The organism is Halotalea alkalilenta DSM 17697 (assembly GCF_000621205.1).
Taxonomy (GTDB): domain Bacteria; phylum Pseudomonadota; class Gammaproteobacteria; order Pseudomonadales; family Halomonadaceae; genus Halotalea; species Halotalea alkalilenta.
The window spans coordinates 1-56,812 of the sequence record NZ_KK211227.1 but is presented as its reverse complement, the minus strand read 5'-3'; the positions used below and the strand labels follow the sequence as shown (position 1 = coordinate 56,812).

General features: G+C 64.5%; 52 protein-coding genes (1 of these 52 cut by a window edge). 35 read left to right on the top strand and 17 right to left on the bottom strand.

Annotated features, from left to right (window positions below):
* Together Q376_RS0111320 and Q376_RS22370 are read right to left on the bottom strand one after the other, a co-directional pair.
* A protein-coding gene (locus Q376_RS0111320; RefSeq protein ID WP_027350413.1) for an ATP-binding protein crosses the window boundary here: on the bottom strand, positions 1-360 show its start. Its footprint begins 909 nt before the window's first position; only the first 360 of its 1,269 coding nucleotides appear in the window; it begins with the start codon at positions 358-360; its stop codon lies off the left edge, out of view.
* 412 nt (positions 361-772) lie between these two features.
* Positions 773-1,243, bottom strand: a complete 471-nt coding sequence (locus Q376_RS22370; RefSeq protein ID WP_155834316.1) for a hypothetical protein — start codon at positions 1,241-1,243, stop codon at positions 773-775.
* Between the two features lie 629 nt (positions 1,244-1,872).
* On the opposite strand from Q376_RS22370, the gene Q376_RS0111305 reads away from it, so the two are divergent.
* The 6 genes from Q376_RS0111305 to Q376_RS0111280 all read left to right on the top strand — a co-directional run bounded on the left by Q376_RS0111305 (position 1,873) and on the right by Q376_RS0111280 (position 8,860).
* Positions 1,873-3,336: a benzaldehyde dehydrogenase gene (locus Q376_RS0111305; protein ID WP_027350411.1), complete on the top strand. Its 1,464-nt coding sequence runs from the start codon at positions 1,873-1,875 to the stop codon at positions 3,334-3,336.
* A gap of 10 nt (positions 3,337-3,346) precedes the next feature.
* Positions 3,347-4,471, top strand: a complete 1,125-nt coding sequence (locus tag Q376_RS0111300; protein ID WP_027350410.1) for an NAD(P)-dependent alcohol dehydrogenase — start codon at positions 3,347-3,349, stop codon at positions 4,469-4,471.
* Positions 4,472-4,517: 46 nt separating this feature from the next.
* Entirely contained in the window at positions 4,518-5,621 is a 1,104-nt protein-coding gene (locus tag Q376_RS0111295) for a helix-turn-helix domain-containing protein (RefSeq protein ID WP_027350409.1), read from the top strand.
* Between the two features lie 188 nt (positions 5,622-5,809).
* The gene (locus Q376_RS0111290; protein ID WP_027350408.1) at positions 5,810-7,396 is read left to right on the top strand and encodes a peptide chain release factor 3; all 1,587 of its coding nucleotides are present in this window, start codon (positions 5,810-5,812) and stop codon (positions 7,394-7,396) included.
* 191 nt (positions 7,397-7,587) lie between these two features.
* Entirely contained in the window at positions 7,588-8,070 is a 483-nt protein-coding gene (gene mscL, locus Q376_RS0111285) for a large conductance mechanosensitive channel protein MscL (protein WP_027350407.1), read from the top strand.
* A 13-nt stretch (positions 8,071-8,083) separates the two neighbouring features.
* On the top strand, positions 8,084-8,860 hold the full coding sequence (locus Q376_RS0111280) for a TatD family hydrolase (RefSeq protein WP_027350406.1): 777 nt from the start codon (positions 8,084-8,086) through the stop codon (positions 8,858-8,860).
* 41 nt (positions 8,861-8,901) lie between these two features.
* Here Q376_RS0111280 and Q376_RS0111275 read toward each other — a convergent pair whose 3' ends face one another.
* Both Q376_RS0111275 and ygfZ read right to left on the bottom strand, forming a co-directional pair.
* Entirely contained in the window at positions 8,902-9,318 is a 417-nt protein-coding gene (locus tag Q376_RS0111275) for a hypothetical protein (RefSeq protein ID WP_027350405.1), read from the bottom strand.
* Between the two features lie 406 nt (positions 9,319-9,724).
* Positions 9,725-10,675: a CAF17-like 4Fe-4S cluster assembly/insertion protein YgfZ gene (gene ygfZ / locus Q376_RS0111270; protein WP_043447586.1), complete on the bottom strand. Its 951-nt coding sequence runs from the start codon at positions 10,673-10,675 to the stop codon at positions 9,725-9,727.
* A 204-nt stretch (positions 10,676-10,879) separates the two neighbouring features.
* Here ygfZ and Q376_RS0111265 point away from each other — a divergent pair, with 204 nt between their 5' ends.
* From Q376_RS0111265 to Q376_RS0111245, 5 genes are all read left to right on the top strand, one after another.
* Entirely contained in the window at positions 10,880-11,071 is a 192-nt protein-coding gene (locus Q376_RS0111265; RefSeq protein WP_027350403.1) for a heavy-metal-associated domain-containing protein, read from the top strand.
* Between the two features lie 102 nt (positions 11,072-11,173).
* Positions 11,174-13,204 (top strand): excinuclease ABC subunit UvrB, encoded by a 2,031-nt coding sequence (gene uvrB / locus Q376_RS0111260; RefSeq protein ID WP_027350402.1) that lies wholly within the window; start codon positions 11,174-11,176, stop codon positions 13,202-13,204.
* Between the two features lie 8 nt (positions 13,205-13,212).
* The gene (gene nei, locus Q376_RS0111255; protein ID WP_027350401.1) at positions 13,213-14,031 is read left to right on the top strand and encodes an endonuclease VIII; all 819 of its coding nucleotides are present in this window, start codon (positions 13,213-13,215) and stop codon (positions 14,029-14,031) included.
* Between the two features lie 255 nt (positions 14,032-14,286).
* Positions 14,287-15,711: a cardiolipin synthase gene (cls, locus tag Q376_RS0111250; RefSeq protein ID WP_027350400.1), complete on the top strand. Its 1,425-nt coding sequence runs from the start codon at positions 14,287-14,289 to the stop codon at positions 15,709-15,711.
* A gap of 45 nt (positions 15,712-15,756) precedes the next feature.
* The gene (locus Q376_RS0111245; protein WP_027350399.1) at positions 15,757-16,677 is read left to right on the top strand and encodes a LysR family transcriptional regulator; all 921 of its coding nucleotides are present in this window, start codon (positions 15,757-15,759) and stop codon (positions 16,675-16,677) included.
* 42 nt (positions 16,678-16,719) lie between these two features.
* Here Q376_RS0111245 and Q376_RS0111240 read toward each other — a convergent pair whose 3' ends face one another.
* The 4 genes from Q376_RS0111240 to Q376_RS0111225 form a co-directional block, all read right to left on the bottom strand.
* Complete coding sequence (locus Q376_RS0111240; RefSeq protein WP_027350398.1) at positions 16,720-18,117, bottom strand: alpha,alpha-trehalose-phosphate synthase (UDP-forming); 1,398 nt, start codon at positions 18,115-18,117, stop codon at positions 16,720-16,722.
* A 43-nt stretch (positions 18,118-18,160) separates the two neighbouring features.
* Positions 18,161-18,946: a trehalose-phosphatase gene (gene otsB / locus Q376_RS22365; RefSeq protein WP_043447579.1), complete on the bottom strand. Its 786-nt coding sequence runs from the start codon at positions 18,944-18,946 to the stop codon at positions 18,161-18,163.
* Between the two features lie 96 nt (positions 18,947-19,042).
* The gene (locus Q376_RS0111230) at positions 19,043-19,987 is read right to left on the bottom strand and encodes a nucleoside hydrolase (RefSeq protein ID WP_027350397.1); all 945 of its coding nucleotides are present in this window, start codon (positions 19,985-19,987) and stop codon (positions 19,043-19,045) included.
* A gap of 115 nt (positions 19,988-20,102) precedes the next feature.
* Entirely contained in the window at positions 20,103-21,014 is a 912-nt protein-coding gene (locus Q376_RS0111225) for a ribokinase (RefSeq protein ID WP_027350396.1), read from the bottom strand.
* Between the two features lie 414 nt (positions 21,015-21,428).
* Between Q376_RS0111225 and Q376_RS0111220 the strand changes: the two genes are divergently transcribed.
* Positions 21,429-22,358 (top strand): DUF808 domain-containing protein, encoded by a 930-nt coding sequence (locus Q376_RS0111220; RefSeq protein ID WP_027350395.1) that lies wholly within the window; start codon positions 21,429-21,431, stop codon positions 22,356-22,358.
* A 164-nt stretch (positions 22,359-22,522) separates the two neighbouring features.
* Here Q376_RS0111220 and Q376_RS22360 read toward each other — a convergent pair whose 3' ends face one another.
* Positions 22,523-23,782, bottom strand: a complete 1,260-nt coding sequence (locus Q376_RS22360) for an amidase (protein WP_211266657.1) — start codon at positions 23,780-23,782, stop codon at positions 22,523-22,525.
* 117 nt (positions 23,783-23,899) lie between these two features.
* Between Q376_RS22360 and Q376_RS0111210 the strand changes: the two genes are divergently transcribed.
* The gene (locus Q376_RS0111210) at positions 23,900-24,310 is read left to right on the top strand and encodes a tRNA-binding protein (protein ID WP_342665971.1); all 411 of its coding nucleotides are present in this window, start codon (positions 23,900-23,902) and stop codon (positions 24,308-24,310) included.
* A gap of 253 nt (positions 24,311-24,563) precedes the next feature.
* On the opposite strand, the gene Q376_RS0111205 is transcribed toward Q376_RS0111210, so the two are convergent.
* Together Q376_RS0111205 and mgtE are read right to left on the bottom strand one after the other, a co-directional pair.
* Positions 24,564-25,160: a phosphatase PAP2 family protein gene (locus tag Q376_RS0111205; protein ID WP_027350393.1), complete on the bottom strand. Its 597-nt coding sequence runs from the start codon at positions 25,158-25,160 to the stop codon at positions 24,564-24,566.
* 160 nt (positions 25,161-25,320) lie between these two features.
* The gene (mgtE, locus tag Q376_RS0111200; protein ID WP_027350392.1) at positions 25,321-26,670 is read right to left on the bottom strand and encodes a magnesium transporter; all 1,350 of its coding nucleotides are present in this window, start codon (positions 26,668-26,670) and stop codon (positions 25,321-25,323) included.
* Between the two features lie 312 nt (positions 26,671-26,982).
* On the opposite strand from mgtE, the gene Q376_RS0111195 reads away from it, so the two are divergent.
* Positions 26,983-27,933, top strand: a complete 951-nt coding sequence (locus Q376_RS0111195; RefSeq protein WP_027350391.1) for a magnesium and cobalt transport protein CorA — start codon at positions 26,983-26,985, stop codon at positions 27,931-27,933.
* A gap of 9 nt (positions 27,934-27,942) precedes the next feature.
* Here the strand turns inward: Q376_RS0111195 and Q376_RS0111190 are convergent, their stop codons facing one another.
* Positions 27,943-28,875, bottom strand: a complete 933-nt coding sequence (locus tag Q376_RS0111190) for a D-2-hydroxyacid dehydrogenase (protein WP_027350390.1) — start codon at positions 28,873-28,875, stop codon at positions 27,943-27,945.
* Positions 28,876-29,016: 141 nt separating this feature from the next.
* Between Q376_RS0111190 and Q376_RS0111185 the strand changes: the two genes are divergently transcribed.
* The 12 genes from Q376_RS0111185 (at position 29,017) to ybgF (ending at position 39,315) form a co-directional block, all read left to right on the top strand.
* Positions 29,017-29,271: an FmdB family zinc ribbon protein gene (locus tag Q376_RS0111185; protein WP_027350389.1), complete on the top strand. Its 255-nt coding sequence runs from the start codon at positions 29,017-29,019 to the stop codon at positions 29,269-29,271.
* 69 nt (positions 29,272-29,340) lie between these two features.
* Positions 29,341-31,107, top strand: coding sequence for an aspartate--tRNA ligase (aspS, locus tag Q376_RS0111180; protein ID WP_027350388.1), 1,767 nt, complete (start codon positions 29,341-29,343; stop codon positions 31,105-31,107).
* Between the two features lie 85 nt (positions 31,108-31,192).
* Positions 31,193-31,942 (top strand): YebC/PmpR family DNA-binding transcriptional regulator, encoded by a 750-nt coding sequence (locus Q376_RS0111175; protein WP_027350387.1) that lies wholly within the window; start codon positions 31,193-31,195, stop codon positions 31,940-31,942.
* Positions 31,939-32,478 carry a crossover junction endodeoxyribonuclease RuvC gene (gene ruvC / locus Q376_RS0111170; RefSeq protein WP_027350386.1) on the top strand — a complete coding sequence of 180 codons (540 nt, stop codon included), beginning with the start codon at positions 31,939-31,941 and terminating at the stop codon, positions 32,476-32,478. The genes Q376_RS0111175 and ruvC overlap by 4 nt, the downstream gene beginning before the upstream one ends.
* A 115-nt stretch (positions 32,479-32,593) precedes the next feature.
* Entirely contained in the window at positions 32,594-33,256 is a 663-nt protein-coding gene (gene ruvA, locus Q376_RS0111165) for a Holliday junction branch migration protein RuvA (protein ID WP_027350385.1), read from the top strand.
* On the top strand, positions 33,253-34,287 hold the full coding sequence (gene ruvB, locus Q376_RS0111160; protein ID WP_027350384.1) for a Holliday junction branch migration DNA helicase RuvB: 1,035 nt from the start codon (positions 33,253-33,255) through the stop codon (positions 34,285-34,287). The genes ruvA and ruvB overlap by 4 nt, the downstream gene beginning before the upstream one ends.
* Positions 34,284-34,691: a tol-pal system-associated acyl-CoA thioesterase gene (gene ybgC, locus Q376_RS0111155; protein ID WP_027350383.1), complete on the top strand. Its 408-nt coding sequence runs from the start codon at positions 34,284-34,286 to the stop codon at positions 34,689-34,691. The genes ruvB and ybgC overlap by 4 nt, the downstream gene beginning before the upstream one ends.
* 76 nt (positions 34,692-34,767) lie before the next feature.
* A complete protein-coding gene (tolQ, locus tag Q376_RS0111150) occupies positions 34,768-35,493 on the top strand; it encodes a protein TolQ (protein WP_027350382.1) in 726 nt (241 codons plus the stop codon).
* Positions 35,494-35,566: 73 nt separating this feature from the next.
* The gene (gene tolA / locus Q376_RS0111145) at positions 35,567-36,652 is read left to right on the top strand and encodes a cell envelope integrity protein TolA (RefSeq protein ID WP_027350381.1); all 1,086 of its coding nucleotides are present in this window, start codon (positions 35,567-35,569) and stop codon (positions 36,650-36,652) included.
* Positions 36,652-37,941 (top strand): Tol-Pal system beta propeller repeat protein TolB, encoded by a 1,290-nt coding sequence (tolB, locus tag Q376_RS0111140; RefSeq protein WP_027350380.1) that lies wholly within the window; start codon positions 36,652-36,654, stop codon positions 37,939-37,941. Before tolA ends, tolB begins: the two co-directional genes overlap by 1 nt.
* Before the next feature lie 51 nt (positions 37,942-37,992).
* A complete protein-coding gene (gene pal / locus Q376_RS0111135) occupies positions 37,993-38,511 on the top strand; it encodes a peptidoglycan-associated lipoprotein Pal (RefSeq protein WP_027350379.1) in 519 nt (172 codons plus the stop codon).
* 15 nt (positions 38,512-38,526) lie between these two features.
* Positions 38,527-39,315: a tol-pal system protein YbgF gene (gene ybgF / locus Q376_RS0111130; RefSeq protein WP_027350378.1), complete on the top strand. Its 789-nt coding sequence runs from the start codon at positions 38,527-38,529 to the stop codon at positions 39,313-39,315.
* Between the two features lie 9 nt (positions 39,316-39,324).
* Here ybgF and Q376_RS0111125 read toward each other — a convergent pair whose 3' ends face one another.
* Positions 39,325-40,005: an HAD family hydrolase gene (locus tag Q376_RS0111125; protein ID WP_027350377.1), complete on the bottom strand. Its 681-nt coding sequence runs from the start codon at positions 40,003-40,005 to the stop codon at positions 39,325-39,327.
* Positions 40,002-40,757 carry a bifunctional 2-polyprenyl-6-hydroxyphenol methylase/3-demethylubiquinol 3-O-methyltransferase UbiG gene (gene ubiG, locus Q376_RS0111120; protein WP_052365160.1) on the bottom strand — a complete coding sequence of 252 codons (756 nt, stop codon included), beginning with the start codon at positions 40,755-40,757 and terminating at the stop codon, positions 40,002-40,004. Before ubiG ends, Q376_RS0111125 begins: the two co-directional genes overlap by 4 nt.
* 317 nt (positions 40,758-41,074) lie before the next feature.
* Between ubiG and Q376_RS0111115 the strand changes: the two genes are divergently transcribed.
* From Q376_RS0111115 to msrA, 4 genes are read left to right on the top strand one after another with little or no spacing between them, the layout of a single operon-like run.
* Positions 41,075-41,662: a hypothetical protein gene (locus Q376_RS0111115; protein ID WP_027350375.1), complete on the top strand. Its 588-nt coding sequence runs from the start codon at positions 41,075-41,077 to the stop codon at positions 41,660-41,662.
* A 37-nt stretch (positions 41,663-41,699) separates the two neighbouring features.
* Positions 41,700-43,514, top strand: coding sequence for an autotransporter assembly complex protein TamA (tamA, locus tag Q376_RS0111110; RefSeq protein ID WP_155834312.1), 1,815 nt, complete (start codon positions 41,700-41,702; stop codon positions 43,512-43,514).
* A complete protein-coding gene (gene tamB, locus Q376_RS22355; RefSeq protein WP_155834310.1) occupies positions 43,478-47,503 on the top strand; it encodes an autotransporter assembly complex protein TamB in 4,026 nt (1,341 codons plus the stop codon). Before tamA ends, tamB begins: the two co-directional genes overlap by 37 nt.
* 34 nt (positions 47,504-47,537) lie before the next feature.
* Positions 47,538-48,164, top strand: coding sequence for a peptide-methionine (S)-S-oxide reductase MsrA (gene msrA / locus Q376_RS0111100; RefSeq protein ID WP_425402427.1), 627 nt, complete (start codon positions 47,538-47,540; stop codon positions 48,162-48,164).
* A gap of 478 nt (positions 48,165-48,642) precedes the next feature.
* On the opposite strand, the gene Q376_RS0111090 is transcribed toward msrA, so the two are convergent.
* Together Q376_RS0111090 and Q376_RS0111085 are read right to left on the bottom strand one after the other, a co-directional pair.
* Complete coding sequence (locus tag Q376_RS0111090) at positions 48,643-49,665, bottom strand: hydrolase (RefSeq protein ID WP_027350371.1); 1,023 nt, start codon at positions 49,663-49,665, stop codon at positions 48,643-48,645.
* Positions 49,666-49,815: 150 nt separating this feature from the next.
* Positions 49,816-50,469: a carbonic anhydrase gene (locus tag Q376_RS0111085; protein ID WP_052365159.1), complete on the bottom strand. Its 654-nt coding sequence runs from the start codon at positions 50,467-50,469 to the stop codon at positions 49,816-49,818.
* Positions 50,470-50,831: 362 nt separating this feature from the next.
* On the opposite strand from Q376_RS0111085, the gene gorA reads away from it, so the two are divergent.
* From gorA to Q376_RS0111065, 4 genes are all read left to right on the top strand, one after another.
* Positions 50,832-52,187, top strand: coding sequence for a glutathione-disulfide reductase (gene gorA, locus Q376_RS0111080; RefSeq protein ID WP_027350369.1), 1,356 nt, complete (start codon positions 50,832-50,834; stop codon positions 52,185-52,187).
* 210 nt (positions 52,188-52,397) lie between these two features.
* Positions 52,398-52,973: a diaminobutyrate acetyltransferase gene (gene ectA / locus Q376_RS0111075; RefSeq protein WP_027350368.1), complete on the top strand. Its 576-nt coding sequence runs from the start codon at positions 52,398-52,400 to the stop codon at positions 52,971-52,973.
* A 155-nt stretch (positions 52,974-53,128) separates the two neighbouring features.
* Complete coding sequence (ectB, locus tag Q376_RS0111070) at positions 53,129-54,391, top strand: diaminobutyrate--2-oxoglutarate transaminase (protein WP_027350367.1); 1,263 nt, start codon at positions 53,129-53,131, stop codon at positions 54,389-54,391.
* 84 nt (positions 54,392-54,475) lie between these two features.
* Complete coding sequence (locus Q376_RS0111065; protein WP_027350366.1) at positions 54,476-54,874, top strand: ectoine synthase; 399 nt, start codon at positions 54,476-54,478, stop codon at positions 54,872-54,874.
* Positions 54,875-54,938: 64 nt separating this feature from the next.
* Here the strand turns inward: Q376_RS0111065 and Q376_RS24030 are convergent, their stop codons facing one another.
* Entirely contained in the window at positions 54,939-55,379 is a 441-nt protein-coding gene (locus Q376_RS24030) for a DUF1161 domain-containing protein (protein WP_052365158.1), read from the bottom strand.
* 136 nt (positions 55,380-55,515) lie between these two features.
* Between Q376_RS24030 and Q376_RS0111055 the strand changes: the two genes are divergently transcribed.
* Positions 55,516-56,448: an aminoglycoside phosphotransferase/kinase family protein gene (locus Q376_RS0111055; RefSeq protein WP_155834308.1), complete on the top strand. Its 933-nt coding sequence runs from the start codon at positions 55,516-55,518 to the stop codon at positions 56,446-56,448.
* The last annotated feature ends 364 nt before the right edge of the window (positions 56,449-56,812 follow it).

Here is a 56,812-nt window from a genome sequence, read left to right as displayed (position 1 = left end):
CAGGGTGGCGGCGGCGATGGTGACCGGCACCAGCAGATAGGTGACGACCGGGTTGGTCGCGCCGCCGGTGAGATAGAACACCAGGGTGAGGCCGGCGATGTCGATCAGCAGATGGTAGGTGTACTCACGCGCGGTGACTGGACGATTGCGGCCGAGGCGCCACCAGGTGGCGACGTTGAACGCCGCCATCGAGAGAATCGTCGAGATCACCAGCAGTACGTCTAGTTTGAAGTCCAGCAGTTCGATCCCGGTGATCACCGCGATCAAGAAGCCCGTCCAGGTGATCCCGCGCATGATCGTCAGGCGAATCAGGTTCTGGCTCGGTGTCGACAGTGACAGCGGGGGCGGGGTGGGATCCATGGATACCGCTCAAACCGGGAAAGGGACTGCCATCTTAACGGCTCATCACATCGGTTGCATTGTCGCGTCGCGGGCTCGAACGCCTTGGACGATGGCCCGGAGCAGCGCGGCTATGACTGGATACGAGCACGGGCCACCGATCGATCGATGGCCCGTGCTTTGGGAAGAAGCGCGCCGCGGGGCGCGAGGGTCAAGCTACTTTCTGCTGCGGGAAGTTACGCTCGTGGGCTTCACGGGCGCGACGCAGTCGCATGCGCTGGTCTTCCTTGAGCATCACTTCATGGGCGCTTTGCATGGCGGTGGCCTCGCATCGGGTGAGGAGGGGCGATTCGAATGCAAAGACATATTAGACCAAAGTCTAGTTGTTGTAAATTTACTACATATCGAAAAACGCGGTTTTTTCCTGTCGCGCTCAGAGTCCCAGCAGCGTGATCAAGCTGGCATAGAAGCTTTCTTGATCGAGTGGATCGCGACGGCTCGAAAGGCGTCCCGAGGTCTTGAGACTGGCGATCTCCCACGCTCCCGTGGCGGTGCGCACCAGCAGTAGCGCCTGTTCTTCGGTGCCGGCGCGAATCACCCGCTGCTCGCCGACGAACAGGGTCGGATCGAGGGTCACCGTCAGGCTGCCGGCATGAACCCTGAACTGCTCAATCGGCACGGCCTGCTCTTCGCTGCTGAGCTCTACGGTGAGTTCGGCGGCAGCGGTGGAGTGGGCGAGCCTCGAGGCGCTGATCTCATCGAGCCAGCTGCCGAGGCGCGCGTAGAGCCGATGTACGGCCAGTACCCACTGGCGCGCCGCCTCGAGCTCGCGACGGTCGAGGTTCTCCTCCTGCTCGATGAGTCGGCGTGCCCTTTCGATCAAATAGTCGCGTGTCGCGCTCACGGTGTCCGCCCAAAGGGTGTGCTGGCCAAGAGAAGTTGGCGGCGCCTGGGGAAGGCGCCGCCGCGGTGTTTCGAAACGAGTGTCCAAACGATGTACCGACAAGCGCGATTCTTGGTCAGTCCGGCTCGCGTTGTCCAGCCTCGCGAGCTCGGACCCCACCTCCGTTTCGATCTTCCCGCGGTCGCCGGCCGTTCAGAGGAGCGCTCCCCCGGCCCGCTTGCCCCGAGCGAACGCCGCAATGTCCGCCAGTGTTCAGTAAATGAACATCCCTTTCACGGATAATTCATTTAATTACAACAAGTTATGATTGATAAGCGAAAGGCTAGTGGCACAGATTGTCGCACCCCCCCTTAAATAAGGCGCTCGCCGATCGTCGGAGTCGAACAACGTGGCTCATGTCTTTCGATCAGTCCTGCCAATTACCTGAATCGAGTACCTGAATCGAGTGCCTGAATCGAGTACTTGAATCAAGTACCTGCATGATGCGCGATTCGATGATCGGCCCGCACCCCTGCCTGCCGCCTGCGGGGCCCAGGTGGGCGAGCGGGTCGCTGGGCGACGATCTTGCCCGGGGCGGTCGTTGGCTGCCGGTTTCGCCGGGTTGGAACCTTGAAGAAACGAGGAAATAGATGAGCGACGACACATTCTTGCGGGGCGACTTCTGGTCCGGGACGCTGTTCACCGGACGTTGGGAGTCGACGGATAGCGTCTGCGAGGTGACCGAGCCCGCCACCGGCGAGACGTTGGGGCGCATCGGCATGGCCAGCCCCGAGCAGATCGGCGTCGCGGCCGCTGCCGCCGCTCGGGCCCAGCGCGGCTGGGCCGAGGCAGCTTACGAGCAGCGCGCTCAGGTGTTGCGCAAGGCCGCGCAGCTGGCCGAGCGCTACAGCGGCGAGATCGCCGAATGGATCGTGCGCGAAAGCGGCTCGACCAGGTTGAAGGCCGGTTTCGAGGCATCGATCAGCGCCAAGGTGCTGCACGAGGCCGCTGCGCTGCCGTCGCGGAGCACTGGCGAAGTGCTGCCGTCCACGCCAGGCCGGCTGAGCCTGGCACGGCGCCGCCCGCTCGGCGTGGTCGGGGTGATCTCGCCATTCAACTTCCCCTTGTACCTGGCGATACGGGCTGTGGCACCGGCGCTGGCATTGGGCAACGCCGTGGTGCTAAAGCCTGACCCGCGCACCGCTGTATGCGGTGGTCTGGTCATCGCGCGGCTGTTCGAGCTGGCCGGTCTGCCGGAGGGCGTGCTGCACGTACTGCCGGGCGACGGTGCCGCCGGTGCCGCGCTGACCGCCGATCCCAACGTCGCGATGATCCAGTTCACCGGCTCCACCGCAGCCGGGCGCAAGGTCGGTGAGGCCGCCAGCAAGCATTTGAAGAAGGTATCGCTCGAACTGGGCGGCAAGAACTCGCTGATCGTGCTCGACGATGCCGATCTCGACCTGGCCATCGCCAATACCGCCTGGGGCGTCTACCTGCACCAGGGCCAGATCTGCATGTCCGCCGGCCGAGTGCTGGTCCAGCGCGGCATCTACGACGAATTCCTGACCAGGCTCACCGCCAAGGCGCGCAGCCTCAAAGTCGGTGATCCGGCCAAGGAAGAGGTGGCCATCGGGCCGCTGATCAATGCCGTGCAGCGTGACAATGCCGCGCGAGTGGTCGAGCAGGCCGTCGCCGCCGGTGCCAAGGTCGAGACCGGCGGCAGCTTCACCGAGCTGTTCTTCCAGCCGACCGTGCTCAGCGGCGTCACCGCCGACAACCCCGCCTTCCATCAGGAGATCTTCGGTCCGGTGGCGGTGGTAGTGCCGTTCGACAGCGATGAAGACGCGATCACGCTCGCCAATGACACCGAGTACGGACTGTCGATGGCGGTGTTGTCCAGCGATGTCGGTCGCGCTCTGCGCCTGGGCGAGCGCCTGCGCACGGGCCTTCTGCACATCAACGACCAGACCGTCAACGATGAAGTGATCAATCCTTTCGGCGGCGTCGGTGCCTCCGGCAATGGCAGCAGCATCGGCGGTCCTGCCAACTGGGAGGAGTTCACCCAATGGCAGTGGCTCACCGTCAAGGGCGAGGCGCCCGCTTATCCGATCTGAGGGAAACGACATGACTGCAGCAGTCGAACTGCGCGACATCACCGTGGCGGTGGCGCGCGCGCCAGGCAAGCCTTTCACCATCGAGTCGGCACGCATCCGCGCCCCGCGGGCGGACGAGGTGCTGGTGCGGATAGTCGCCACCGGGCTCTGCCATACCGATCTGATCGTGCGTGACCAGTACTATCCGGTGCCGTTGCCGGCGGTGCTGGGGCATGAAGGGGCGGGCGTGGTCGAGGCGCTGGGACCGGAGGTCGAGGGTCTCGAGGTAGGCGACCATGTGGTTCTCACCTACGGCGCCTGTGGCCACTGCAACTTCTGCGCCAGCGGTCACGAGGCCTACTGCAACGACTTCTTCGGGCTGAATTTCGGCGGCGGCGATGCGCACGGCCACACCGCGCTGCAGACTCCGGCCGGCGAGCCGCTGCACGATCACTTCTTCGCCCAGTCCTCGTTCGCGACCTACGCGGTCGCACGTGAGAGAAATGCGATCAAAGTGCCGGCCGACGCCCCGTTGGAACTGCTCGGTCCACTCGGCTGCGGTATCCAGACCGGCGCCGGCGCGGTGATCAACTCGCTGAAAGTGCGCCCGGGCAGCAGCTTCGCAAGCTACGGCGCCGGCGCGGTCGGTCTGAGCGCGGTGATGGCCGCGCGCGTGGCCGGGGCGACCACCATCGTTGCGATCGACGTGGTGCCATCGCGATTGGAGCTGGCCAGGGAGCTTGGCGCCACCCACACGGTCAACAGTCGCGAGGTGGACGTGATCGAGGCGGTGCGCGCGATCACCGGCGGCGCCGACTTCGCGCTCGAATCGACCGGTCGCCCGGAGGTGCTCGCCGCTGGTATCGAGGCGCTGGGCAGTCTGGGTACCATCGGCGTGGTCGGTGCGCCCAAGCTTGGCACCAAAGCCGAGTTCGACGTCAATGGGCTGCTGTTGGGCGGGCGCAGTATCCGCGGTATCGTCGAGGGCGATAGCGTGCCGCGGGTATTCATTCCGCAGTTGGTCCAGCTTTTCCAGCAGGGCCGTTTCCCTTTCGATAGATTGGTGAAATTCTATCCGCTGGAGCAGATCAACCAGGCCGCGCAGGATAGCGTCGAGGGCGTCACGCTCAAGCCGATCATCAAGATATCGGACTGAAGGCTTTCGTCATCGAAGCGCTGGGCGCATCGTCGACGAGGGTTCCATGGCAACGGAAGCATTGTGTTCGCAACGACTCAAACAGGCTCGCGTACGCTTCGCTGAGGGCGAAGCGTTGCCGGCGCAGCTGCTGCCGGATGCGGTGGCGCGCTCGTGGGATCGCTCGCGCAAGGCGGGGATCTCACCCTGGAGTTCGCCCGACTACAAGGCGCTCAAGCCGCGGGACAACCCCCGCGCGCACCCGGACGATCGCCGTCTCATTCAGTGCGTACGCGCAGAGATGGAGCAATTGTGGGCCGCCTTTGGCGGCCCTCACTGGACCGTCTTCTGCGTCAATCCGCGCGGTATGATCGTTCATCAATACAAGGGGCGGGACGTTCCCGCGCTGCTGCGGCCGATCCAGGTCGGTCGGCGCATCCAGGAAATGGACGTCGGTACCACGGCGCCGAGCTGCGTATTGGCCGAGAACCAGCCGATCGTACTGCGTGGTAGCCAGCACTACCTGAGCGAATTCGATACGGTGTTCTGCCTCTCGGTGCCATTGCATGGGCTCGAAGGCGAGCTGATCGGAGCGCTGGATATCACCGGGGTCGGGGAGCGGGATCCCGAGCTCCTGCTGGCGCATTTTCGCCGAGCGGCACTGGCCACGGAAAACCGCCTGATCGCTGGTCTGCGTGATTGCCATATCGTGCGGCTACGTCATGACCCTCGCTGGACGGAATCCCCCCTGCAAGGGCTGCTGGCCGTCGATGGCGATGGTCAGCTTCGCGCGGCCAATCGGATCGCGCGTCGTGCGCTGGGCCTGCCGATAGCGGGAGCGATGCCGGTTTTGCACGTAGGCGAGCTGTTCGCCGCCGCCCGGCCCGCCCAGCGGCGGCGGTTGTTGAAGCCAGGAGCCGCCCAGCGCCTGCCCTTGGTCGACGGCACGGCGGTGTTCGTCGATCTCGTGCGCGGGGCGAGCCGTCCTCAGCCTGCCGTGCGATCAGCGCCGCGCCAGCCGGATTTGCGCGAGCAGACGCTGCAGACGGTGGCGAGGCGGCTTCGCGCCTATGGCGGCAACGTTTCTGCCACGGCGCGCGAGCTCGGTATCTCTCGCACTACGCTTTACAAGAAAATACGTGCGCTGCCCGACGATGACGAGCTGACCTGATCGGCGGGCAGGCCGGGTGGTCTCTTCGCGAGTCGCCAGGCGTTTCGGTTCGACCGCCAGGCTGAACGGGCGACGATTCGTAGCCGAGAGCGGGGCGGGCCGGTACAATCCCCAATCTCACAGCCAAGCCCGATGAGGCCACTTCAGCCTCGTTTCCAAGGGCACGTACGAATCAAGTCCGAGGCGTAATGTCTGATTCAATGCAAGCCCAGCAAGCGGGGCTTAGACGTACCTTTGCCATCATCTCCCACCCTGACGCTGGTAAGACCACGTTGACCGAAAAGCTCTTGCTGTTCGGTAACGCGATCCAGGTCGCCGGTGCGGTCAAGAGCAAGCGCGAGGCGCGCCACGCCACCTCCGACTGGATGAAGATGGAGCAGGAGCGCGGCATCTCGGTGACCACCTCGGTGATGCAGTTCCCCTATCGCGGACGGATCGTCAACCTGCTCGACACCCCCGGCCACGAGGACTTCTCCGAGGATACCTATCGGACCCTGACCGCGGTCGACTCCGCCCTGATGGTGGTCGACTGCGCCAAGGGCGTCGAGGAGCGCACGATCAAGCTGATGGAGGTATGTCGGCTGCGCGACACGCCGATCCTCACCTTCATCAACAAGATGGATCGTGAGACCCGCGACCCGGTGGAGGTGATGGACGAGATCGAGACCGTCCTCGGCATCCAGTGCGCGCCGGTGACCTGGCCGATCGGCATGGGCAAGGCATTCAAGGGCGTCTACCACCTGCTCGAGGATCGCCTTTATTTCTACAAGTCCGGGCAGGGTCACCGGATCCCTGACGACGTCCACATCGATGGACTCGACAGTGCCGAGGTCGACTCGGTGCTTGGCGCCCTGGTCGCTTCAGAGCTGCGCGAGGAGATCGAGCTGGTGCGCGGGGCGTCGCACGAGTTCGACCTCGACGCCTACCGGCGTGGTGAGCTGACCCCGGTGTTCTTCGGCACGGCGATGGGCAACTTCGGTGTGCGTGAGATGCTCGATGGTTTCGTCGAGTACGCGCCGCCGCCGCAGACCTACCAGACCGATCAGCGTGCGGTGACGCCCGAGGATGAGCGTTTCACCGGCTTCGTGTTCAAGATCCAGGCCAACATGGACCCGCGCCATCGTGATCGGGTGGCGTTTCTCAGGGTCTGTTCGGGCAGCTACGAGAAGAACATGAAGATGCACCACGTAAGGCTCGGCAAGGAGGTCAAGATCGCCGATGCGCTGACCTTCATGGCGGCCGACCGCAGCCAGGTCGATGAAGCCTGGCCGGGTGACATCATCGGGCTTCACAACCACGGCACGATCCAGATCGGCGATACCTTCACCGCGGGCGAGGTGATGCGCTTCACTGGCATTCCCCACTTCGCCCCGGAGCTCTTCCGGCGGGTACGGCTGAAGGATCCGCTCAAGGCCAAGGCGCTGCAGAAAGGGCTCCAGCAGCTCTCCGAGGAGGGCGCTACGCAGGTATTCATGCCGATCAACAACAACGATCTGATCGTCGGCGCGGTGGGTATGCTGCAGTTCGATGTGGTCGCCCATCGGCTGCATGACGAATACAAAGTCGACTGCCTGTACGAAGCGGTCAACGTCCAGACCGCGCGCTGGCTGCACGGCGACGAGCGCAAGCTCGACGAGCTCAAGCGCAAGTCGACCGAGAACCTGGCCATCGACGGCGGAGGCTTTCTCACTTATCTGGCGCCGACCCGGGTCAACCTGCAATTGATGCAGGAGCGCTGGCCCGAGATCGAGTTCCGCGCCACCCGCGAACACTGAACGCAAGCCGGCTTCGGGGCGTGCGTTCCAAGCGCGGACGTACCGTTTCCAGCCGGCCTCACTCCCTAGCGATGGAAACGAAAGGCGACTAAGGTCAAGACGTTGCCGCGCGAGGGCGGTGAACCAACAAGACTGAGGCACCCGGCTCTTTTGGGCGCCGAGATAGATAACATTCAAGGAGTCAGGCGAAGATGGCAGGCTTTCTCAAGGATTTTCGCGATTTCGCGGTCAAGGGCAATGTGGTCGACATGGCGATCGGGATCATCATCGGGGCGGCGTTCACCTCGATCGTCAATAGTCTGGTCCGGGACGTATTCACCCCGATACTCGGTCTGGTCACCGGGGGGCTCAACTTCACCGACCTATTCGTCACCCTGCGCGACGGCGCCACTGCGGGCCCCTACGCCACGCTCGCCGATGCGCAGGCCGCCGGTGCGGTGACGATCAACTTCGGGCTGTTCCTCAACGCCACCATCTCCTTCCTGCTGGTCGCGTTGGTCTGCTTCATGCTGATTCGCAACATCACCAAGCTGCAGCGCATGACCCAGAAGGAAGAGGCGGCGGCCGCGCCGACCACCAAGGAGTGCCCGTACTGCCTCTCCAGCGTGCCGCTGAAAGCGACCCGCTGCTCGGCGTGCACTTCCCAGCTCGAGGCCGCCCAGCCAGCCAGCTGAGGCCTGCGCTTCGATGCTGATCGATGCCCATTGCCATCTTGCCGCCGCCGCGTTCGATCCGGATCGCGAGGCGGTCATCGAGGCGGCGCGGACCAATGGGGTCCGCGCTTTCGTTTCTGCCGCCACCGACCGCGCCAGCTGGGTGCCGCTGCTGGCGCTGGCGCAGCGGCACGCGGAGGTATCGGTATGCCTCGGCCTGCACCCCTGGTTCGAGCATCGATGCGAGGGCGAAGACAACGACCTGGACGCGCTCGAGCGGCTGCTCTCGACGCGGCCGGCGGGGGTCGTCGCACTCGGTGAGTGCGGGGTCGATGCGAGATCGCGCGATGATGCCCAGTGGGCGCTGTTCGAGGCACAGCTTGGGATCGCCGAGCGCCTGCGGCTGCCAGTGGTGGTGCACTGCGTTCGGCTCAATGACCAGGTCGCCCAGCGGCTCGGCCGTCATCCACGGCTGCCGGGCGGGCTGATCCACGCCTTTGCGGGCAGTCTTCAACAGGCCGAGCGCTTCCTCGACGCGGGCTTTTTGCTTGGCATCGGCGGTGCGGTGACCTTCGATCGTGCGCAGAAGCTCAAGCGCGTGGTGGCGGCACTGCCAGAGGATGGCTTCGTGCTCGAGACCGATTCTCCCGACATGCTGCCGGCGCCACTGCGCGGTCGCGAACAGCGCAACACCCCCTCCAACCTCCCGCTGGTGGCCGCCGAGGTGGCGCGACTGAGAGGTGTGGAGCCCGCCTGTCTCGGTGAAACCACCAGCGCCAATGTGCGGGCGCTGTTCCGGTCCAGGCGCTGAATGGCTGAGGTTCTTCCACGCTGGTATGGAAAGGCCGACGGCTATGGGGCGTAAGGCGATGGGGACTCGCTGTCGATTGCGATCTGGAAGTAGGCATCCTCGATCGCCACCGATAGCAGTTCATCGTGGAGGATTAGGAACAGCGCGTCGTTGGACATTGATTTTGCCTCCTGCAACGGTATCTGGAGCTTTTCCGCGACCAGGATGTCCAGTGCTTTCCTGCCCGAAAGGTTGTTGAACGGGCCGCCTCTTTGCGTTCTCACCCTGTGTGCCAGGGTCTTCATCAGGATCTCCTTGAAGACGCCGCCGAATGTGTTCGGCCCATGCATCCTCGCAGGCGAGAGCAGTCGTCTGATGATGCGGGCTCTATCCTCGGCGGACGCCGGCAAATGTTCATCTCCGGCGCCGATGGTTGCCGAGGGCATCGGATCAGTGGAGCGGGGGGCTTCGCTGGTCATGGATTAACGCTCAAGCGCAATGGTCTCGACGCACGGTGGACCGGTGCCGACCCATTCCATGGCCGGGCAGTGACTTCCAACGTTCAACGCGCGCTCGCCTGCAAGGCAGCTGAGGCTGGCCGAATCCGCTGCGGTTTAGGGCGTTGGAATTCGGCTCGTGCCCAGCGGGCTGTTCGCGGTGCGTGCAGCTTCACCATGATGAGTGAGTGACATAGTGCGTCAAAATGTAACAATTAGAAACATTCTGAGCGAAGCGGGAATAATGTCAATAATTTTTGTATGGGTATTGTTCCGGGCGCAGCCGTGCCCTTGCGATCACCCGGCCGGCTGATACGCGTAGCTCACGCCCTATTGGCCGGTCGGGAGCCCAAAGCCATGCAGCCGGGTGCATCGGGTACCCCCGGTGTTAATCCGCCGCCACCAGGGTTTCTGGATCGAGCCGTTCCACCGCGTAGGGCAACTCGAGCCGTGCGGCCTCGGCACCGCCGACGCTCAGCGCAATAGGCGCTTCTCGCAGCGTCACCACCGCGAGCATTTCGCTGCCGCCGTGTTCGTTCGGCTCCACCGCCACCACCGTGCCGACCGATTTGCCGCTCTCGCGATCGACCACCGGGTCGCCCACCGTGATCGTTGCATCGCCCTCGACCCCGAGCCGCGCCAGGCGTTTCTTCACCTGGCCGCGATAGTGGGCGCGGGCGACGACCTCCTGGCCGGTATAGCAGCCCTTCTTGAAGCTGATCCCGCCGAGGGCCTCCCAGTTGATCATCTGCGGAAGCCAAGCGTCGCTCTGGCTCGCCTCGAGCCAGGCTACACCATGGCGGATCTCCTCCAGCCACCAGCGCGACTCGATCGCTCGGGTAGCCGCCTCGGCGCCGCTTGGCGCGGTGCCCAGCGCCAGAATCCGTCCTTCCCCAGGGGCGCGAATCAGCCAGCGCTGGTCGTCGCGCTGTACCTCGCCGGTCCGGCGCGGCAGCGTTGCGACCTCAAGCCATTCGTTGATGCGCTTGTCTTCCCCGGCGAGCCCGTAGAGACCGATGTCGTCACGCTGGCGAATCTCGGTCTTGAAGAACACCGCGTACTTGGCCAGGTGCGCGCGCAGCGTCTCGCTCAGGGTAGTGTGGGTGATCAGCCAGTAGCGCTCGGCTTCGGCGCGCAGCAGCTGGACGTTGGCGATGACTCGTCCCTTGGGTGTGCAGAACACGCCATAAGGAGCGAAGCGATCGTCCGCGTGGCCCACTTGGGCACTGATCTGGCCCTGGAGGAAGCGCTCGGCGTCCTTGCCCGCCACCTCGACCACGGCCAGCCGTGAGAGATGGACGTTCAAGGGGGCAGGGGCGCCGAGGATGAAATCGCTCATGGCGGGTGGATCTCCGCTGGGCTCGCGTGCTGGACGCGAGTGGAAAGTGGTTCGACACAGCAGCTGTGACCTGCTGCCGGGGGCGTCCGTTCATTCGGGTCAATATCCGGGTTGACGGTGCGTTTTTCAATCGCAGGGCTCGGGGGCGGGGGCTAGAATGGTGGCGCCAATCGAATCATCAACCGCTTGATCAAGGAGTCATCCATGGCCGTCTCTCTCAATCTCGAGGGCCTCAAGAGCGTCGAGGACGTCAATCGTCTCACCACCGCGCTGATCGAACTCGATGGCGTCGACAACGTCGAAGTCGCGCGCGAGTGGGCCGAGGTGGAAGGGCAGGTCAATCGCGGCCAGTTGGTCAAGGCGGTGGAGCGCGCCGGTTTCAAGGTCAAGGGCTGAACATTTGCCGGGCAGCGGTGACGCTCGCCCTTGCAACGTAACCTTTCTGGCCATATATACAGTGATCGCGTCCTTTCAGCGTCACCCCAGGAGCCAGGTGCCATGAGCAAGCCGTTTCGCATCGAATCCCGCTACCAACCCGCTGGCGACCAGCCTGCTGCGATCGATTCGCTGGTGGCCGGCCTCGAGGCGGGGCTGGCGCATCAGACCCTGCTCGGGGTGACCGGCTCGGGCAAGACCTTCACCATGGCCAACGTGGTCGAGCGGCTGCAGCGCCCGACCATCGTGCTGGCGCCGAACAAGACCCTGGCGGCGCAGCTCTACGGCGAGTTCAAGGCGTTCTTCCCCGACAACGCGATCGAGTATTTCGTTTCCTACTACGACTACTACCAGCCGGAGGCCTACGTTCCCTCGTCGGATACGTTCATCGAGAAGGACGCCTCGATCAACGACCATATCGAACAGATGCGGCTGTCGGCGACCAAGGCGCTGCTCGAGCGGCGCGATGCGCTGATCGTGGTCTCGGTATCGGCGATCTACGGCTTGGGTGATCCCGAGCAGTACATGAAGATGCGAATGCACTTCAACCGTGGCGAGCTGATCGACCAGCGCTCCTTCCTGCGCCGGCTCGCCGAGCTGCAGTACACCCGAAACGACGCCGATTTCCGCCGCGGTACCTATCGCGTGCGCGGAGACGTGATCGACGTCTTCCCGGCCGATGCCGAGGACGAGGCGGTGCGCATCGAACTCTTCGATGACGAGATCGATACGATCAGCCTGTTCGACCCCTTGACCGGCGAGGTGCGCGGCAAGGTGCCACGGATGACGATCTATCCGAAATCGCACTACGTCACCCCCCGCGAGACCATTCTCGGTGCGATCGAGTCGATCAAGGCCGAACTCAAGGAGCGCCTCGACTACCTGCGCAGGAACGACAAGCTGGTCGAGGCGCAGCGCCTCGAACAGCGTACCCTCTACGACATCGAGATGATGCTCGAACTCGGCTACTGCAACGGGATCGAGAACTACTCGCGCTATCTCTCCGGGCGCGCGCCTGGGCAGGCGCCGCCGACCTTCTTCGACTACCTGCCGGACGACGCCCTGTTGTTCATCGATGAGTCCCACGTCAGCGTGCCGCAGGTCGGTGGCATGTATCGCGGCGACCGTTCGCGCAAGGAGACCCTGGTCGAGTATGGCTTCCGCCTGCCGTCGGCGCTCGACAACCGGCCGATGACCTTCGAGGAGTGGGAGGGCATCGTGCCGCAGACGGTGTTCGTCTCGGCGACGCCGGGTAACTACGAGGAAGAGCACGCGGGCCAGGTGGTCGAGCAGGTGGTGCGCCCCACAGGGCTGCTCGATCCGGTGGTGGAGGTGCGTCCGGCCTCGACCCAGGTCGACGACCTGCTCTCCGAGATTCGCCTGCGCGTCGAGGTCGGCGAGCGGGTGCTGGTCACCACCCTGACCAAGCGCATGGCCGAGGACCTGACCGAGTACCTCGATGAGCATGGCATCCGGGTGCGCTACCTGCACTCCGATATCGATACCGTCGAGCGCGTCGAGATCATCCGCGACCTGCGTCTTGGCAAGTTCGATGTGCTGGTCGGGATCAACCTGCTGCGCGAGGGGCTCGACATTCCCGAGGTCTCGCTGGTGGCGATCCTCGATGCCGACAAGGAAGGCTTCCTGCGCGCGACCCGCTCGCTGATCCAGACCATCGGCCGCGCGGCACGCAACGCCAACGGCAAGGCGATCCTCTATGGCGACCGGATCACCGACTCGATGCGTCGGGCGATCGACGAGACCGATCGCCGGCGCGCCAAGCAGGTCGAGTTCAACGCCGAGCACGGCATCACCCCGCGTACGGTGACCAAGAGCGTCGCCGACATCATGGAGGGTGCCCAGGCGCCCGGCACGCGCCGGAGCAAGCGTCGCGATGAGCGCGGCGCGGACGCCTCCAAGGCGGGCCCCGACGACCAGGCACTGGCGCGGATGGGGCCGCAGGAGCTTGCGCGCGAGGCCGCCCGGCTCGAGGAGCAGATGCGCCTTGCCGCGCAGAACCTCGAGTTCGAGCGCGCCGCCGAGCTGCGCGATCGGCTCCACCTGCTCAACGAACGTCAGCTCGCGCTGGGCTGAGCCGGGAGATGCCCGAAGGTCCCGAGATCCGTCGGCTCGCCGATCGCCTCGACCGCCTGCTCGGCGGCCGGGTGATCGAGCGGGTCTGGTTCGCCTTTCCGCATCTGCAGGTCCAGGCCCCGCGGCTGGAAGGGCGCCGGCTCACCTCGGTATCGGGCCGGGGCAAGGCGCTGTTGAGCCGCTTCGACGAAGGCTCGGTGATCTACTCGCACAACCAGCTCTACGGTGTCTGGCGGGTCGGCCGGCGCGGCGAGGTGCCCGTCACCGCGCGTTCCCCTCGGCTGCGGCTCTCCACCGCCCGCCACGACGCCTGGCTATTCAGCGCATCGGATATTTCGCTCTGGCGAGAGGAGGAGCTGGCGCACCATCCGTTCCTCTCGCGGCTCGGTCCTGAACCGCTCGACCCGGGGGTCGACATCGCCGATGTGGTGGCTCGCCTGCGCCTGCGCGAGTTTTCGTCTCGCCAGCTCGGTGTACTGCTGCTCGACCAGGGCTTTCTCGCCGGCATCGGCAACTATCTGCGCTCGGAGGCGCTGTTCTTCGCCGGCCTCCTGCCCGAGTGGCGCCCGCGTGAGCTCGACGACGCGCAGTGCGCGGTGCTCGCCGAAAGCATCCTGAGCGTTACCCGCCGCGCCTATCGCCGCGCGGGGGTGACCAACCTCGCTGCCTGGCGCGAGCCGATGATCGCGCAGGGCCTGACCCGCAGGCACTGGCGTCATGCGGTGTTCGGCCGAGCGGGAGAGCCGTGCCACGCCTGCGGCACGTCGATCGAGCGACGTATGGTGGCCTCGCGCCGGCTTTATTTCTGCCCGCATTGCCAGCGCTAGCCGGGGCGGTGCAGGAGGGCGCGCCTGGATGTTTCGCATGGGCTGCGTTCGAGCCTGCCCAGAGCCACGACAATGGCGATAGTGGATTTATACCGTTATCTTGCTTGTCTGGGCTGAAGAACCACCCGATTGGCCGCTGTTTGCCGCCATAGCGGCGCATGGTGGGATGAATCGCAAGGAGCCCTCGGTTATCCTCTAGCTCACGCTAACCGTCTGATTCGCAGGCGTCCCTCCATTGGTCGGTCGAGGAGCTCGATGACAGCGATAATTGGCGGCACGCTGATCGTCATCATCCACGTGCTCGGGGTGTTTTCCGCCGTCACGGCACTGATGTCGAGCCGTACCTCCCAGGGTGCGATCGCCTGGATGATCTCGCTAGTCACTTTTCCCTACGTCGCGGTCCCGGCGTTCTGGATTTTCGGTCGTCCACGCTTCTACGGCTACGTCAGTGCGCGCGAAGAGCGTGACAGCGAGCTGCGCCGCGTGCTGGAGGGCTTCGGCAAGCGGATCGAGCCGTTCTTGCCGCATCTCGAGGCGCACAATGGCCGGGTGCGGGCGGTCGAGCGGCTGGCGATGATGCCGTTGACCTCGGGCAATCGCGCCGAGCTTTTGATCGATGGGCAAGCCTCGTTTAAGAGCATGTTCGATGGCCTCGCTCGTGCCACCGACTACGTGCTGATCCAGTTCTTCATCGTTCGCAACGACCGCCTGGGGCAGGAGCTCAAGCGCCGGCTGATCGCCTGCGCCGAGCGGGGCGTGCGGATCTGCTTCATCTTCGATGAGATCGGCAGCCACAAGCTTCCCGAGCGCTATCTTTCCGAGCTGCGCGATGCGGGGGTGGAAGTCACGCCGTTCGGCTCATCCAAGGGCTGGCCGCACCGTCTCCAGGTCAATTTCCGCAATCACCGCAAGGTGCTGGTGGTCGATGGCCGCGAGGGCTGGGTGGGCGGGCTCAACGTCGGCTGCGAGTATCTCGGCGAGAAGCCGAGCGTCGGTGCCTGGCGCGATACCCACCTGCGGCTCGAAGGGCCCAGCGCACTCGGGCTGCAGGAGGCGTTCTGGGAGGATTGGTACTGGGCCACCAACGAGATCCTCGCCCTGGACTGGCGCCCGCGGGCGGCCGAGGGGAGCGATCAGCACGTGGTGGTGGTGCCCTCGGGGCCGGCCGACCCGCTGGAGACCGCTGGGCTTTTGATCCAGAACGCGATCCATACCGCCAAGCGGCGCTTCTGGATCACCAGCCCCTATTTCGTGCCTGACCAAAGCGTGCAGGACGCCCTCAAGCTCGCCGCATTGCGCGGGGTCGACGTACGGATCATGATTCCGGAGCGCCCGGATCACCTGCTGGTGTATCTTTCGGCGTTCTCGTTTCTCGGCGAGATGATCCAGGCGGGGGTAGAGATCCATCGCTACCAGCCGGGGTTCCTCCATCAGAAGGTGATGCTGATCGATGATCATACCGCCGCGGTCGGCACCGTGAATCTCGACAACCGTTCGTTCCGGCTCAATTTCGAGATCACCGGATACGTCATCGACCATCGCTTCGCCGCCGAGGTCGAAGCCATGCTGGCGGAAGATTTCGCCCACTGCCGGCGGGTGTCGCTCGGTGAGATCACCCATCGACCGCTGTGGCGGAAACTGGTGTCGCGCGCGGCCTACCTGGCTTCTCCGATCCAGTGAATGGAAGCAATCGCGCCTTGCGCGCCATGACTCGAGTCGATTGAGATGAACCTAGAAACCAAGTGGCTGGAGGATTTCGTTGCGTTGGCGACCCTGCGCAGCTTCTCCGCCGCGGCGCGCAAGCGCCACGTCACCCAGCCCGCGTTCAGCCGTCGGATCCGTTCACTCGAGCAGGCCGTGGGCACCGTGCTGGTCGATCGTTCGACCACGCCGGTGAGCCTGACGCCGGAGGGGCAGCTGTTCGTGATCACCGCGCGCAACCTGGTTGAACAGCTCAGCGAGTGCCTTGGGCATCTGCGCGGCCTTGAGATGGCCAACGAAAAGCTCGATGTCGCCGCCGCCCACTCGCTGGCGCTGGCGTTCTTCCCGAAGTGGATTTCAAGGCTACAGAAGGGTGTGGGGGAGCTGCCGACTCGCCTGCTGGCGATGAACGTGGGCGATGCGATCCATCTGCTGCGTGAAGGCAACTGCGACCTGATGCTCGCCTACTACGACCCTGACGCCAACATGCAGCTCGATGACGAGGCGTTTCCGTCGTTCTCGATCGGTCAGGTCAAGCTGATGCCGGTCTCCGTGCCCGATGACGGCGGGCGGGCGCGCTTCGATCTCGACGGCGACGAAAGCTCGCTGCCGTTTCTCGCCTATACCCAGGATGCGCTGCTCGGTCGCAGCATCAAGCTGATGCTGAAGAACGATCCTCTGCGTTTGCGTCTGCGTACGGTGTATGAGACTGCGATGGCGGAGGGGCTGAAGGCGATGGCGCTGCAGGGAGCCGGGGTCGCATGGATCCCCGACTTCTGCATTCGCGAAGAGCTCGCCAACGAGCGGCTGGTGCGCGCCGGAGACGAGAGATGGGATATCCCGCTGGAGATTCGCCTCTACCGCTGTTCGCTGGTGCATAAACCGGGCGTAGAGCAGCTATGGCGGCGGTTGCAGAAGCTCCCACGGGACATGCTGAAGGCTTGATTCGATGGTTATACCGTTTTCTGAGAGCGCGTCATCCGCCCCTCAGTTTTCATCGCTGGCGCTGGGCAGCCGCTCCAGCGCATGCATGAAATCGTTACCCCAGCGGTGGATGTCATAGCCGCGTAGGGTCTCCATCATCCTTCGCCAACGTTCCTGACGCTCCGCCAGCGGCATGGTCAGCGCGCGGTGGATCATCTCGGCCATGCCATCGATGTCGTTGGGGTTGCATACCAATGCGCCATCGCCGAGCTCGGCGGTAGCGCCGGCCAGGTGGGAGATGATCAGCACGCCAGGGTCCTGCTCCGCTTGCGAGGCGACGAACTCCTTGGCGACCAGGTTCATGCCGTCGCGCAGCGGTGTGACCAGCCCCACCCGCGCCTGGCGCATGAAGCCCATGATCACCTCGCGGGAATAGCCGCGATTGAGATAGCGCAGCGGTGTCCAGTCGAACTCGGAGAAGCGTCCGTTGATATGGCCCGCGACCCCTTCGAGATCCGCGCGCAGCTCGACGTATTCGTCGACATCCACCCGCGACGGCGGGGCGATCTGCATGTAGGTCACCTTGTCGCGATGATGCGGGTAGAGCTCGAGCGTGCGTTCGAAGGCGGCGAATCGTTGGTGGATGCCCTTGCTGTAGTCGAGCCGGTCGACGCCGATGATCATCGGGCGCTCGAGCAGCGAGCGTGACAGCCGCCTGCTCGGCAGCGACTCGCGCCCGGAGGCGGCGAGCGCTGCGACTTCTTCGACATCGATCGAGATCGGGAAGGTGCGGATGTCGACGCAGCGATCGCCGTAGCGCACGCGGTCTCCTTCCATTTCCGCGCCGAGCCCATGGCGCAGGGCCTGGACCAGGTTGTCGCGATCTCCGTCGGTCTGCATGCCGATCAAGTCGTAGCCGGTGAAGGCCTCGAGCAGTTCTTCGTAGTCCGGCAGCACCCGCAGCACCTGCCACGGAGGGAAGGGGGTGTGCAGGAAGAAGCCGATGGGGACGTCGGGAGCCAGCTTGCGCAGGTAGGTCCCCAGCGCGATCAGATGGTAGTCATGTACCCACACCCGCGCCTGCTTGGTGACCCGCTTAGCGATCCGTTCGGCGAACATCCGGTTGACCCTGAAGTAGCCGCTGCGCTTGCGGCGGTCGTAGGCCATCTTGTCGACGCGGTAGTGGAACAGCGGCCAGAGCACTTCATTGGAGAAACCGGTGTAGTAGCTGTCGTAATCGTCACGGCTCAACGGGTAAGTGGCGAAATCCACTCCGCCGAACGAGTATTCGGCGGGCGGCGGCTCGGGTTCGCCTTCCTCGACGATCTCCCCGCTCCAGCCCATCCAGAGACCGTTGCCGCTCTTCAGCGCATTGAGCAGGCCGACCGCGAGGCCGCCTTGGTTGCCTTCGCCGCTCTCGGGCGGCGGTACCCGATTGGAGATGACGATCAAATCGCTCATCGGTGGATATCTCCTGGAGTCGGTGGAAAGTATCGAGCGAGTTTCAGGGCGTCGTTTCCCGCCAAGCGTGGAGACAGGCTGCGAGCCAAGCGTGGACGGCGGCGGGATCCTGCAGGCGATAGCGGGCCCGGCTCTCTCCCTCGCCGACCTTGATGGTGATCCCCGAGCGCTCCTCGGCCGCGCGGAAGCCGTCTTCATCGGTGAGATCATCGCCGACGAACACGGGCTTTCGGCCGCGGAAGGGCGCCTCGCCCATCACCCGGTCCACCGCCTGGCCTTTGTCGCTGCCTGCCAGGCGCAGGTCGAACACGCACTTGCCGTGGTGAACCACGTGACTGCCGAGCCTACGGGCCTCCGTCTCGATGGCGGCATGCGCGTCTATGAGTGCGCTATCGAGTCGCTCGGCGGCGACGTTGCGATAGTGCAGCGCCAGGCTCGCGCCCTTGTCTTCGAGCTGCAGTCCGGGGTGGCGGGCGCTCAGCGCAGCCAAGCGAACGCGGGCACCGTTCAGCGCTTCGGCATCGAAGGGGAGTGTGTGGTGACGTCCGTCCTGGCCCTGCCACTGTGCGCCATGCTGGCCCAGCATCACCGGCGCGAAGGGGTGCAGGAACCGCCCGAGCTGTTCGAGCGGCCGACCGCTCACCACCGCGATCGCCCCCTCGAGCAGACGCTGCAGCTCGATCAGCAGCTCCTTCACTGGCGCTGCGAGTTCGACGGCTTCGGGACGATCGACCAAGGGGGTGAGGGTACCGTCGAAATCGAGCAGCAATGCCCAGTCCGAGCAGGCGGCGGGGACGGGAGGAGGACCCCCCGACGTGAGGTGAGGCAAAACACTCTCCTTCGATAGCCAATGGCGCAAGTCTTCTTCTTAAGGTTAGGCAAGATCGCCCGCCTGCGCCAATTGGCTCGCCGCTGTCGGTCCGCTTCAGGCGGTAAGCACGGATTCCATCCAATCGACCGCGGCGACGCCATCGAGGTCGAGGCAGACATCGACCAGGCCACCCTGCTGCCAGCGTTGATCCGGATACTTGCGCCCCTCGGGGGCGAACAGGGTCAGCCCTTCCGCTGCTCCCTCGGTGACCACGCTGAGATAGCCGCGCTGGCTGGTGAAGAGCTCTGGATGGCGCAGCCAGGCCACCGCGACGCTATCGTGCGGACAGCAACCATCGATACCCAGCGCGCCGCGATAGAACTCGGCATAGAACGCGTAACTCTTCTCCAGTACTTCGCCAAGCGCGCCTTGGGCGCGTGCGATTCGCGCCATCCGCGCAGGCTCGATCACCGTCTTGTGGGTGACGTCGAGCCCGACCAAGGTCAGTGGCCATTGGGCCGTCAGGACCCGGGCGGCGGCGTGGGGGTCGGAGAAGATGTTGGCCTCCGCCACAGGGGTGACGTTGCCGCCCCTGTGGATCGAGCCGCCCATCACCACCACGCGTTTGACGCGATCGACCAGGCTCGGGTCGAGCTGCAGGGCGGTGGCGAGGTTGCCGAGCGGGCCGACCGCGACCAGGGTGATCTCGCCCGGGCGGCGGCGGGTCTCTGCGACGATGAATTCAGCGGCGCTGAGCTCGACCGGCTTGCCGCTGACCGGTGGGAGCTTTTGGTTGCCGAGGCCGTCGGCGCCGTGGATCCAGTCCGGCACGGGATGAGGCTTCTTGACCAGCGGTGCCGCGGCGCCTTGGGCGACCGGAATCGATTGGCCGGCGAGTTCGCTGAGCAGCAGGGCGTTGCGGGTCGCCGTGGCGATATCGACATTGCCGAACGTCGTGGTGAAGCCGACCACTTCGATCTCGGGATCGGCCATGATCAGGGCGATCGCTTGGGCATCGTCGACACCTGGGTCGGTGTCGAAGATCACGGGAATACTCATCGGCTGCGCTCCTCGGGGCTATCAATGGAGATGGACCGCCGGATGGTGCCGAAAAGCGCTGCGGTGGGCAAACGGAAACCGCACCGCAAGCCCTCGTCCGGCCAACATCGCCGGCTCATAGGGCTGCGATGAACGCGTCCACCTCGTCACGCTCCGGAATACTGCTCGAGGCGCCTTCGCGCTGCACGCAAAGTGCCGAGGCGGCGCTCGCCAGCGCTAGTGCCGCCTCGGGTCGTTCTCCCTGCTGACGGGCGGCGATGAAGTAGCCGACGAAGGTGTCGCCTGCGGCGGTGGTATCGCGTGCCTCGACCTGGAATGCCGGCCGGGCCAGCCGGAGCTCGCCATTGGCGTATCGAACGCCCTCACCACCCAGGGTCAGCACCAGTTCGAGCCCCGGGTAGCGCGCCGCCAGGAGATCGAGCATGCGTTGGTGATCGTGCTCCTCTACCTTTTCTCCAAGCTCTGCGAGCAGCATCTGCGCCTCGCCGCGATTGACGAACAGCATGTCGATCCGCTCGAGCGGTAGCTCGGCGATCATCGCTTCCATCGGTGCCGGGTTGAGCGCGATACGCAGGCGCTTCGCGAGGGCGAGTTCGATCACACGGGAGAGATCGCCGCACTCGTTCTGCGCCAGCAGCCAATCGCCCGGCTGAGCCGCGGTGATCGCCGCTTCGATGCGTTCGCTTGGCACCGCTCGATTGGCACCGGGAAACAAAACGATGCTGTTCTCCGCCTGGTCGTCCACCTGGATCACGGTATGTCCGCTAGGCACGTCGTCGAGCGCGGCCAGATGCCGGGTACCGATTCCCGCTGAGTCGAGCAGCGCCAGGATCCAGCCGTCCGCCGCGCCGATCGCGCCCAGGTGTTCGACCTTGGCCCCGGCCCGGGCCGCGGCGAGGCTCTGGTTGGCTCCCTTGCCGCCGAGCACTTGGACGTAGTGGGTGCTGGCGAGGGTCTCGCCGGGGCGTACCAGATGGGGCACGCGATAGACGTTGTCGACGTTGACCGAGCCGAAGTTGTAGATCATGGATGGGCCTCTGCTGGGTGCTGAGAGATCGTTGAGAGAAATCATTGTTTACATAGTATCCATCTTTCAATCGGTTAGCCTGCTCGACGGGCGAGTTCCGCGCCGTCGTTCAGCCAAGTCTTCACCATCCGGTTGGCCGGTGCGGTAGGCAGGCAAGGGGCGGGGGGATAACCACCATGGCGCTGGTGCGAGAAGCGTCAAGGCGCTCGCCAGTTCGCGCTCCAATGGTGGCATCCACATCGGTTCGCAGCCTGTTCGTGGTAATGAAAGTGATGACACTCGATTTGGCGCGGGGTGAGATGAAAAAGTTTCCCTTTCTATCATGGTGGGCTATCTTCGCACAGGCAGCCGCACACCTCAGTGATGTTGCAATATTATCATTTAATTAATTGCGCTTTCATGAAGGATGCGATGATGGCTGGTGGAAGCTTATTGACCCTGTTGGATGACATCGCCACCTTGCTCGACGATGTTTCGGTATTGACCAAAGTGGCCGCGAAGAAAACGGCGGGTGTCGTCGGCGACGACATGGCGCTGAATGCCCAGCAATTGACCGGCGTTCCCGCGAATCGCGAACTGCCCATCGTATGGGCGGTGGCGAAGGGGTCCTTTCTCAATAAATTGATCCTGGTTCCTGTCGCGCTATTGATCAGTGCCATGGCGCCTTGGTTGATCACGCCGCTGCTCATGTTGGGCGGTGCTTTCCTTTGTTATGAAGGTGCGGAAAAACTGCTGCACCGTTTTTTGCACAAGAATGAAGATAGGGCGGAGCAGGTGAGGGCGGCCGCCCGAATCGAAAATGATAGCGATCGTTTGGCGTTCGAAAAGGATAAAATAAAAGGCGCTGTAATGACCGATTTCATATTGTCGGCGGAAATCATCGCTATCACGCTGGGGAGCGTGGCCGGCAGTGAGTTCGTGCCGCAGGTCATGGTTCTTTCCATCGTCGCCATAGGGATTACGGTACTGGTGTACGGATTGGTCGCCGGCATCGTCAAAGTGGATGATTTTGGCCTGTACCTCACCAAGCAGTCGAGTCAGCTGGTCAGGAGCGTAGGCAACGGCATCCTATGGCTGGCCCCGTATTTCATGAAGCTGCTTTCCATCGTCGGCACCATTGCGATGTTCTTGGTCGGCGGCGGTATTCTGGTGCACGGCGTACCCTTCATCCAGCATAGCGTCGAAGCGGCGGCAGAAACCGACCTGGGTATTCCCAGCATCAGCGTGATAATAATGCCCATCATGCCCATGCTGTTCAATTTCATCGCCGGTATCGTCGTCGGCGGCATCATCGTCGCGGTCGTCATGCTGTTCAAGAAACTCAAGACGTCCGCCACCCGCTAAGAACCTGTTCACGATCTTTTGAGCAGCATTGTCAGGAGCGCCAGGTCCAGGCAATTCTCCACGACCTTCGAGTCATTCATGATTGCATCCTCGTATTAATAGGAAACTTGCTCATGGGACGTACAAGCGGTATGTGCCTGTACGTCGTGTTTTTCGCTATATGATTAACGTGATCGCCAATCGGTGCTGGCCTCGAAAGCAGCTGCGGCTTGGTAGATGGTACTTTCCGAGTAGTGACGAGCGATGATCATCATTCCGATCGGAAGGCCGTCGACGTTCCCACAGGGGATCGACATCGCGGGATGGCCGGTAATGTCCTGCGGGACGGTATTTCCGATCATTTCGAAAGCGTGGGTAATGTATTCAGTCAGCGAGCAACCAGGTTCAGGAAGTGGCTGGGATGCCATTGGCACGGTTGGAACAATCAATAGATCATATTCTGCCAATGCCTTGTCGTAGCCGGCTCGCGCGCGGCGAGCGATATTCTGTGCCTTGGCGTAGAAGCGCCCATTGTATTGGGTCAATCCGTACTGGCCCACGAGCATGCAAAGCTTCAGGGAGGCGGAAAGTTGGTCTGCCGTCTCGCGCCAGCCGGCGTGTTTATCCAGCAGTCCCAGGTCGTATTGACCCTTCCAGTTGAACCCCATGCCATTGCCATGCATCATCTGCATGGTCAGACCTTCACAGCCGATAGGTGTCCATAGCTGGCCTGCCAGTACATGTTCGGGCACTGACACTTCTTGCACCTTCGCACCGATCGACTCGAATACCGTGACGGCTTCGCGCACCTTGTCCGCCACCTTCGGGTCAAGGTTTGCAAGCTGGAATCCTTCGCTCAGGATACCGATACGCAGGTTGTCGACCCCGCGCTCCAGTGCCTGCGTATAGGCATCCACCTTCGGTGAATATTGGCGTGGGTCCAAACCATCCGCGCCCGCTATCACTTCCATTACCAGCGCATTGTCCCGGACGCTCGTGGTCATCGGCCCGGTATGATCGAACGTCGCTTCGATCGGCATGATGCCGGTGTAGGGCACCAGGCCATGGGTCGGCTTCATGCCATAGATGCCGCACCACGCGGCAGGGATCCGCGCCGACCCGCCCTGATCGCCCCCCATTGCGAAATCGACTTCTCCCGCAGCAACCAGCGCTGCGCTACCCGATGAAGATCCCCCAGCGGCATAGCCATGGCGCAGAGGGTTGTGGACGGGCGCAGGATCCGAGGTGTGACTCCCTCCAGCCAGGCAGTAATGCTCGCAGGTAGCCTTTCCTAGGATGGTGGCTCCGGCGTCGAGCAGCCGCGTAGCGACCGTTGCATCGAACGCCGGCACAAAACCGTCCAGTTGCGAGGCGCCATTCATCATCGGCACGCTGGCCAGGGCGATGTTGTCTTTCAAGGCAACTGTGGGACGGACGATGACCATATAGATTTCCTATGCTCCTGCCGGCCGAGATGGGCCAAGTCGGTTTCTTGTGGAGGACATCTACAGGCCATCTTGATGAGGGAAGCGGGATCAGACTTGGCTGGGAAGGCCAACCGTTTGGCCGAGAAGGACATGGAGGCCAGTTGCCGTGTCAGCGGAACCGACACGCTAAGCACGATGAGGGAGTTGATCCCTGGACCTATGCCTGATGTGACTGCACGTCTGCGCCTGATGTTGGCATCGGGTCGCCGACAGCAGCATTTCCCGGAAGCACGCAAGCCGGCCTACAAACTGCTGGTGGATTTCGGGCCGGAGATAGGACAAAGGAAATCGAGTGCGCAGATCACTCAGCTCTATACGCCCGATGCCTTGGTGGGCGAGCTGGTTGTAGCTGTGGTGAACTTCCCACCCAAGCAGATCGGGCCGGTTATGTCCGAGTGCCTGGTTACGGGCTTCCACAGTGAGCAGGGAGAGGTTGTCTTGTGCGTGCCCGATCAATCAGTGCCGCTCGGCACGCGATTACTTTGACGGCTCACTGTCGTTGAGGTGGTGAACCGCTTCGTGCGGGAACGATTCAGCAAGTGCGCAGACATCCCCATTATCGCTAAGCTAGCTGAACCTGGGCCAGGCGAAGGGTGCCCTTCGCGATGCCTGCGCGTGCCCGGCAGACTAACGATTATGGAATCGAAGTCTAGTTAAATCTTTTTAACATCCTGGGACGTTTTGTAAGCGCTGCGCGTTTGGCCCCAGCGTGCCTGAGTATCCGCGCGCTGGGACGATGTCAGCGCGACACCCAACCGCGTTCGATCAGCGTGGCGAACAGCCGGCGATGAATGCCACGGGCCACGCGATAGAGGGTCGGCATGTAGATCGGGCTGGTGACTCGTGCCAGGCAGGCGCTGGCCAGAGCCACTGCGGTGCCGCCGAGCATGTCGAGCGGAAAGTGGACGCCTAGATAGATTCGCGACCAGGCGATACCGAGGCCAAGTATCGCGAAGGCGAGGCCGAGCAGGCGGACTTCGCGGCGCAGCAGCAGGCTGAAGGCGACGGTCATGATGATCGTCATGTGGTCGCTGGGAAAGGAGGCATCCGGTGCGTGCTGGAGGAAGGTGTGGCCTACCGGCATCACGAAGGGGCGAGGATGGTGCCATAGCGAGCCGATCACGAAGTTGATCGACAGCGCCACGCCGCAGGCGAGCAGTGCGCAGAGCATCAGTTGGTGCTGGCGCTGGTCCCGTCGCAGCCAGCCGACCACCAAAAGCGCCGGCACCAGGTAGATCGCATAGACCGCGAGCAAGTGAGCGAGCAGCATCGAGGCGGCGGGAGAGTTGGGCGTGGCGTTGATCAAATCGAACAAGGCGAGGTTGAGCGCTTCCATGGCCGTTTACCTGAGTCTCTTATCGTTTTGCGCCCGATCGAACCAGTGGATGGAACCCTAGGTAGAGAAAGGGGCGAAGTCGTGCGTGAGCTTCGCCCCATCTTAGCCGAGCGGTTACCGTGGTCCATCATCTATTTGTAATGAAAATGCAACATTTTTGTCACGAGCCGGTACCGATCACCAGTGTTGCGATCGAGAAATAGATCAGTACGCCACAGGCGTCGCAGAGCGTGGCCACCAGCGGCGCACTCGCGGTGGCCGGGTCGACGCCGAGGCGGTCGAGCAGGAAAGGCAGCGACATGCCGAGCAGGCTGCCTGCGATCACGATCACCACCATGCTGATCGCCACCGCCTCGGCGACGCCCGCGCCACCGCGCACCATACTGATCGGCGAGATCGCGATCGCCATGGTGAGGCCCAGGGTTCCCGCGACCAGCAGCTCGCGGCCAAGCAGCCTGGTCCAGTCGCGGATGTTGATCTCGCCGGTACCCAGGCCGCGCACCATCAGGGTGGCGGCCTGGGAGCCCGCGTTGCCGCCGCTGCCGATCAGCAGCGGCAGGAAGAACACCAGCGCCACCTGGGCGGCGATGGTCTCTTCGAAGTGGGCGATGCCGGCACCGGAGAAGAGGTTGCCGAATACCAGCAGGACCAGCCAGAACACCCGCTTGCGATAAAGGGTGAAGAGGCTGGTGCGGCCGATGCCACGATCCAGCGAGCCGACGCTGCCCGACTTGTGGAAGTCATCGGTGGTCTCTCGTTCGACCACGTCCATCGCGTCGTCGTAGGTGACGATGCCGACCAGCATCTCTCGCTGGTTGACCACTGGCACCGCGAGCAGGTCGTAACGGGAGATCAGCTTGGCGACCTCTTCCTGCTCGGTGTCGGCTTCGACCTTGATCACATCGGTGATCATCAGCGACTCGAGCGGTGCCAGAGGGTCGGCCAGTATCAGCTGGCGCAGCGACAGCGTTCCGGTGAGGCGAAGCTCCCGGTCGAGGATGAATATCTGATAGATGGTTTCCGCATCGGGGGCGGTCTGGCGCACCCGGTCGAGCGCCTGGGAGACATTGAGCTCCTCCGGCACCGCGACGTAGTCGGTGGTCATGATCGCCCCGGCGGTGCCTTCCTCGTAGCTCGACAAGCGACGCATTTCCTCGCGCTCGCGCCGCGCCATGCGGCGCAGGATACGTTCGCGCCGCACCGGCTCGAAGAGATTGAACACGTCGGCGCTGTCGTCCGGGTCCATCTCGGTGAAAAGCCGCGCCAGCTCGTCGTCGTCGAGACGCTCGGCGAGATCCAGCTGCTTGTCGGCGGGAAGATAGGAGAAGACGTCGGCGCGCTTTTCGATCGGCAGCCGCGCCAGCAGCGCAAGGCCAAACGGATCGGTCTCCTGGGCGAGGATCTCGGCAAGGTCGGCGCTGTGCGCCTCTTCGAGTAGCCGCTCGAGGGCAGCATGATCGCCGGCGGCGAGCGCTTTGCGCACTTCCGGCATCAGGTCGGTGACGCTCATCGAACTTTCTCCTGCGCGCCGTCTCGCGCGCAGGCGCTCGTACTAGCGGGCGGCGGCGGGATCCGGGGCGGATGATGAAGCTAGGCAGCGGTCGACGTGTAGGTCTGAGCTACGCCTATGTGAGTCCATGAGATAGGGGGTCTCGTGTGTCGCCTGGTGGTCGAGGCGTGCAAACATTAGTCGCAGCCCTCGATGCCGTCAACCGCACTGGCGAGGACGTTGCCTCATGGGCGTGCTGAGGGCATGCTGGCGCCGGCCCCAGCGAGAAAGCGGGCGGTTTCAAGGAAGGATGGGACAAACAAGGAGCGTCATATGATCACACTGTTCACCCTGACCGGCGAGGGGCTGACGGTCGACGAGGAAGTCGCGCCGGGCCCCCTGCCGGACAACTGTCTTTGGGTAGACGTTTGTGATCCGAGCGACGAGGAGTACGCCTGGGTGCAGTCGCTCTACGATGGCGAGCTGCCGACCGTCGATGAGCTCGACGAACTCGAATACTCCTCTCGCTTCCAGATCGATGGAGAGGGCATCCGGCTGACCTCGCTGTTCCCTTTCCGCCAGAAGCGCGAAGCGAAGGGGCTGAACGTCTCCTTCCACCTCGGTGAGCGCTATCTGATGAGCCTGCGCGACGAGGAGATCGGCATCCTGCGCCTGTTTCGTGGCTACCTGCGCCACCAGCGCATTCGCCCGCAGACGCCGGCGGAGATCCTGATCGCGCTGCTCGAGATGAAAGTCGAGGTGCTGGCCGACCAGATCGAGCACATCTATGGCGAACTCGAGCGGCTTGGCCGCCAGGCGATGGAGCCGGATGCGCTGGAGGATACCTTGCGCGACATCCTCCAGCAGGAGAACCACAACGACGTGGTGCGGCTCTCGCTGCTCGACACCCAGCGTTCGCTGCGCAACCTCGCCCGCCACCTGCCGATGCAGCTAGACGTCCATGGCCACGGCGACGACGTCAACGAGATCCTGCGCGACATCGATTCGCTCAACCCCCATACCACCTTCATCTTCGAGAAGATCAACTTCCTGCTCGATGCGGCGATCGGCTTCACCAACGTGGCCCAGAGCAAGATCATCAAGATCTTCTCGGTCGCCGCGGTGGTGTTCCTGCCGCCGACGCTGATCGCGAGCATCTACGGCATGAACTTCGACGTGATGCCGGAGCTGCACTATCGGTATGGCTATCTGTTGGCGATGCTGTTGATGATCTGCTCGGCGCTCGGCACCTACCTGTTCTTCCGTTGGCGGCGCTGGCTGTAGCGCAGGCGCTCAGCGCGCGAAGTGGGTGCGGATGTTGTCGGCGGTGAGCTCGACGATCCGTGCCCTTGCCTCCGGCGCCGCCCAGGCGCTGTGAGGGGTGACCAGCAGGTTGAGCTCCTCGCTCAGCGCATCGAGCAGGGCATGGCCCGCGCGCGGTGGCTCCTCGGGCAGGGTGTCGACCGCCAATCCCCCCAGGGTGCCGCGTCGCAGGGCCTCGAGCGCGGCGAGCTCGTCGATTACGCCACCCCGGGCACAGTTGATCAGTAGCGCGCCGGGCTTGAGCAGGGCCAAGCGATGGGTATCGATCAGCCCGCGGGTCTGGTCGTTGAGCGGGCAGTGCAGGCTGACCACGTCGCTTTCCGGCAGCAAGGTGTCGAGCGTGGGGCGGGGATCGCTTGCGTTGCCGGGGCGCGCGGCGAAGGTCACGTGCATGCCGAATGCCTGCGCGAGGCGTGCCACTTCGCTGCCCAGTTCGCCTTGACCAACGATGGTCAGGCGCTTGCCGGCGAGCTGGACGATCGGGCGATCGAACAGCGAGAAGTGCGGGCTGCGCTGCCAGGCGCCGAGGGCCAGGTCGCGCTGCACCAGATTGAGCTGGGTAGCGAGGCCGAGGATCAGCGCCATGGTGTGCTGGGCGACGCTGGCGGTGCCATAGGCGCTGACGTTACGTACTTCTATTCCCGCGCGCCGCGCAGCGTCCAGGTCGATGTTGTTGGTGCCGGTGGCGAGTACGCAGATCAGCTCGAGTTCCGGGGTGGCCTCGATCGCCCGCTGGTCGATCGGTGCCTTGTTGGTCAGCGCGATGCGCGCACCGCGCAGCCGCTCGGCGACTTGGTCAGGGGTGCTGGTCGGGTGGACTTCGAGGGTGTCGACGCATTCGCGCAGCGGCTCGAGATCGATGTCCATGCCCAGGGTGGTGGCATCCAGTAGTACTGCACGCATCAGCCGCGCTCCTCCGCTTGATCTTGCCCGTTGGCCGTCGCTGCACGCTATAATGGCGTGCTCAATGTGTGCAACCCGTAATGCATTCATTCATCCTCGTGGCGCGAGCGTCGCCGGCGAGGTGCATCAGGTGGAACGATCATGCCGATCTATGAATATCAATGCCGCGCGTGCGGCCATCACCTCGAAAAGCTGCAGCGCATGAGCGCCCAGCCGCTGACCCTGTGCCCTGCCTGCAAGGCGGAGAGTCTCGAACGCGTGGTTTCCGCGGCGGGATTCCGACTCGCGGGCGGTGGTTGGTACGAGACGGACTTCAAGTCCTCCTCCAAGCGCAATCTCGCCGGCGATGCCGGTGCCGGCAGTGCGCCGCCGAGCAAGGGCGGCGCGGACGGTTGAGCGCTACCCCCGACGCCCCGCCGCCGCCGGCGGGGCGCGAAAGACACGTATCACGCAATGGGAACTGAAATGCGCAGCCATTATTGCGGCCAGCTGAACGAGAGCCTGGTCGAGCAGCACGTCACCCTCTGTGGGTGGGTCCACCGCCGCCGCGACCACGGCGGCGTCATTTTCCTCGATCTGCGCGATCGCGACGGCATCGCCCAGATCGTGGTCGATCCCGATACGCCCGAAGCCTTCGCCAGCGCCGACCGTGCGCGCAGCGAATATGTGCTGAAGATCGAAGGTCGAGTCCGGCTGCGCCCCGAGGGTACCCAGAACGCCGATATGCCGACCGGCATGATCGAGGTGCTGGCGAACCGGGTCGAGCTGCTCAACTCCGCGCAGACCCCGCCGTTCCAGCTCGACGAGCATGGCAAGGTCGGCGAGGAGGTGCGGCTCAAGTACCGCTACGTTGACCTGCGCCGTCCCGAGATGGTCGAGCGGCTGAGGCTGCGCTCCAGGATCACCCACAGCGTGCGCGCCTATCTCGAGGAGCACGGCTTCCTCGACATCGAGACGCCGATCCTCACCCGGGCCACGCCCGAGGGCGCGCGCGACTATCTGGTGCCGAGCCGCACCCATCCGGGGCACTTCTTCGCCCTGCCGCAGTCGCCGCAGCTGTTCAAACAGCTGCTGATGGTCGCCGGGCTCGATCGCTACTACCAGATCGCCAAGTGCTTCCGTGACGAAGACCTGCGCGCCGACCGCCAGCCCGAGTTCACCCAGATCGACATCGAGGCCTCGTTCGTCGAAGAGAACGACATCATGTCGATCACCGAGGCGATGGTGCGTGGACTGTTCCGCGACGTGCTCGAGGTCGAGCTGCCCGAGTTCCCGAGGATGCCCTATTCCGAGGCGATGCATCGCTTCGGCTCGGACAAGCCGGATCTGCGCATTCCGCTCGAACTGGTCGACGTCTCGGATTTGATGGCGAACGTCGATTTCAAGGTCTTCTCGGCACCGGCCAACGCCGCCGACGGCCGCGTCGCCGCACTCAAGGTCGAGGGCGGTGCTGCGCTTTCGCGCAAGCAGATCGACGACTATACCCGCTTCGTCGGCGTCTACGGCGCCAAGGGCCTGGCCTGGATCAAGGTCAACGAGCGCGCCAAGGGGCTCGAGGGGCTGCAGTCGCCGATCGTCAAGTTCATGGAGAACGTGATCGAGGAGCTGCTCGACCGGGTCGGGGCCAAGGACGGCGACATCGTCTTCTTCGGCGCCGACAAGACCCGTATCGTCAACGATGCGATCGGTGCGCTGCGGGTCAAGCTCGGCGAGGACCTGAACCTCTACACCCAGCGCTGGGCGCCACTCTGGGTGGTCGACTTCCCGGTGTTCGAAGTCGACGACGCCGGCCGGCTCTCCGCCTGCCACCATCCGTTCACCGCGCCCTCTTGCAGCCCTGAGGCGCTCAAGGCCGATCCCGCCAGCGCTTTGTCGCGCGCCTACGACATGGTGCTCAACGGTACCGAGCTGGGCGGTGGGTCGATTCGTATCCACGACCAGCAGATGCAGAAAGCGGTATTCGAGGTGCTCGGGATCGCTGAACAGGAGGCCAGCGAGAAGTTCGGCTTCCTGCTCGACGCGCTGCAGTTCGGTGCGCCGCCCCACGGTGGCTTGGCCTTCGGCCTCGACCGCCTGGTGATGCTGATGGTCGGTGCGCGCACGATCCGTGACGTGATCGCGTTCCCCAAGACCCAGAGCGCGGCCTGCTTGCTCACCGAGGCGCCGGGGGAAGTCAGTGCCCAGCAGTTGAAGGAGCTGGGCCTGCGTCTTCGCCAGAAGAACGGCGAGTGATGTGCCCGGGCCCGGCGCCTGCCGGGTCCGGCGGCAATTCATGCGGTAATCGAAGGTTCGCGCGCGACGCGAGCGGGGGTCGTCAGTGGCTGGCCATAGCAAATGGGCTAACACCAAGCACCGCAAGGCGGCGCAGGACGCCAAGCGTGGCAAGATCTTCACCAAGCTGATTCGCGAGCTCACCGTCGCCGCCCGCCAGGGCGGTAGTGATCCAGGCGCCAATCCCAGGCTGCGTATCGCGATGGACAAGGCGCTGGGCAGCAACATGGCGAAGGACACCGTGCAGCGGGCGATCGACCGTGGCGTAGGCGACGGCGACAGTGACCAGATGGAAGAACTGGTCTATGAGGGCTACGGCCCCGAAGGGGTGGCGGTGATGGTCGAGTGCATGACCGACAATCGCAATCGCACCGCGTCCGACGTGCGCCACGCGTTCACCAAGCAAGGCGGCAATCTCGGCACTTCCGGATCGGTCGCTTTCCTCTTCAACCAGCGTGGACAGCTCGTCTTCGCCGCTGGCAGTGACGAGGAGGCGGTGATCGAGACCGCGCTGGAGGCGGGTGCCGACGACGTGGTCGAGCAGGAGGATGGCACGCTGCTGGTGGTCACGACGCCTGCGGCCTTCGGTGCGGTCAAGGATGCGCTGGTCGAGGCAGGGCTCGTTCCCGAAAGCAGCGAGGTGGGGATGTTTCCCGACATCTACACCACCATCGACGATCCGGAGCTGGGCCGGCGGGTGATCAAGCTGATCGACATGCTCGAGGAGCTCGACGACGTTCAGAACGTCTACACCAACGCCGATTTCAGCGACGCTGTGCTCGAGGCCCTCGAGTGATCCTGCTCGGCATCGACCCGGGGTCGCGGCGCACCGGGTTCGGCGTGATCGATGCCGGCGCCGGCGCACCGCGCTACGTCGCCAGCGGCTTCATTCGTATCGATGCCGATCAGCTCGCCCAGCGGCTTGCCCAGGTCTACGCGGGCGTCGGCGAGCTGATCGCGCTTCATCGCCCGGCGGAATTCGCCATCGAGCGGGTCTTCGTCGCCAAGAACGCCGACTCCGCGCTCAAGCTCGGCCAGGCACGCGGCAGCGCGATCGTCTGCGCCGCCAATCATGGCCTGCCGGTGTTCGAGTACGCTGCTACCCTGGTGAAGCAGACCGTTACCGGCCACGGCGGCGCCGACAAGGCGGCGGTACAGCGCATGGTGGCCTCGACGCTGCATCTCGATGGCCTGCCTCAGCCCGATGCGGCGGACGCCCTCGCTATTGCGCTGACCCATTGCTATAGCCGCCGAGGACTGATAAAACGCGCCGAAGCCTCGGTCACGCGCAGGCGGGTGGGGCGCGGCTGGCGAGCCTTTCGTCCTGGATAGCGCGATATCGGACCCTGGCCTCTCGGTTCCTGCCTGATATGATGACTCAGCGGAATTTCTTATCACTCGCGGCGCGCGCCAGCGCGACCGCGAACCGGTGTACCTCGAGGGATGGATGATAGGACGGCTTCACGGCATTTTGATCGAAAAGCAGCCTCCCTGGGTCGTGATCGACGTGGGCGGGGTGGGCTACGAGCTCGAGGCCTCGATGAACACCATCCTCTCGCTGCCGGCGCTAGGCGAACAGGCACGCCTTTATACCCACCTGATCGTCCGTGAGGACGCTCATCTGCTCTATGGCTTTCGCGACGAACTCGAGCGGCGGATGTTCCGCGAGCTGATCCGCATCGCCGGGGTCGGCCCACGCATGGCGCTGGCGATTCTCTCCGGCATGGAGCGAGGTCAGTTCGTGCGCTGTCTGATGGACGAGGATGCCCGGGCCCTGACGCGGCTGCCGGGGGTCGGCAAGAAGACCGCCGAGCGGCTGATCGTCGAGATGCGCGATCGATTGACCCGCTGGCCCGAGCTCACCCGCGAGGCGCAGCCAGATCTCGGCGCGCTCGAGCGGTTGCTCGACGGCGAGGCTTCCGAGCCCCATGGCGTTGGGGCCCGTGACAACTACGCCGACGCCGAGGCGGCATTGATCGCGCTCGGCTACAAGCCGGTCGAGGCGACCAGGATGCTCGCCGAGCTCGACCATTCGCTTTCGACCGAAGCGTTGATCAAGAGCGCTTTGGCCCAGCGGATGGGTAACGGTCGCACCGAGGCACGTCGATGATCGAGCCCGATCGTCTGATCTCGGCCGAAGCGCAAGGGCGCGAGCCGCGCGTCGACTATGCGATCCGCCCGCGCAGGCTGGCCGACTACATCGGCCAACCCGCGGTGCGCGAGCAGCTGGGGATCTTCGTCGACGCCGCCCGCGGACGCGGCGAAAGCCTCGATCACACCTTGGTCTTCGGCCCGCCCGGGCTCGGCAAGACCACGCTGGCCAACATCATCGCCGCCGAGATGGAGGTCGACATCAAGTCGACCTCCGGCCCGGTGCTCGAGCGACCGGGCGATCTCGCCGCGATGCTCACCAGCCTCGAGCCCGGCGACGTACTGTTCATCGACGAGATCCACCGTCTCTCATCGACCGTCGAAGAGGTGCTCTATCCGGCGATGGAGGACTTCCAGCTCGACATCATGATCGGCGAAGGGCCCGCCGCGCGCTCGATCAAGCTGGACCTGCCGCGCTTCACCCTGGTGGGCGCCACCACGCGGGCGGGACTCTTGACCTCGCCGCTGCGCGATCGCTTCGGTATCGTCCAGCGGCTCGAATTCTACGGTGTCGAAGATCTCACCTCGATCGTTGCGCGATCGGCCCGGTTGCTGGGTCTGGAAGCCGACCCCGAAGGGGCGCTCGAGATCGCTCGTCGCTCCCGCGGCACCCCGCGAATCGCCAACCGGCTGCTGCGTCGGGTGCGCGACTACGCCCAGGTCAAGGGGAATGGACGCATCGATCTCGCCATCGCTTCGCGCGCGCTCGACATGCTGCATGTCGACCAGCATGGTCTGGACCATATGGATCGCCGCTTGCTGCTGATGATGATCGAGAAATTCGACGGCGGCCCGGTGGGAGTGGACAGCCTGGCCGCGGCGATCGGCGAGGAGCGCGACACGATCGAGGATGTGCTCGAGCCTTACCTGATTCAACAGGGCTTCATGCTTCGTACCGCCCGAGGGCGGATGGTGACTCGAGGCGCCTATCGTCACTTCGGTATCGAGCCCGATGACCAGGGCGCATCTAGTGATGGTGGGACGGCATGAGTGCGTTTTCCTGGCCGGTGACGGTCTACATCGAAGATACCGACGCCGGTGCGATCGTCTACCATGCCAACTACCTGAAATTCATGGAGCGGGCGCGGACCGAGTGGCTGAGGCTGCATGGCTTCACCCAGCAGGCGCTGTTCCAGCAGGGGCTCCAGCTGGTGGTGCGGCGGCTGGAGTGCCGCTACCTGCGTCCGGCCCGGCTCGACGACCAGCTCGATGTCGGGGTCGAGGTGAGTGTGGTCGGGCGCTGCAGCCTGACTTTCACCCAGCGCATTCGTCGGGTGGATGAACTGCTTGGCGTCGCTGAGGTCGATATCGCCTGTATCGATGTGCGTACGCTCAAGCCGACTCGCTGGCCTGAGTCGCTGCGTGCGCTGTTGGAAGAGGCGCCCTGCGGCTGAGGCCCGTCCGGGCGTGCCGCGAGGGTGAAATGTGACGAGCGTGCGCGAAGGATGTCGCGCGCGGTGGATTGAGAGGATGGACGTGGAAGATTCGATGTCGATCGTCGCGCTGGTGACCAATGCCAGCCTCGTCGTCAAGCTGGTCATGCTGGTGCTGCTGGTGTTTTCACTGGTGTCGTGGGTGCTGATCTTTCAGCGCGCGATCAGCATGCGCCGGGCGGAGCGCGATTTCGCTGGCTTCGAGGCCCGCTTCTGGTCGGGGATCGACCTCAACGACCTGAATCGCGAGCAGCCGGAGGCGACGGAGGGCGCGGCCCATGTGTTCCAGGCGGGATTCAAGGCGTTCAATCGCCTTCGCGCCCGGCTGCGCGGCAGCGAGGACCAGCCGCCGCCTACTCCCAAGCAGGCGGCTTCGATGTTGCTCGAAGTCGAGCGCGCCATGCGTGTCGCGCTTTCACGCGAGGAGGCGAGGTTGACTCACCACCTGCCCATCCTCGCCTCGATCAGTTCATCGAGCCCCTATATCGGTCTCTTCGGTACGGTATGGGGCATCATGGGCTCATTCCAGACCCTCTCCGATGCCGAACAAGCAACCCTTGCCACCGTGGCACCGTGGATCGCCGAGGCGCTGATCGCCACCGCAATGGGGCTGTTCGCGGCGATCCCGGCGGTGATCGCTTACAACCGTTTCACCTCGGCCAGCGAGCGGCTGATCGCGGCCTATCGCGACTTCGCCGAGGAGTTCCACACCATTCTTCATCGCAGCGTGGTAGCCCGCAGCGCCGCGAGCGCCAAGGTTTGATCATGATGGCACCTGCCGCAGGTACCAGGCGTCGAGCATGTTCGGTCGTTCGAGCGACCTCGAGGAAGAATTGATGTCCAGGCAATCCCAAGAAGCCAAGTTCAAGCTGCCTGTGATCCTTGCCGTGCTCCTGCACCTCGGCTTGGTCGCAGCACTCTTGATCCGCTGGCCGAGCTCGACCCCGGAGAACCAGTCGAGCTCCATCGTCCATGCCACGCTGATCTCGACCGAGACTGCGACCGACCAGGCCCAGCAGCTTAGAGATTCCCAGCAGGGCGCGCCCCGGCAGAGTGCCCCACAGCAAGACGATGTCCAGCGCGAAGCCCAGCAGCAGGCCGCGGCTCAGGCGGCGCAAGAGCAAGCCCAGCGCGAGGCCGCCGAGCAGGCTCAGCGAGAGGCCGCCGAACAGGCCGCCGCCGCAGCCGCCGAGCGACAGCAGGAAGCCGAGCGTCAGCAGGCCGCAGCCGAAGCCGCGGCCCAAGCCGCGCAGCGTGAGGAGGCTCAGCGTCAGCAGGCTGAGGCCCAGCGCGCCGCACGCGAGCAGGCGGCGCGAGAGCAAGCCGCGGCGGAGCAGGCCGCTGCCGAGAAAGCCGCTGCCGAGAAAGCCGCTGCCGAGAAAGCCGCCGCCGAGAAAGCCGCTGCCGAGAAAGCCGCTGCCGAGAAGGCCGCCGCCGAGAAGGCCGCCGCCGAGAAAGCCGCCGCCGAGAAAGCCGCCGCCGAGAAAGCTGCTGCCGAGAAAGCCGCACGGGAACGGGCCGAACAGCGTCGTCTCGCCGAGGCCGCTGCCGCGGCGAGCGAGTCCGATCTCGCCCAAGCGATCGGCAGCGAGGAGCAGTCGATCGCCAACGCACGACAGTCCGCCGAAGCCTCGAACAGCATGATGAACATCATTCGCCACGCGGTGGAGCAGAGCTGGATCAAACCAGCCGGTTCGCCCCCCGGCCTGGTCGCCACGGTGCGAGTGCGGCTGTTGCCGGCCACTGGTGAGCTGGTCGGTGCTACCTTGCAAAGCAGCAGCGGCAATGCGTCTTTCGACAACTCGGCGATCCAAGCGGTGCAACGTGCCGCACCTTTCCGCGAATTGAGCCAGCTGCCCAGTGCCGCGCAGCAGCAGTTCCGTAGCTTTGTCCTGACGTTCAATCCAGAGGATGTACGGTGATGAGACGATTAGTCGCCCTCACGGGTATGCTGATGATGCTGGTGGCGAGCGCTTATGCTCGCGCCGAGCTCAACATTCAGATCACGCGCAGCAGCGACCAGGCGATCCCGATTGCGATCGCTCCATTCACCGCCAATGGCCAGCAGCTGCCGCAGGATGTCAGCCAGATCATCGAGAACGATCTGCGCAACAGCGGGCAGTTCTCGCCGCTGCCGCGCGACCGGCAGGTCGGCAATCCTGCTCCCGGCGACCAGATCGATTACCAGGCCTGGCAGGCTTCGCGTGCCAACTATCTGGTGGTCGGCCGGGTGGAGCCCAACGGCAATGGCTATCGAATCACCTACGAATTGCACGACGTGTTCGGTAATGCCCGCGAGCTCGGCGAGGTGGTCACCTCGGGCCCCGACCAGCTGCGCTCGCGCGCGCACTACGTCGCCGACCAGATCTTCGAGAAGATCACCGGCATCCGCGGCGCGTTCCAGACCCGCATCGCCTACATCACCTCCCAGGGCGTGGACCCGAACATCAGCTTCGCGCTCTATGTCGCTGACCAGGATGGCTACAATCCGCAGCAGGTACTGACCTCCAATCAGCCGGTCCTTTCACCGACCTGGTCGCCGGACGGCGGCAAGCTGGCCTACGTCTCGTTCGAATCGGGACGCCCGGCCATCTACGTGCAGGATCTCGCCACCGGGCGACGCCTGCAGCTGACCTCGTTCACCGGCATCAACGGTGCGCCGGCCTGGTCGCCGGATGGGCGTAAGATGGCGATGTCGCTGTCCAAGGACGGTACCCCGGACATCTACGTGATGGACCTGGCCACTCGCAACCTGGAGCGCCTGACCAACAACTCGGCGATCAACACCGAACCGGACTATAGTCCCGACGGCTCGAGCCTGATCTTCACTTCGGATCGCAGCGGCCAGCCGCAGCTCTATCGTTACGATTTTGCAGCAGGACAGGCACAGCGACTAACCTTCACTGGGAACTATAATGCTGGTGGACACTATTCGCCGGATGGCGAGACGGTGTTCATGGTGACCCGCACCGACAGGGGTTATCAGGTCGCCAAGCAGGACCTGGCCACCAATCGTGTCACTGTCTTGACCGATACTGGCTGGGATGAAGCACCCGCTATTGCGCCTAATGGCACAATGGTGGTATATGCCACACAGCAGGGAACCCGAGGGGTTCTTGGTGCTGTTTCGGCGGACGGACGGGCTTCTTTCGTCATCCCTTCTCCGGAAGGAAACGTCAGAGAACCGGCTTGGTCGCCGTTTCTAAACTAAACGACTAGAATGAAATTCGTCATTCGCACTCTTAAGAGCAAGGAGATGACCATGCAGTTTTCCTCTTACGCCAAAACGCTGGCTGCTGCGTTTTCGGTCGTTGTGATCGCGGGCTGTTCCAGCAGCGGCGGTACCCAGGATGGGGATCAGGGTGGTATGACTTCCGGTGCCCAGACTTCCGGCACCTCTTCCAGCACCGGTGCCGCTGGCCAGGGTTACGGCCAGGGTCAGCAGGGCCAGATCCCGTCCGTTCGTACCGTCTACTTCGACTTCGACCGCGACACCATTCGCGCCGAGTTCGAATCGGTCCTGAACCAGCACGCTGCCTACCTGCGCGCCAACCCGAGCACTCAGGTCGTGCTCGAAGGCCACACCGATGAGCGCGGTACCCGCGAATACAACCTTGGTCTCGGCGAGCGCCGTGCCAACGCTGTCCGCCAGTACCTGACCGTCCAGGGCGTCAACGCGTCCCAGCTCGAAGTGGTCAGCTACGGCGAAGAGCGTCCGGCAGCGTCGGGCCGCACCGAGGAAGCCTACGCGCAGAACCGCCGCGTTGTCTTCGACTACTAAGACTCGAGGTAATGCATGAAACACAGTTTGAAAAAACTGTGCGGCGCGGGAGCCCTGGTGCTCCCGCTTTCCGTATGGGCCCAGAGTAGCGGTTCCTTCTACAATCAGGCAGCCACCACACAGCCTTCCGCTTCTGGCAGTCTGACGCTGTTCAACCAGCTGCAGACCCAGCAGGAAGCGATCAATCGCCTGGTAGGCCAGATCGAGGAACTCCAGCATCAGCTGGAGCAGGAGCGCCAGCTCGGCCAGCAGCGCTATATGGACCTCGACCAGCGCCTCACCCAGCTCGAGGGCGGGGAGCCCCAGGCGGGCGCGACCCAGGGTTCCGGCGCATCCAGCGGTTCGGACGACCCGATCGCGCAGGCGGCGCGTGGAGCGGCAGTGGCAACCGCGGGAGCCGGTGCGGCAGCGGGCAGCAGCGGTGGAGACCAGGCTGAGCAGAGCTACCAGCAGGCCTTCGCGCTGGTACAGAATCGGCAGTTCAGCGAAGCGACCTCGGCATTCGAGCGCTTCAACCAGGAGTATCCCGACTCCAACCTCAAGCCCAATTCACTTTACTGGCTGGGCGAGCTCTATTCCGCGCAGTCCCGGCTCGATGATGCCGCCGATGCGTTCCAGAGCGTGATCGATGACTATCCGAGCAGCAGCAAGGTCGCCGATGCGATCTACAAGCTTGGCTTGGTCAAGGCACGCCAGGGGCAGGGCAGTGAGAGCCAGCGGTTGCTCAGGCAGGTGGTAGCGGAGTATCCGCAGAGCAATGCAGCCAAGCTGGCCGAGGATTTCCTCTCCCGGACCAGCGGCTGAGCGTCGCGGTCAGGCAGCCTCACCGCAGGCTGCGAGGATCGCCGCGGCCAGTGACTCTGAGTCGGTGAAGCGCAGCTTCGCCGGCCAGCTCTCCGGGCGTTCGTCGGCCCCGAGATAGCCATAGAGCGCGGCCACCGGCAGCATGCCGGCGTTGATCGCCGCCTGCATGTCGCGCAGGTGATCGCCGACGTACCAGCATCGACCGGGATCCACCGCCAGGCGTCTTGCAGCCTCGAGCAGCGGCGCAGGGTCCGGCTTGCATGCCGATAGGTCGTCGGCACAGACCAGCACTCGCGGGTTCAGCGCCAGCTGCGATAGCAGCGGCTGCGCGAATCGCCGCTGCTTGTTGGTCACCACTCCCCAGCCCACGCCCTGGGCGTCCAGCGCTTCGACCAGTTCGACGAGCCCTGGGAACGTACGGCTTTCCTGGGCGACGTGGGCTTCATAGAGGGCGAGCAAGCGTTGCAGACCTGCGCCCCGATCGACCTCTTGCCGCTGCGCCAGCGCCAGCTCGACCAGCGCCGCGCCGCCATTGGATACCACTGCGCGTACCTGGGCATAGGGCAGCGGGGGCAAATCGTGCTCCCGGCGCAATCGATTGGTGGCCGCGATCAGATCCGGTGCGGTGTCGACCAAGGTGCCATCGAGGTCGAACAGCACCGCCTCGGGGCGCGGGCACACCGCGCTCATGCCTCGAGGGCCGGACGCTGGCAGTGGATCATGTAGTTGACCTGGACGTCATCGTTCAACCAATAGCGGCGTGTCACCGGGTTGTAGTGCAGCCCACGCAGCCGTTCGATCGAGAGTCCCGCCTGGCGTGCCCAGCGTGAGAGCTCGGAAGGGCGGATGAAGCGCTGATAGTCGTGGGTGCCGGTCGGCAGCAGGCGCAGCAGATACTCGGCCCCAATGATCGCGAACAGATAGGATTTCGGGTTGCGATTGATGGTGCTGAAGAACACATGTCCGCCCGGCTTCACCAGCCGTGCGCAGGCGCGTACCACCGAGTTCGGGTCCGGCACATGCTCGAGCATCTCCATGCAGGTGACCACGTCGTAGCGCGCCTCTTCCCGCTGGGCGATCTCCTCGACGCTGATCATCTGGTAATCCACCGCCAGGCCGCTCTCCTTGAGGTGCAGCCCGGCGACCGACAGTGGAGCCTCGCCGAGATCGATCCCCGTCACTTGGGCGCCACGACGTGCCATCGCCTCGCTGAGGATGCCTCCGCCGCAGCCGACGTCGATCGCGCGTCGCCCGGCCAGACCGTTGCACTGCTCATCGATGAACGCAAGGCGAAGCGGATTGATGTCGTGCAGTGGTTTGAACTCGCCATCTCGATCCCACCAGCGGTGGGCCAGGGCCTCGAACTTGTCGATCTCGGCCTGATCGAAGTTGCGCTGCGGCGAAGCTTGAGGCCCTGTGGCCGTGGTGGATTGCTGCGTCATGTCCCGCTCCATGTAAGGATCCATAGCCCTTGGTGCATCGTCCTTGGGCGTCAGCCCGGACGACGCCCGCCTGTCGTATCGCGGCGTCGTGATGGGGCAGTGTAACCCCCTCGCGGCTCGAACATAACCGCCGGCTCGATACCAGCATTCGCCTCGGCGAGCATGATGCGCGTATTCGCCAACGAACCGAAATCCACCCTTGCCGATGGCCTCTTGAACCATCGTAGCGTATTGTTTTTGCTTCCGTTGATGCGCCTGGGAGGAGGCTGCGAGCCTCTCCCGGCGACGCCTTGGTTCGAACACGAGATGGATGCGCCATGCCCGAACCTTCTCTACACGACCGCGATACCTTCAGTATCGTTCCCGGAGAGGACGAACTGCTCGCCAGGCCGAGGTCCGGCTATCGTCCTCCCGCCAAAACGGCGGCCTGGCCCGCGGTGCTGCTGTCGCTGATCGCGATCCTCGGCGTTGCGGCACTCGCCGCCTTTTACTGGCATGAGCGCCAGGGGCTGCTCGAAAGCGCCCAGCGCAGTGCCGAGGTAGCGTTACAACGGCAGCATGACGCCGAGCAGCTCGATACAATGCGCCAACGCCTGGACGAACTATCGATGATGCTCGAGGAGAGTCGTCGCGAGCTCGCCGCGCTGCCGGAGTTCGAGCCGCAGCGTTTGACCGCGCTCGAGACCAGGGTCGATGCATTGTCGCTGGTGAGCGCGCAGCTTTCGGGACTGACCACCAGCGACCAGCAGCGCAGCGAGCTGGTCGCTTCGCTCACCCAGTCGATGGACGCACTCGACCAGAGCGACCGGGCGCTCGACGCTCGGCTGAGCGCGATCGAGTCGAGACTGGACGGCTTCGCCGCCCGCGTGGCGGGGTTGGAGCGAGAATTGAATGAGGCGCGCTGATGAAGGGATTGGCGCCGCCAGCAAAGGGATGTGCAAGATGACTAGATCCTCCTGGGCCTTCAGGCTCTCTCCTTGGCTGCTTGGAGCCTTGGTAGCGCCCCAGACCGCCCAGGCGCTCGACGCCGAGGTAAGAGGGCTTGGCGGGCTGGCTGCGGACAACGTCGAGGCCTACCTCGATGCGTTGGAGATCCCGGCCAACGCGCGCCTCGATATTTATGATTCCGAAGTGACGAGCCGGGTCAGCGATGCACTGCGGGCATTCGGCTACTACGAGCCGCAGATCAGCGTGGATTTTCGTGATCGCGACAGCGTGGTGGTCGATATCGTGCCTGGCGAGCGGGTGGTCGTGCGCAACGTCTACGTCCGGGTCGAGGGCGAGGGCGGCCAGGACGACAGTTTCCAGCGCCTGCTCGACGCCAGCGAGCTGCTCAAGGACGAGGGGCGTCCTCTCCTGCACGCCCACTACGAGACGCTCAAGACCCAGCTCGACACGCTGGCGCTGCAGCGTGGCTACTTCGATTCCCAGTATCGGGTGTCCCGTCTTGAAGTCAGGCCCTGGGATCACAGCGCCAACGTCTACCTGGTGATGGACAGCGGCAGGCGCTACCGCTTCGGCGAGGTCACCTACAGCGGCAGCCAGATTCGCCAGGACCGGCTCGAAGCGATGCGACCTTTCCAGCCAGGTGATCCCTATCTGGCCGACGACCTTGCGCTCTACAACGGTCGACTCGGCGAGGCGGGCTGGTTTCGCAGCATCTCGGTCAAGCCACGCCTCCAGCATGAGGCCCAGCCCAGCGCTCCTCCGGGCGCACAGGCGCCTTCGCCCGACGATACCAGCCAAGGTGGCGGTGGCCAGCGAGAGGCGAGCACTGGCGCATCCGAGGTACCGGTCGACATTTCGTTGATCGCCGCCGATCGCCATCGCTTCGAGACCGGTATCGGCTTCGCCACCGACGTCGGGCCGCGGTTGCAGCTCACCTGGCGCCAGCCGTGGCTCAACGACCGAGGGCACAGCTGGGAGAACCGGCTCTATCTCTCCTCGCCGCGCCAGACCCTGGGCGGCATGTACAAGATCCCCCTCGATGATCCGCTGCGCGACAGCTACGAGTTCGGCTACGGGTTCGAGAACCTCGACGACAACGATACCCGCAGCCGGCGGCTGTTCTTCACCCCGGCCCGGGTATGGCAGTTCGACAATGGCTGGAGCCAGCGCGTCTATGTGCGGGTCAGTCAGGAGAACTTCACCCAGGCGGATCAGAGCGACAACGTCTTCCTGATCACTCCCGGAGTGAGCTGGGGGCGCACGGCGGTCGACGACCAACGCTTCCCGATGCATGGCAACCGCCAGGACCTGTTGATCGAGGGCTCGAGCGACCAGCTCGGCTCCGATATCACCTTCCTGCGCAGTGTGTTCACCACCCGATGGATCGAGAGCATTGGCAACGACAACCGGTTCTTCGTGCGCGGCAACGTCGGGGCGATCGAGACCGACGACTTTCCGCGTATGCCGCCGTCGCTGCGCTTCTTCGCCGGTGGCGATACCAGCGTGCGCGGCTACTCCTATGAAACCCTGGCGCCGCGCAACGACGACGGTGAGCTGCTCGGCGGCCAGCAGATGTTCACCGGCACGCTCGAGTACCAGCGTCGCGTCACCGGCGACTGGTGGGGTGCCGCGTTCTACGATTTCGGCGACGCTTTCGACAGCTGGAGCGACTCCTCGCTCAAGACCTCCGCCGGACTTGGCGTGCGCTGGATTTCTCCGGTCGGCCCGATCCGTTTCGACATCGCCCACCCGTTCGACGATGAGGACAACTCGTGGCGCATTCACTTCGCCATCGGACCCGAGTTCTGATGCTGTTTCCCCGGCTGCTGTTCTGGCTGTCGCTTTGGCTGGTCGCACTGGTGATGCTGCTGGCCGGGCTGGCGCTGTCTCCCTGGGGCACCGCCTGGCTGCTTGGCCAGGCACAGTCGCGAGGGCTGATTTCCTATAGTTCGGTCGAAGGCGCACCGCTGGATACCCTGGTACTCCACGATGTCGCGCTCGATGCCGCTGGCGTGCAGCTAGAGGCGCGTCGCCTCGAACTCTCTTGGTCGAGCGACTGCCTGCTTCGCGGGCGGCTTTGCATCGAGCGGCTGGCGAGCGATGGCCTGCATGTGCGCCTGCCCGCCGCTGCCGCCGAGCAGAGCGAGAGCGAAAGCGTCCCGCTGGAGAGGATTTCCACGCCGCTGCCGATCGAGCTGCGCGAACTCGTGCTCGATGACTTTTCGCTCGAGAACGAGGCGGGACTCGAGCTCGCCTGGCAGCACTTCGAAAGCTCGGCGAGCTTCGAGGGTAGCCGTTTCTCACTCGGTGAGACCCGTCTCGTCTCGCCCCGGCTGCGGCTGCCTGATGCGGCCGAGGAGCCCGCCGCCATCGAAGCGCCGAGCCTTGAGTCCGAAGTCGATATCGCCGCCGCCCTGGCGGTGGTCGCGGCGCCGGCGGTGGCGCCCGGCAGCGTGCTCGGGGCCGATGGCGTGCCGATCGCCAACCCGCTCGCCGCGCTGAGCGCCACGCCGCTCGATGACCCCCAGGCGCGGATCACGCTTGCACGGATCGAACTGCCCGTGGATGTCGAGGCGCCCTCGCTCGAGGTCACCGACTTCCGTCTCGAGGGCGAGCGTCCGCTGGTGCTAGATCGCATCGACCTGGCACTGCATGCCGAGGGCTCGTCGGTAAGGCTCGAACGGCTTGCGCTGCAGGGGCCGGAGCTCGACGCCGAGCTCGCCTTCGAGCTTGAGATGAGCGGCGACTATCCGCTCTCGCTCGATCTCTCCGCCCGCTCCGAACTGGCACCGCTGCAGGGCGAGTCGGTCGAACTGCGCTTGCGCGGTTCGCTCGCGGCGCTCGAGCTGGAGATGAACGCCGACGGACCGGCGGCGGCGCGGCTCGATGCCGGCGCGGACCTGTTCGATCAGCAGCTGCCGTTCGAGCTCGCGCTGCGCTCGCCGCGGCTCGACTGGCCGCTGCCGGGAATGCCGGACGAGGATGAAAGCGGTGCCCCGGTCGCCGGTTACCAGGTCGAGGGGCTCGCGCTCGACCTCGATGGATCGCTCGCCGGCTACCGGCTCGATCTTTCCGCTCGCGCTTCGGGCGACGAGCTCCAGCCGCTCGATCTCAGCCTCGCTGGTGAAGGCGATTTCGAACGCTTCGGCTGGTCGATGCTCCAGCTGGTCAGCGGCGATGGGCGGATCGAGAGCCAGGGCGAGGTGCGCTGGGCGCCGACGATCAGCCTGGATACCGAACTGACCCTGGATCAGCTGCGCCCCGAGCGCTTCACGCCGGCCGTCAATGGGTTGCTCGATGGCAGCGCGCGACTCGCCTTCCAGCAGCACGCGGATCAGAGCTGGGCGCTGCAGGTGCCGAATCTGGCCATCGATGGCCAGTTGATGAACCAGCCGCTGTCGCTCGCCGGCCGGCTCGACGGTGATAGTTCGATGCGCTGGAACATCGAGCGCCTCGACCTGCGCCAGGGCCCCAACCGGATTACCGCCAGCGGGGTGGTCGACCAGCGTCTGGCGCTCAACGCCGATATCGATGCGCCGAACCTGGGCGGGCTGCTGCCCGAGCTCGGCGGCCGGCTCGCAGGCCAGCTTCGTGTCAGCGGGACGCTCGAGCAGCCGCAGGGCACGATCACCCTGAATGGCGAACAGCTGCGCTATGCCGACAACCATATCGCCCGGCTGGCGCTGGAAGGACGCAGCGACGGACTCGACGATCCGCGCTTCGAGCTGCGCCTTGATGCCAGTGATGCGCTGGCCGGCGGGCAGGCACTGGCTCGGCTTGGCCTGGCCCTGGAGGGGCGGCTGAGCGATCACCGTCTCTCGCTCGAGCTGAGCGGTGGCCAGGACGCGCTGGTGAACAGCGCCTCGCTCGCCCTGCGCGGTGGGCTCGACCAGGCGAACAATCGCTACCGCGGCCAGCTGTCGTCGCTCGAGGCCGATCTCGAAGAGGGCGGCGAGCTGAGCCTCGATGCTCCGCTCGGCTTCGTCGCCAATCTCGATGCCGCTTCGGCGACGGTCGAGCCCTTCTGCCTGTCGCGGCGAGAGGGGGGCCGGCTCTGCCTCACCGAGCAGATGACCGCAAGCGCCGCGAGCGGCTCCGCAGCGCTGCGCCTCAGCGAGCTGCCGCTCGAGGCGGCCAACCCCTGGATGCCCGAGCCCTGGCAGGTCGCGGGAGAGGCGGGCGGCGACGCTCGCGCGCAATGGTCCAATGGCGGCCAGCGCTGGAACCTCGATGCCCGACTCGATGGCGATTTGCAGGTAAGCGGCGAGGATGCCGCGGGAGAGCCGTTCTCGATCCCCGCGCTCAGCCTCGGGGTTGGCCTGGAGGCGACCCCGGCGCAGGCGGATCTCACGCTCGACGCCCGGCTGCGGGATGCCGGCCAGCTGAGGCTCGAGGCGCGGGTCATCGACCCGCTGGATGGCCGGGAGCTCGGCGGACGGTTGCAGGTCGAGGGGCTCGATTTCTCTCCTTATCGAGCGCTGGTCGCCGGCTTGGATACGCTCGAAGGTCGCCTCGACGGTGATGTCACTATCTCCGGCGACCTCGAACAGCCCCGGTTCAATGGCCAGCTGGTGGTGTCGGGCGTACGCGCCGGTGGAGAGCAGCTGCCGGTCACACTCGACGACGCCAGGGTAGCGCTGCGCTTGGAGGGGGACTATGGGGTGCTCGATGGGCATATCTCCTCCGGCCAGGCTCGCTGGACGCTCGGCGGCGAGGCCAACTGGCCGACCACCGGCGACTGGCGCGCGACGCTTGCACTGCGCGGCGCCGACTCGCCGCTCGAAGTTGCCGCGCTCGGCTATGGCCGGGTGCGGGTCGCGCCCAGCATCGACGTGTCGGCGACGCCCCAGCGACTCGACATCAGCGGCCGGGTGTTGATTCCGTGGGCGCGGATCGAGGTCGCCCAGCTGCCCGCGTCGGCTCAGGCACCGTCGAGCGACGAAGTCATCGTCACCCGTGAAGAGGCCGAGCGGATCGACGCCAGTATCGACCGCGCGTTGGCAGCCCAGGCCGCAGGCGAGGAGTACCAGTGGGCCGACGCCTCGGCGCTCGAAGATGCGGGGATCGATCTCAATTTGAATGTCCAGGTGGTGATGGGCGACGACGTGCGGCTCTCGGCCTATGGGCTCAATTCACGTCTCGCGGGAGCGATCGACGTACGCCAGAGCGGCGGCGCGCTGCAGCTGTTCGGCAGCGTCTCGCTGCAGGAAGGGCGTTTCGCCTCCTTCGGCCAGAGCCTGCTGATCAATCGCGGCGAGGTGATCTTCAGCGGACCGCCGAGTCTGCCGAGGCTCGATTTCGAGGCGATTCGCAGCCCCGATACCATCGAGGACGACGTCACCGCGGGTATCCGCGTCACCGGTAACGCCGATGCGCCGCAGCTGAGCATCTTCTCCGATCCGTCGATGAACGAGACCACCGCGCTTTCCTACCTGCTCAGGGGGCGTGCGCCGGACGCGGAGGGGGACGACAACGCGCTGGCTTCGGCGCTGATTGGCCTGTCGGTATCCCAGAGCGGGCGTGCGATCGGTTCGCTGGGCGAAACCTTCGGTATCCAGGACCTGTCGCTCGATACCGCAGGCAGCGGTGACACCAGCCAGGTGGTGGTCAGCGGCTACATCTTCCCGGATCTGCGGGTCAGCTATGGGGTAGGAATGTTCACTTCGCTGGCCGAACTGACCTTGCGCTATCGCCTGATGCAGGACCTTTACCTGCAGGCGGTGTCTGGAGGCTATCAGGCGCTCGATCTGCTCTATACGTTCAGTTTTGGACGCACGCAGGATCCACAGAGCGAGTAGGATAGCGATAGGCGCCGAGTCAAGGAGAATGCCGATGTCCAATACTGTCATGCCATCCGCCGATCGTGCCCTGCCGGGGCGCGATCGAGCGGTCGAAATCAGCGCGATTCATCATATAAGCGGGCGCTCGATGGTTCCGCCCTGGCCTGCGGGGCACGCCGAGATCGTGCTGGGCCTGGGCTGCTTCTGGGGCGCGGAACGGCTGTTCTGGCAGCTGCCGGGAGTCTACGTCACCGCTGTGGGCTACGCCGGGGGCTTCACTCCCAACCCGAGCTACGAAGAAGTATGCAGTGGCCTCACCGGCCACGCCGAGGTGGTGCGGGTGGTATTCGATCCGCAGGTGATCGGGCTCGAGCGCTTGCTCAAGCACTTCTGGGAAGCCCACGATCCGACCCAGGGGATGAGACAGGGCAACGACATAGGCTCCCAGTATCGCTCGACGATCTACTTCCTCGACGAAGCCCAGCGCGAGATCGTCGAGGCTTCCTGCGATGCCTACGCCGCGGCGTTGGCCCTGGCCGGCAAGGGTGGGGTGACCACCGAGATCCGCCCGCTGGAGGTGTTCTACTACGCCGAGGAGTACCACCAGCAGTATCTGAGCAAGAATCCCGCCGGCTATTGCGGTCTCAAGGGCACTGGGGTGAGCTGCGCGATCGCTTGATCGATGATTCGAGCGCCGCGCGGCGGATAATGGCTAAAGAACGCCCGGATATCTCTGATATCCGGGCAGTTTCAGACTGCTGACAAAGTATTTGAAGATGCCACGATGGCTTCCAGCCGCCTCCGAGAGCGCGCTGGGCGGCAATCGCTTGCACCGGGGTTTGCGACATGGATGTCGCAAAAGGCGCGCCCGGACAGGGACGTCCATGCGCGCCGACCCGAGGGCAAGCGATTGATCGGCCAGGGTTTCGCGATCTCGTGGCGGCGCGTCCCCTTTCAGGGGGAGCGCGAGGGGACCGCCCCTCGCATCTAAGCGAGCAAGAGGTGCGTTAGGACCCAAACGGTCCTCGACTCGCCAGGATCGAGAGCGTCGCTGGGTCAAAAGGGGTTTGTCATTAATCTGAGACGCCCGGATATCTCTGATATCCGGGCGTCTTCGTTTGAGACGGCTTCATTCTCAACAGCTGGACGCATGCCGCTCAGAGGCTGTGTCTGGCCATCTTCAGTTCGGGCAGCCTGGACCAGGCATCGAGCTGGGCGGCGACGCGGTGCACCATCCACGAGCGCGGCAGGCCCTTGTGCTGCTCGATGAAGCCGAGATGCCCGCCGTGCTTGGCGAGTTCGATGCGCACGTTGGCGGAGGGCAGCGGCAGGCGCATGAAAATGTCCGCCGGGACGAAGGGATCGTCTTCGGCATGGAGGATCAGCGTCGGCAGCTCGATGCGGTCGAGGAGCGGCCCGGCTGAGGCACGGCGATAGAAGTCGGTCGCCGAGCTGAAACCATAGAGCGGGGCGGTGATTTCGTTATCGAACGCCCACAGGGTATCGAGGCGTTCGAGCTGCTGCTGGGTGATACCGAGCGGGAAACGGTCGAGCGCCTGCTTCGCTTCGATCTTGCGCCGCATCCGCTTGAGCAAGCGACGCTGGTAGCCGCGGGCGTGGCCGATGTTGAGCGCATCCGAGCGGCTGGCCAGATCGAGCGGGGCGCTGACCGCGATCGCGCCGGAAAGGTCCAGGCCGTCGCCGCCTTGTTCGGCGACCAGCTTGAGCAGTACGTTGCCGCCGACCGAGAGACCGACGGCGACCTTGGGGGCGTGTGGGTAGCGCTTGCCGAGCATGCTCATGAACCAGTAGGCATCGGCGGTATCCCCGGCATGGTGGCCGCGGGGATGGCGGCTGGGCACCTTGCCGCAGCCGCGAAAGTGCATCAGCACCCCGCGCCAGCCGCGCTTGGCCGCCATCGACAGCAGTGCCTGGGCGCAGGGCGAGCGACGGATCGATCCCTCTTCCTCATGCAGCACGACGAGGATCGGTGCACGCGCGTCGCTCGGCGCCGGCACGGTCCAGGCGAGCTCGAGGAAGTCGCCATCCGGCAGATCGAGCAGCTCAGTCTCGTGACGAGGGGTGCCCCGCATCAGCAGATAGGGTGCCAGCGTCTGCAGGTGGCGGTGCTTGAGCCAACGCGGCGGAGTGAAGTCAGCGTTGAAAAGTGTCCTAGCCATCGGAGCGGCGACCGTCGTGTTAGAGGAAGCGAAACCCCGGGTGGGGTACCGGCTCAAGTAAGACAGCCCAGGCGCATGAGAGTTCTCCTGTCCGTTCGATTCTCGCCATTGAGGAGGCGGCGAGAATCGAGCGGCCGGCGTACGCGGCGTCTAGTCCAACCGGTAGAGCTGCGAAACTTTGTCGAAACCGGAAATGGTGCACTCGAGATCGGTGACCAATCCATTCTGGAGGCTATAGCACCAGCCGTGAACCGACAATGGCTGGCCATTAAGCCAGGCACGCTGGATAAGTTTGGTGCGAACCAGATTCTGCACCTGCATGCGCACGTTGATCTCGCACATCCGATCGGCCTGCTCCCGGAAAGGGAGGTGGGCGAGTTCTTCGCGATGGCGGATGTATTCGTCCCTGATCGGGTGCAGCCAGTCATCGACGATACCGCTGTTGCCCGGCGAGGTCATCGATGCCTGTACGCCGCCGCAGCCGTAGTGACCGACGACCAGGATATGGCGCACCTTGAGCACCTCGACCGCGTACTGCACCGCCGACATCGCATTCATGTCGCTGTGGTAGATCACGTTGGCGACGTTGCGGTGAACGAACACTTCGCCCGGGGGAACGTTGATGATCTGGTTGGCGGGCACCCGGCTGTCCGAGCAGCCGATCCAGAGAAATTCCGGATTCTGCTGGTTGGAGAGGCGAGAGAAAAATTCGGGATCGTCGGCCTGCATCTTGCTCGACCAGTCGCGGTTCTGGCGCAGCAGGTCGTCGATATCGAGCGACTTGTGAGGATGTGCATCGCACATGGTGGGCGTGACTCTTCAAATGATCGGGCGGGGGTGAGCGGTCGTTTTACCCTCCGGCTCGATGACGCGTCAACCTGGCGCTGGCGCTTGGGACGCTAATCGGCACCTCGGTCGGGCCGGCGATTCACCCGTGGAGGAGGGTTAGGCACGCAGAAGCCGACGCGGCGGCGGACTCGTCATGCCACCGTCTTGGCGCTGCGCGATCATCGCCGTGGCTGGCTCGGTGTTCGAACCGCGTAGTACGCTGTCGGTTTCCCCCCGATGCCTCGGTGCATCGGGCACTACCGTGCGTCGGTATGGCTTGTGGTGAATGCACCACCGAGCGGTAGTGGCAACCAGGCGACTATTCGAGGAGAACGAGGGTGGCGAAGCATGACTACGACCTGGTGGTGATCGGTGGTGGTTCCGGCGGCGTGCGTGCGGCGCGGATGGCGGCGAAGCAGGGCGCGCGAGTGGCGCTGGCCGAGCAGAGCCGACTGGGCGGTACCTGCGTCAACGTCGGCTGCGTTCCGAAGAAGCTCTACGCCTATGCCTCCCATTTCGCCACCAGCTTTCGCCAGAGCGAGGGCTTCGGCTGGTCACTGTCGCCGAGCTTCGAATGGGCTCGGCTGCGCGACAATACCGCCCGAGAGATCGAGCGGCTCAACGGAATCTATCGCAACTTGTTGGTGAATGCCGGCGTCGAGCTGTTCGAGGCGCACGCCTGTATCGAAGGACCGCACCTCGTGCGCATCGGTGAGCATCGGCTCAGCGCCGAGCGCATCCTGATCGCCACGGGTGGAAAGCCCTGGCGTCCGGATTTCCCCGGTGCCGAGCGGATGCTCGATTCCAATCGCATCTTCTCCCTCGAGCGCCTGCCGAGGCGGATGGCGATCTATGGCGGCGGCTACATCGCGGTCGAGTTCGCAAGCATCTTCAGCGGCCTCGGCGTCGAGGTCACTTTGGTCTATCGAGGCGAGCTGTTCCTGCGCGGCTTCGATCACGAGGTGCGCGAGTTCGTTCGCGACGAGATGACGCGCAAGGGCGTCGGGTTGCGCTTCGGTCACGGCGTTGCGCGGATAGAGGCGAGCGAGCAGGGCGAGCGGGTGGTGCTCGACGACGGCGCCGAATTCGAGGTGGACCTGGTGCTCGGCGCGACTGGACGACGCCCGAACTTCGATGGTCTCGGGCTCGATAACCTGGAAGTCGTCCTGGGTGAAGGGGGCGTGCTCGAAGTCGACGACGGCTATCGCACCGCCACGCCCTCGGTGCTCGCGCTCGGGGACGTGATCGGCACGCCCGAACTCACGCCGGTGGCGATCGCCGAGGCGATGCGCCTGGTGGCGATCCATTTCGAGCATACCGTCCCCGCGCCGATCGACTATCAGAACGTGGCGACCGCGGTGTTCTGCGACCCCAACGTCGCCACCGTCGGGCTCACCGAGGAGCAGGCGCGCGAGCGCTGCGAGGCGGTGCGGATCTACGTCACCAAGTTTCGGCCGATGCTGCACACCCTGGCCGACGACCCGGGGCGCTGCTTGATGAAGCTGGTGGTCGACGATCGCAGCGACAAAGTGGTGGGGGCCCATATGGTCGGTCACGATGCGGGCGAGCTGATCCAAGGGATCGCGATCGCGGTGACCGCGGGGCTCACCAAGGCGGACTTCGACCGCACCATCGGGATCCATCCGACCAGTGCGGAGGAGTTCGTCACCCTGCGCGAGGTCACCCGGCGCTAGGTCAGTGAGCGTTCATCGTTCGAGCGTCTATAGTGAAGGGCGTTGGTGAGCGATGTTGGTGAACAGCATTGTGATGGCATCGCAGACACACATGGTGCGGGAGAATAATCTGGGTTTATCGAAGTATCCTTTGTCGATAACGCTTTATTTGAATGGGTCCGGCAATCCCGTTACACTATGGGCCCACTTATTCCGATAGGTGTCATCGACATGGATGCCATGAACTCCTCCTTCACCTCCTCGGCCCAGCTGGCGCAATCAGGTCAGGCGGAGCACGTGATCAATAGTGAAAAACCGATTTTCATTCGCCCACCGACCACCGACGATGGTTGGGGGATCTACGAGCTGGTGCGGGCTTGTCCGCCCCTCGACGTCAATTCTCCGTACGCCTACCTGCTGCTGGCGACGCAGTTTCGCGATCGCTGCGCGGTCGCGACCGACGAAGAGGGTGAGATCGTTGGCTTCGTTTCCGGCTATGTGAAAGTCAACGCGTCCGACACCTTCTTTCTCTGGCAGGTCGCGGTAGGCGAGAAGGCTCGCGGTACCGGGCTTGCACGACGCTTGGTCGAAGCAGTGCTGAAACGCCCGCAGCAGGCCGAGGTCCGCCACCTCGAGACCACCATCACGCCTGACAACGAAGCCTCCTGGGGGCTTTTCAAGCGCCTCGCGTCACGCTGGCAGGCGCCGCTCAACAGCCGGGAGTATTTCTCCGAAGAGCAGCTCGGTGGCGAACACAATCCCGAGCACCTGGTGCGGATCGGTCCGTTCGACCCGGCCCGCATCTGATCTTCATTGGGCGTTTGCCCATTCGGCTCTCGCGTCCAGCGGTCAGGGAAGACGACGCGGACGGTTTCGCCATTCGGCGATCTAGTTCATCCGAGCAAGTGCAAGACGCTTGCGACAGTGACTGAATCACGGCAAAGAGGGACATTACGTTGACCATGCAGACCGAGTATTTCGAGCAGATCGAGTCCAACGTTCGCACCTATTCACGTTCGTTCCCCACGCTCTTCACCAAAGCGCGCGGCGCCGAGCTCGAGACCAGCGATGGCAAGCGCTATATCGATTTTCTCGCCGGCGCCGGCACGCTCAACTACGGGCACAATCATCCGGTACTCAAGGAAGCGCTGATTCGCTACCTGAGCGAGGACAACATCGTCCATGCCCTCGATATGTGGACCGAGGCCAAGTTCGACTATTACAAGGCGGTGGAGGAGAAGCTGCTCAAGCCGCGCGGGCTCGACTACAAGATCCAGCTGCCCGGCCCGACTGGCACCAATGCGGTCGAAGCGGCGATCCGGCTCGCGCGCAAGATCAAGGGGCGGCACAACATCGTCGCCTTCACCAACGGCTTTCACGGTGTGACCCTGGGCGCGCTCGCCACCACCGGCAATGCCAAATTCCGCAATAACGCCGGCGTGCCCTTGGTCGGTGGCACCTTCATGCCCTACGACGGCTACCTGGGTGAGGGTGTCGATACCCTGGACTATCTCGAGAAGGTGCTCGGCGACAGCTCCAGCGGCCTCGACCACCCGGCCGCCGCGATCGTCGAAGTGGTCCAGGGCGAAGGTGGCACCAACGTCGCCTCCGCACCCTGGCTGCGCCGCCTGGCAGATATCTGCCAGGCCAACGACATGCTGCTGATCATCGACGACATCCAGGCAGGTTGCGGTCGGACCGGCAAGTTCTTCAGTTTCGAGCACGCGGGGATCAAGCCCGACATCGTTACCAACTCGAAGTCGCTCTCCGGCTACGGGTTGCCGTTCGCCCAAGTGCTGATGCGCCGCGAGCTCGATCAATGGGGGCCGGGTCAGTACAACGGCACCTTCCGCGGCCATAGCCCGGCGATGATCACTGGTGCCAAGGCGCTCGAGCACTTCTGGAGCGACGATTCGTTCGAGCTCGAAGTGCAGCGCAAGGGTGAACTGGTCAAGCAGGGCTTCCAGGAGCTCGCCGCGCGGCTGCGCGACAAAGGCATCGACGCCCGCGAGCGCGGGCTTGGCCTGATGCGTGGCGTCGACGTCGGCAGCGGCGAGCTGGCCGATAAGATCACCGGCGCCGCGTTCGAGAAAGGCCTGGTGATCGAGACCTCCGGTCACGCGGGGCAGGTGGTCAAGTGCCTGTGCCCGCTGGTGATCGAAGACCAGCAGATCGCCCGTGCCCTCGACATCCTCAAGGACAGCGTCGACCAAGCGGTGCGTTGATTCCTTCGCCGGGCGCCCGAGCGGCGCCCGTGTCTTCTTTATTTCCTCGATTCCCCCATCCTCGAAAAGCCAAGGAGCGCGCGTATGATCGTTCGCAACCTCGATGAGTGCCGCAAGACCGATCGTCATGTGGTTGCCGAGAACGGCAACTGGGAGAGCACCCGGCTGGTGCGTGCCGACGACAAGGTCGGTTTCTCCTACAACGTCACCGTGATCCACCCGGGCACCGAAACGCACATCCACTACAAGAATCACATCGAGGCGGTGTTCTGCTACGAAGGCGAGGGCGAGGTATATACCATCGCCGACGGTAAGACGTGGCCGATCAAGCAGGGCGACATGTACCTGCTCGACCAGCATGACGAGCACCTGCTGCGCGGCAAGGAGAAGGGCATGACCGTGCTCTGCGTGTTCAATCCCCCGCTGACCGGCAACGAGCGCCATCTTCCCGACGGCTCCTACGCGGCGCCTGAAACCGCCTGAACGCGGATGTGAAGTCGAAAAAAAGAGGCCGCGCGCGAGCGCGGCCTCTCGTCGTTGAGGGTGCTCACTGCGCCGCTGGCGCCGCCTCGAGCGAGTCGCTGGGTGCTTGACCGGGCGTCGGGGTGTCGGAAGTGCCCTGCGGGCTCGTATCGCTGGAGACGTCCCCTTCGAAGGATCCCGCCTGCCCGCCGCTTGGTTGTGAACCCGTTGCGGCCGGCGCCGAATTCATCGAGCTGCTCGAGCCTCCGGCCGAATAGTCGCGGCCCTGGCGTGCATAGACCACCAGGCGCGTTTCGTTCTCGCAGTTACCGATCACCTCTCCCGGGGTTTGCGAAGCCTGGGTGACGGGCACTGCCTCCAGCGTGAACTCGGAAGCCGGTACGCCGTTGCCCTGGATCTGAGCGGAGAGCCGATCGATCAGCGCATCGCAACCACCAGCGGCGAGCGCCTGGGTCGAGAGTGCGGTGGTCAGCGTGAAAAGGCCGATGCCCATGAGTTTCTTCATTGTGTGCTGCTCCTTGTGTTTCCCTGCGTGTTGTTGGCCTCGATGGCCATCCTTGTCGTACCGTGCCATTCGGCCAGATACGCATCGCGCCCATTCAAGATAGCCGCTTATCGACTCCAGAGGGAGGGAATCGCCGTTGTATGGAACATCTAGGCAATCGAGTGGAGTCGATTCCACCGATATTGCCAACCACACCGCGAGCGCACGGCTGCCGGCCCCTTCCTCGATGCATGGGGTCAGGATCCGCGCCCGCTGGGGCGTGCATGCTTCTCCCCTGGCGCTGCGCTATGCCGACAGCGCCAACTGGCTGTGGCGAGCCGGTGGGGAGGTACTCAAGCTCGCTCGTACCAGCGACCGCGACGATGCTTTCTGGCAGGGCGCGAAGGCGCTGTTCGGGCTCGACCGCTGGCGGAGCGGGCCTGGCCTCGCACGCTGCCTCGACGGCTTGCCGATGGACCTGCCGATACCGCCGCTACCGATGCGCTGGCTCGGCCGGCTCGATGGAGCGCCGCTCTGGGCCCAGCCCTGGCGTTCAGGCGCGCCCCCCGAATGGACGCCGGATTTCGCCGCACGGCTGGGCGAACAGTGCGGCCAGCTGCACCGCCGCCGCGCCAACCGCTTCGGCTGCTTTCCGCAGCCGCAGCACTCGCTCGCACAGTGGCCGTCTAGGCTGCAGCGCTACCTTGGTGAGCGCCTTTCGCAACGATGCATCCCCGGTGAGCTCGCGCACCTGATCGCGTGCGAGCCTGTTCGCGTCACCAGCGCGGTCCCCAGCCTGCTCGACCTGAGGGCGGACCAGTTCCTGGTCGGCGCAGGGGGTGCCTTCTGGGTCGATTGGGAAGCACTGGTATGGGCGCCGGTCGAGTTCGATTGGGCATTGCTGGAGATGGTGGTTCCCGCCGATTGTCGAGCGTCGTTCCTCACCGCTTATCGCCTTCATGGGACGCCCATACCGCTGGGCGCCCAGCGAGCGCACTGCCGCGCCGCGCTGTTCGCGATGGGCGTACTCGGCGAGCTCGGCTGGGAGGAGATCACCAGCATCGCGTCCTGGACCGACGAGCCTGCATGACCGCAGCGCATGGGCGCCGCTCGGGACGAACGGGTGGGGGTTGGCGCGAAGGACTAGCATACCGGCCGTTCGTGGTGAGCCTCCTGTGCCATCGCGATGGCACTGCGCATGGACCTTGAACCCGAGTAGCATGGCTATGTTGCCGCAAGCAGCGTGGCCGCATGTCTTTTGGTGCCGGGTGCCCGGTGGTGAGAATGGCTCTGGTCGTGGGCTGCTGCGCATTTTGGTGAGCCTGGCTTCCCGTTGGAAAGATTTGTCTTCCCAGAACACGACCGGGCTTGCGGTAACCCTCTCTCCATCGACCCGTTCCCAGGAGCTATGAGATGGCCCACTTACCGGTATTGGATCCATTGGCAGCCTTCGT

What these genes read in the sequence shown, in the direction of transcription:
- Q376_RS0111185 (WP_027350389.1), top strand. Translation starts at nt 29,017, where the DNA reads ATGCCGATCTATGAATATCAATGCCGCGCGTGCGGCCATCACCTCGAA.
- Q376_RS0111305 (WP_027350411.1), top strand. Translation starts at nt 1,873, where the DNA reads ATGAGCGACGACACATTCTTGCGGGGCGACTTCTGGTCCGGGACGCTG.
- Q376_RS0111290 (WP_027350408.1), top strand. Translation starts at nt 5,810, where the DNA reads ATGTCTGATTCAATGCAAGCCCAGCAAGCGGGGCTTAGACGTACCTTT.
- Q376_RS0111125 (WP_027350377.1), bottom strand. Translation starts at nt 40,005, where the DNA reads ATGAGCGCGGTGTGCCCGCGCCCCGAGGCGGTGCTGTTCGACCTCGAT.
- Q376_RS0111295 (WP_027350409.1), top strand. Translation starts at nt 4,518, where the DNA reads ATGGCAACGGAAGCATTGTGTTCGCAACGACTCAAACAGGCTCGCGTA.
- ectA (WP_027350368.1), top strand. Translation starts at nt 52,398, where the DNA reads ATGGATGCCATGAACTCCTCCTTCACCTCCTCGGCCCAGCTGGCGCAA.
- Q376_RS0111220 (WP_027350395.1), top strand. Translation starts at nt 21,429, where the DNA reads ATGGCTGGTGGAAGCTTATTGACCCTGTTGGATGACATCGCCACCTTG.
- Q376_RS24030 (WP_052365158.1), bottom strand. Translation starts at nt 55,379, where the DNA reads ATGAAGAAACTCATGGGCATCGGCCTTTTCACGCTGACCACCGCACTC.
- uvrB (WP_027350402.1), top strand. Translation starts at nt 11,174, where the DNA reads ATGAGCAAGCCGTTTCGCATCGAATCCCGCTACCAACCCGCTGGCGAC.
- nei (WP_027350401.1), top strand. Translation starts at nt 13,213, where the DNA reads ATGCCCGAAGGTCCCGAGATCCGTCGGCTCGCCGATCGCCTCGACCGC.
- Q376_RS0111225 (WP_027350396.1), bottom strand. Translation starts at nt 21,014, where the DNA reads ATGATCTACAACTTCGGCTCGGTCAACGTCGACAACGTCTATCGCGTG.
- ruvB (WP_027350384.1), top strand. Translation starts at nt 33,253, where the DNA reads ATGATCGAGCCCGATCGTCTGATCTCGGCCGAAGCGCAAGGGCGCGAG.
- mscL (WP_027350407.1), top strand. Translation starts at nt 7,588, where the DNA reads ATGGCAGGCTTTCTCAAGGATTTTCGCGATTTCGCGGTCAAGGGCAAT.
- tamA (WP_155834312.1), top strand. Translation starts at nt 41,700, where the DNA reads ATGACTAGATCCTCCTGGGCCTTCAGGCTCTCTCCTTGGCTGCTTGGA.
- Q376_RS0111240 (WP_027350398.1), bottom strand. Translation starts at nt 18,117, where the DNA reads ATGAGCGATTTGATCGTCATCTCCAATCGGGTACCGCCGCCCGAGAGC.
- ybgC (WP_027350383.1), top strand. Translation starts at nt 34,284, where the DNA reads ATGAGTGCGTTTTCCTGGCCGGTGACGGTCTACATCGAAGATACCGAC.
- cls (WP_027350400.1), top strand. Translation starts at nt 14,287, where the DNA reads ATGACAGCGATAATTGGCGGCACGCTGATCGTCATCATCCACGTGCTC.
- tolA (WP_027350381.1), top strand. Translation starts at nt 35,567, where the DNA reads ATGTCCAGGCAATCCCAAGAAGCCAAGTTCAAGCTGCCTGTGATCCTT.
- Q376_RS0111115 (WP_027350375.1), top strand. Translation starts at nt 41,075, where the DNA reads ATGCCCGAACCTTCTCTACACGACCGCGATACCTTCAGTATCGTTCCC.
- pal (WP_027350379.1), top strand. Translation starts at nt 37,993, where the DNA reads ATGCAGTTTTCCTCTTACGCCAAAACGCTGGCTGCTGCGTTTTCGGTC.
- ectB (WP_027350367.1), top strand. Translation starts at nt 53,129, where the DNA reads ATGCAGACCGAGTATTTCGAGCAGATCGAGTCCAACGTTCGCACCTAT.
- Q376_RS0111230 (WP_027350397.1), bottom strand. Translation starts at nt 19,987, where the DNA reads ATGAGTATTCCCGTGATCTTCGACACCGACCCAGGTGTCGACGATGCC.
- mgtE (WP_027350392.1), bottom strand. Translation starts at nt 26,670, where the DNA reads ATGAGCGTCACCGACCTGATGCCGGAAGTGCGCAAAGCGCTCGCCGCC.
- Q376_RS0111085 (WP_052365159.1), bottom strand. Translation starts at nt 50,469, where the DNA reads ATGTGCGATGCACATCCTCACAAGTCGCTCGATATCGACGACCTGCTG.
- Q376_RS0111265 (WP_027350403.1), top strand. Translation starts at nt 10,880, where the DNA reads ATGGCCGTCTCTCTCAATCTCGAGGGCCTCAAGAGCGTCGAGGACGTC.
- Q376_RS0111280 (WP_027350406.1), top strand. Translation starts at nt 8,084, where the DNA reads ATGCTGATCGATGCCCATTGCCATCTTGCCGCCGCCGCGTTCGATCCG.
- tolQ (WP_027350382.1), top strand. Translation starts at nt 34,768, where the DNA reads ATGGACGTGGAAGATTCGATGTCGATCGTCGCGCTGGTGACCAATGCC.
- ubiG (WP_052365160.1), bottom strand. Translation starts at nt 40,757, where the DNA reads ATGACGCAGCAATCCACCACGGCCACAGGGCCTCAAGCTTCGCCGCAG.
- Q376_RS22360 (WP_211266657.1), bottom strand. Translation starts at nt 23,782, where the DNA reads ATGGTCATCGTCCGTCCCACAGTTGCCTTGAAAGACAACATCGCCCTG.
- msrA (WP_425402427.1), top strand. Translation starts at nt 47,538, where the DNA reads ATGTCCAATACTGTCATGCCATCCGCCGATCGTGCCCTGCCGGGGCGC.
- Q376_RS0111245 (WP_027350399.1), top strand. Translation starts at nt 15,757, where the DNA reads ATGAACCTAGAAACCAAGTGGCTGGAGGATTTCGTTGCGTTGGCGACC.
- Q376_RS0111065 (WP_027350366.1), top strand. Translation starts at nt 54,476, where the DNA reads ATGATCGTTCGCAACCTCGATGAGTGCCGCAAGACCGATCGTCATGTG.
- aspS (WP_027350388.1), top strand. Translation starts at nt 29,341, where the DNA reads ATGCGCAGCCATTATTGCGGCCAGCTGAACGAGAGCCTGGTCGAGCAG.
- ygfZ (WP_043447586.1), bottom strand. Translation starts at nt 10,675, where the DNA reads ATGAGCGATTTCATCCTCGGCGCCCCTGCCCCCTTGAACGTCCATCTC.
- Q376_RS0111205 (WP_027350393.1), bottom strand. Translation starts at nt 25,160, where the DNA reads ATGGAAGCGCTCAACCTCGCCTTGTTCGATTTGATCAACGCCACGCCC.
- Q376_RS0111090 (WP_027350371.1), bottom strand. Translation starts at nt 49,665, where the DNA reads ATGGCTAGGACACTTTTCAACGCTGACTTCACTCCGCCGCGTTGGCTC.
- ybgF (WP_027350378.1), top strand. Translation starts at nt 38,527, where the DNA reads ATGAAACACAGTTTGAAAAAACTGTGCGGCGCGGGAGCCCTGGTGCTC.
- Q376_RS0111190 (WP_027350390.1), bottom strand. Translation starts at nt 28,875, where the DNA reads ATGCGTGCAGTACTACTGGATGCCACCACCCTGGGCATGGACATCGAT.
- Q376_RS0111275 (WP_027350405.1), bottom strand. Translation starts at nt 9,318, where the DNA reads ATGACCAGCGAAGCCCCCCGCTCCACTGATCCGATGCCCTCGGCAACC.
- Q376_RS0111300 (WP_027350410.1), top strand. Translation starts at nt 3,347, where the DNA reads ATGACTGCAGCAGTCGAACTGCGCGACATCACCGTGGCGGTGGCGCGC.
- ruvA (WP_027350385.1), top strand. Translation starts at nt 32,594, where the DNA reads ATGATAGGACGGCTTCACGGCATTTTGATCGAAAAGCAGCCTCCCTGG.
- Q376_RS0111195 (WP_027350391.1), top strand. Translation starts at nt 26,983, where the DNA reads ATGATCACACTGTTCACCCTGACCGGCGAGGGGCTGACGGTCGACGAG.
- tolB (WP_027350380.1), top strand. Translation starts at nt 36,652, where the DNA reads ATGAGACGATTAGTCGCCCTCACGGGTATGCTGATGATGCTGGTGGCG.